The organism is Acinetobacter sp. BIGb0196, from assembly GCF_011759595.1.
Taxonomy (GTDB): domain Bacteria; phylum Pseudomonadota; class Gammaproteobacteria; order Pseudomonadales; family Moraxellaceae; genus Acinetobacter; species Acinetobacter guillouiae.
On record NZ_JAAOZA010000002.1, the window covers coordinates 1,384,111 to 1,441,781 of the forward strand.

Genomic DNA, 57,671 nt, shown 5'->3' on the forward strand with positions numbered 1-57,671 from the left:
GGTTTGACAGATACTTATGCTGTGGATGATACATGGGACAATTATGATTTGATGGCAGTCGTGATCAGTCAAAAATATGCACAATGGCAGCAGAACCGTTCATAACTCTATGCGCTTTAAGCCAATAAATACTTTCTCTAAGATAAGCTTTTGTATCAGTCTCGAATTTACCCATAAAAAAACACAGTCCAAAATGGGTAGGACTGTGTTTTAACGTAGATCTGTCTGGAGACCAAATCAACGTTAAGTAACCACACTTACAGCGCGCATACTTGTATAATTTATATATGAGGATACTTGTGTATTTTTCAACCAGTTTGGTTGCCAATTTTAAATTAGCAACAGTTGTTGAGTCTACTCACGATTAATTCATTGAATGAATACCAAACATATTGCCTTCAGTATCAATGGCTAAAACAATATGCCCATGAGGCCCAATCGACATTTTTGTTTGATGAACTTGACCACCAGCGGCTGCTACTCGAGCCTCTTCAATGGCACAATCTTCACTACTAAAATAGACAATTGTACTGTTTCCACCAGCAGAAATGCCTTCCATTTTAACCAATGAGCCTGTTGCGCCGTATTGGCTCATATCCGATGGAAATGTCCACATTTCCACCGATGAGTCGTTTGGATCACTAAGTAAACTCAGCTCAGAACCAATCACCGTTTGATAAAATAATTTTGCCCGTGCCATATCATTGACATAGATTTCGAACCAACACACTGGATTTGACATAAACGTGTCCTTTTATTTTGCTGTTATCGGTTTTATAACCATACATGGCTGTATTTATAAGCTTAAGGGCAGTTAAGCCTTTAAACTCTATTTTTAGACTTTATTGTGATTAGCTTATGACAAACTTAACTCAAGCGTAGCTGTATTTTGTAAATAAGTTTATTTTTTAATCAATATTCTAAGGGAAACTTAAAGAAACAATAGATTATAAACATAAAAAAAGAACGCCGAAGCGTTCTCTTTTTCGATCATTGGATCAATGACGTGCAGCTTTTTTGCCTTCATCAACCGCTTTAACGATTGGTGCTTTGACCAATGGCGTAGGTTGCTCAACCAAAGCAAGTGGAAGAATCTCATCGATACTTTTCACAGCTTTAATTTCCAAACCATCTTTCACGTTCTGAGGAATTTCAGCTAAGTCACGAACGTTTTCTTGTGGGATAAACACCAGTTTAACGCCACCACGATGTGCTGCTAAAAGTTTCTCTTTTAAGCCACCAATACGCATTGCTCGACCACCTAAGCTGGTTTCACCTGTCATTGCAATATCAGGACGAATTGCAATCCCAGTGAATGCCGAAACCAGAGCAGTGGTTAATGCTAAACCTGCAGATGGTCCATCTTTCGGTGTCGCACCTTCAGGTAAGTGAACGTGTACGTCAGTTTCTTCAAAACGAGAAGCTTCAATACCCAATTCATCAGCACGTGTACGAACCACAGTCATTGCCGCAGTAATCGACTCTTTCATTACATCGCCGAGTGAACCCGTGGTAATAAATTTACCTTTACCTTTTACTGCTGCAACTTCGATGGTCAATAACTCACCACCGACAGAAGTCCATGCCAAGCCATTTACACGACCCACTTGAGCTTCTTCTTCCGCCATACCGTAATCAAATTTATGCACACCTAAATATTCAGGTAAGTTTTCAGCAGTGACATCAATATGTAAGTTTTTCGCTTTCTTACTGACTGATTCTTTCACCACTTTACGTGCAATCTTCGATACTTCACGTTCAAGGCTACGTACACCAGCTTCACGGGTATAACGACGTACGATGTCACGAATCGCTTCTTCATGAACAGTCAATTCTTTGCCACGTAAACCATTGTTCTTGATTGCTTTTGGAACAAGGTAACGATCAGCAATATTGACTTTTTCGTCTTCGGTATAACCCGGCAAACGAATTACTTCCATACGGTCTAATAAAGCCTCAGGAATATTCATGCTGTTTGCAGTACAGATAAACATTACTTCAGACAAGTCAAGATCAAGATCTAAGTAGTGATCGTTAAACTTGTTGTTCTGTGATGGATCAAGTACTTCAAGCAGGGCAGAAGCTGGATCACCACGATAATCCTGTGCCATTTTGTCAACTTCGTCGAGCAAGAACAGAGGGTTCTTAACGCCAACTTTGGTCAATGACTGCACAATTTTACCCGGCATCGCACCAATATAGGTACGACGATGACCACGAATTTCTGCTTCGTCACGGACACCACCGAGTGCCATACGAACGAATTCACGACCAGTTGCTTTGGCAATTGATTCCCCGAGTGAGGTTTTACCAACACCAGGAGGACCAACTAAACAAAGGATTGGACCTCGAAGTTTTTTCACGCGTGATTGAACTGCTAAGTATTCAACAATACGTTCTTTAACTTCATCCAAACCATAGTGGTCTGTATCTAAAATTTCCTGAGCTTTGGCTAAGTTAATGCTGACTTTGCTGGCTTTATTCCAAGGCGTATCTAAAATAGCCTCAATATAGTTGCGTACAACAGCAGCTTCACTTGACGCAGGTTGCATTGCTTTGAGTTTACGGAATTCATTTTCAGCTTTTTTACGCACATGTTCAGGTAAATCAGCTTCCGCTAAACGTTTTTCAATTTCAGCAACATCATCTTCCGCGCCACCATTCATATCGGAAAGTTCACGCTGAATGACTTTCATCTTCTCATTGAGGAAGTATTCGCGTTGGTTCTTTTCCATTTGGCGTTTTACAGAGTCATGCAATGTTTGCTCAATCTGTTGTTCTTCAGATTGTTGCAATAAATAAGTCATCAGCTCTTGTAAGTGTGCTTCAAACTCATCGTGCTCTAGGAATTTTTGTTTTACATCGATATTTAAAGGTACACGGGTTGCAACAAAGAACAACAATTGTAATAAATCGTCGATTTTATTTGCTGCTGCAATCAATTCACGTGCATTACGTAATTTTGCTTCTGCATACTGTGAAAACAGTGCACGTAATTCTTCTACACGTGTTGCTTGAGTATCTTTATCTACAGATATCGTCATTGGGCTTAATGCATGTTCAGCCGATAAGTATTCATCATTGTCGATGATTTCAACCAACTTAGAACGATGTAAGCCTTCAATCAGTACCTTGATACAGTTTTCATCATTTTCATGATTCACAACTTGTACAATCTTCGCGACGGTACCATATTGATATAAGTTGTCGTGATCAATTTCTTCTGTAAGCGAATCTTTTTGCGCAACTACAAATACTAAATTGTCACTGTTACGAGCCACATCAACTGCATTGATCGATTTTTCACGACCCACAAATAGCGCAATTTGCATATGTGGGTACACAACCACGTCACGCAACGCTAAAAGCGGTAATACACTTGGAACCTGTGGCTCTAAGTTTTCTTGATTCATAATAATCTCAGACATGGGCACTCCTAATGAGTGACAACGGTGTTGCCATGTTTTTTATAGTGATGTGTATTTCAAAAATTACAAGGGCTTTGCCAAATAAAAAGTTTAAAAAATCGCAAGTATCTGATTAACAATTAAACCTATTTGCATTTATTGGTCAATTTAACGGCGAAAATAATAGGTTTTTGCTGGGGTAATTAAGCTATCTAAGGGCTGATCCCATGGATTTCTTTTTAGCTCGTGGGTGAGTAATAACTGAAAATTATGCGCTAAACCGAGTCGATGTGGGCGGTGTGCAGCTGATGCAAGCGTTCGATCATAGAAACCGCCTCCCATGCCCATACGGCTACCTTTTAAATCACAAGCCAATAAAGGCATGACCACCAGATCGAGTATTGAAATATGCTTAGCACGACTTGCCATGGGTTCTAGCATCCCAAGACGATGTAAAGAAAAGCGCCGATTGCGGAACTGCCGATTTGATATTTTGACCCAAACCAGTTTTTTGTTCATATTACAGATCATGGGCAAATACACGGTTTTTCCAATCGCACAGCAATATTCGATAAGCAATTTGGTTTGAATTTCACCAAAAGCATCTAAATATAATCCGATTTTCTGCGCATTGAAAAAATGGCGATGGCGTAGCATCTGTTTAAAGCATTGCAATTCAATGACCATTTGTTGATTGCGGGTCAGCTTTTGTCGTTGTTGTCTTAAAGATCTACGCAGTTGTGAATTTTGATCCATGTTTTGAATGCTAAAACTAAACTATTGCCAGTATACAATGAATTGATAAACAGCATTTATAACGAAATGATCAAGATGTTATTTTGATTATCTTTTATTCACTAGAGTTTGCGATAAATGGGCAGTTTTAAGCTATTATGCTAATCGTTTGATAAAACAAGATTAAATATTGATGTTCTACATTTTAAGTCCGGAGTATCTATTCTGACAAATGTAGGATTTTGCTCAGTCAATTGCAAATGAAAGCACTTCAATTAGGCTGAGAAGAAATTCACGTGAGTGATAATTATGGATAAGCACGAAAATAAACAGGAAAACACCATGCAAAGTCAGCTAAAACAACAATCTCATACCTTGTCACGACGGTTTGTTATCTCAATGCTTGCATTGGCAAGCAGTTTACCGCTGATGAGCTATGCCGCTCCAGCAGCGCCAAAACTGGATCTTGAGTTATCTGCACATTCAAAGAATAAAATTAAAACCTTAATGAATGATCCAAAAGTTTGGCAACAGATTCCCAAAACAGTCACGCTGTGTGTGTATTCTCCTGATGGCGCCAATAGTGAAGCGTTTGAACAAGCGACCAGTTATATCAGTGAACTGCCACGAATTACACAGATTGCTAAGGAATTTGGGGTGGATATGAAAATTACCCGTCCAACCAAATTGTCGATGCATATTGATTTAAATTATCCAAAATTAAAGAAAACCGCTTCTACGGATATTAATTTAAGAGTTTATACCGATGAACGTGTATTGACTGAGGATTTCCGCAGTAAACGCTGTGATGGTGCTGGAATCAGTAACATTCGTGCACGTCAGTTTAATCCGTTTGTCGGCAGTATTGATGCTATTGGGGCAGTACAAAACTATAAGCAATTAACCACCGTGATCCAGTTACTTGCACGGCCTGAGTACGATGCAAAAATGGTCAATCGTGATTATGAAGTGGTGGGGATTGTTCCTTTAGGTGCTGCGTATATCATGGTCAATGATCGCCGTATTGATACCTTATCAAAAGCAGCAGGGAAAAAAGTGGCGGTCATGAACTTTGACGGTACTCAAAAGAAGTTGGTGCAAAATGTTGGTGCACAACCTGTTTCAGTTGATCTATTAACTGTGGGTGGAAAGTTTAATAACAAAGAAGTCGATATTATGGCGGGGCCTGCTTTGTTATTTAAGCCTTTAGAATTGAAAAAGGGTATGACTGATAAAAATGGTAATGTGGTCGGTGGTATTATTCGCTTTCCTTTGATACAGGTCACAGGCATATTAATCATGCATCGGAATAAGTTCCCTGCAGGTATGGGACCAATCGCACGGGAAATGATTTCTAAACAACTCAGCCCAGCATTTCAGTTTGTCGATAAACTAGAGCGAGAAGTTCCAGATAAATATTGGTTTGATATTCGTGAAGCGGATAAACCGGGCTATATTAAGATTATGCGCGAAGCACGTATTCAGATGACCAAAGAAGGCTTCTATGACCCAACAATGATGAAAATTTTGAAAAAGGTTCGATGTGGTCAAACCCCAAGTAGTTTTGAATGTGCTTTAAATGATGAATGATTGGGTTTTGCTCTTGTCTTGATGAGGTATATAAGTCAAAAGCAAAATCACAAACAGCTGATGTTTTTGATTTGAATTAAAAGCTAAAGGAGCAAAATGAAAGTTTATTTTGCTCCTTTTTTATTGCAAAGTTTAGGCAATGCTTTACTACTCTGTTAGATTAAATCCAAGATAAAGAAGATCAAAATTAAGATTTAAATGATGTTAAAAAAACTATTCAAACTCTTGTTGCTGACAGTGTTGTTTTACGTTAACTCGATATATGCCGCACAGTATCAGACAGGGGATATTATTTTTCATACTTCTAAATCTGCACAAAGTCTTGTGATTCAAAAAGCCACCCATTCGCCATATAGCCACATGGGAATGATTGTGATGAAACAAGGTCAAGCTTTGGTTTTGGAGGCGATTCAGCCTGTGAAATATACACCGCTTCAACAATGGATCAATCGTGGTGTAAATAAAGCCTATGTCGTAAAGCGTTATCAACCTCAATTAACTGCAGAGCAACAGCACAAGTTAGTCAAACAGGCCGAGACTTATTTAAATAAACCCTATGATGTTTATTTTGAATGGAATGATGACGCAATTTATTGCTCTGAAATTGTATGGAAAGCTTATCAATACGCTTTAGGAATAGAATTGGCGCCCTTGGAAAAATTACAAAGTTTTGATCTCACAGATCGAAGTGTTAAAGCACTTATGCGACAACGCTATGGACAGCATATTCCATTGCAAGAAACTGTGATTGCGCCAAGTGCAATTTTTAATTCAAAGAAACTGAAAATGGTTGACTCGGTTGCTGGCTTGAATTGATTGGAAATATAGCAGGCATAAAAAAACCTGAGTCATGATGCTCAGGCTTTTTATAAGAAGCGGTATATACATACATTCTTGAATGTGGCGACCCTACGGGGATTCGAACCCCGGTTACCGCCGTGAAAGGGCGATGTCCTAGGCCTCTAGACGATAGGGTCAATAAATTGAGGCAGACACTTGAAACTAAACCATTAAATTAATGGCGACCCTACGGGGATTCGAACCCCGGTTACCGCCGTGAAAGGGCGATGTCCTAGGCCTCTAGACGATAGGGTCGTTTCAGAGGTGGGCGTATATTAGGGCGAATACTGGCAGGTGTCAAACTTTTTTCCACAATAAAAACTGAAATTGCATTTATATGGATAAAAACAAAGCAATATGAGCAAAGTGGTTAAAATTAAGACCATTATTACGGCTTGGGGTACACAATGGGATCTAAAATATTTTTAATCACCGCAGGATGTTGTAAGTAGCCTGCGATTTGATGAGGAGTATGAATAAACGTTGAAATCGCGGTATTTAAAATCGCGGGTTGAAAGTCAAAGGGCGCGTTGATCAAAGGAAAAGCAGTTAAAAAATCATCTGGTGAATAGAAATTATGCCAATCACCATTTAGACAATTTGGTCTTTTGATTGGTGGTGCCAGTTTAGACTGAATCACTTTAAAGGCGAGTGGTGAGCCTAAGGTAATAAAGCGTTGTATCTGGTAGTTTGTTTGCAGCTGTTGTAAAAGATTATAGGCAATCACGGTTCCTAATGAATGCGCAACGATAATATGCGGTTGATCGGGTTCTAAGCTAGCGAGTATCCGTTGATGCACTTCATCCATAAACTGAGGATTGGCGAGGTATAAATAAGTTTCGATCAGGAATTTATGAATCAGACTTTCATGAAGTTTTGGAAAATTATTTAAAATTAAAGAGAACTCTTTGAGCGCTTTATCTTTTAACAATTGCGAAGCCAAATACAAGCGTTTGGACAGTTTTAAGTCATGCTCAGGCATGAAGTAGGGCAATATTGGAATTGCAGGAGGGGCATTTAAGGTTGTAGTGGGTAGCGTTGTTGTATGTTTATGAAAGTGAAAGTTTACCCATGATTTAGGCAGAAAGCTTTCTAAGTCAAAGCGATTGCTTAATTGGTGTTTACTGATTAAATCGCCATAAAAAGCCAAGCGAATATCTAATTGTGCTGTTGAAATAGGCAGTTTAAGTTCATCGATTCCCTGTTGAAGAATATCAATCCAATGTTGCTTTAAACTCTCAGCATTATAATTCTGCTGGTTCATACCATGAATAAAAATAATCTTCATTGGGGTTTTTATAGATTGTTATGTTTAACTATTAAATTACGAGCTTAAACTGATTTTGACTATCTATGAATGTACAAAAAGTGTAGCCAATGGCTACACTTTTTGTTTAGGCATGATCAGTAAGATTTTGTTTAGGATTGTGATTGATCTTTATATAAGAATGCGTAGCTGATATAGCAAATTGCAATAAAGATTAAACAACAAATAAAGCCAACTACCATCTCAGGGTCAAATACCATACTGATACAGGTAATTAAACAGAAGATAAAACCTAAGATCGGCACAATTGGAAACAATGGTGCAGCAAAGCCTAATTCAGCTTTGGTATGACCTTGTTTGTACCATTGACGTCTAAAATTAAATTGGCTCAGACAAATACTCATCCACACCACAACCATGGTAAACGCAGCCACACCCAACAAGTTTTTAAAAATAGTCTCAGGTGCAAATTGCTCTGAAAGCAGACCAGGTAATGCACCGAACATAGTGACAATCACCGCAATATATGGAATACCGCGTGCATTGACTCTAGAAAACAGTGCTGGAAGCTGTTTCTTGGCTGAGAGCGACCACATCATACGTGATGCCGCAAATAGCCCTGAGTTGGCCGCAGACAACAACGCAGTGATGATCACAAAACGGATAATGTCTTCTGCGTATGGAATACCAATATGATCAAATACCGTAACAAATGGGCTGCTACTGACCCCTTCAGCATGTAATCCTGCCATTTGGTGAGGCAGCAGTGCACTAATTACGATGATAGTACCAACAAAGAAAATCAATAAACGCCAAATAGCAGTATTGATGGCTTTAGGCACATTTTTCGCGGGATCTTCAGTTTCACCCGCAGCAACGCCAATCAACTCAGTGCCAGAGAAGGCAAAGTTCACGATTAACATGGTGGTGAAGATTGGGAATAGACCTTGTGGGAACCAGCCTTCATCGGTCAAATTACTAAATAATGGTGCTGAAGTATGTCCCTGATAATTTAAAATACCAAAAATTGCCAAAAGGCCAAAAAGAATAAAAGCGATTACCGTGATGACTTTAACCAAAGAGAGCCAGAACTCAGATTCGGCAAACCATTTGGTTGAACTCATATTTAAGCCAAACACGATTGCTGCAAAAATCAGCGTCCATAACCACATTGAGATATGCGGAAACCATTCTTGCATTAACAAAGCCGCAGCAGTAAATTCAGTGCCTAGTGTTGCTGACCATGTTAACCAATACAGCCAAGTAACGGTGTATCCTGTACCTGGACCAATGTATCGTTGCGCATAAGTACCAAATGAACCAGACTCAGGCATATGAACTGCAAGTTCACCTAAGCACAGCATCACCATATAGGCAATTACACCACCGAGGATGTAAGAGATAATGGCACCAATCGGACCTGTTTGTGAGATCACCTCACCAGAACCTAAAAAAAGCCCTGTACCGATTGCACCACCAAGCGAAATCATCACCAAGTGACGAGTACTCATTGCTCGTTTGAGTGGTGAAGAATTAGATGATACCTGAGCATCATTTTGATTTGGTGATGACTGCATAAGCTTCAGATGGAAATAAAACGAGAAGCGCGCTATTTTAGCCCAATTCATAAATAGTGCAATGATTGAGTGTTGCTAATGCTCAATAAGCAATACTATAAATCACCGCGATTTTATGGTTTTTATAAATAAATATTTAAATCAATTATTTATATTTAACTCTGCACTGATTATTTTAAATTAAAAATCCAGATTATTGATGAAAAAACAATCTTTTAAATATGACGGGATGGTGGTTTTTAACTGCTTTAAATACGATAGATATAAAAAAGCCTGAGTCGTATTGCTCAGGCTTTTTTACGAGAAAGTTTTATGTTGGAAACAATCTCAAATATGGCGACCCTACGGGGATTCGAACCCCGGTTACCGCCGTGAAAGGGCGATGTCCTAGGCCTCTAGACGATAGGGTCGTAATGAGGTGATGCGTATATTAAGGATAAAAGACATTTTTGTCAAAATGGATTTATCGAAAAAGCGTTTAACTGATGAATCTATAAGCGAATCATAATGTATTTGTTTTTAATTTAGCCAGAAAGCTATTTTTTGCTTTTTAGAAGAATCCAAATCAAATAAAAACGGCTTGATTTATATATGGATCACTGAAAAATTATGCTGCGGATTAAAAGCCTAAAATAGAAAAGCCCGTATGAATACGGGCTGATCAGTGATTTACAATGCGACTTAATTTTTCTGATGATAAAGCCAGTAATAAGTTGCATAACATGCTGCCATAAACACTAAACAACCAATAAAGCCAGAAAGCATTTCCGGATCTGCTGCCATACTTAAACCGGTTGCGGTACAAGTGATAAAGCCAAGAATTGGTACAACGGGATACCACGGCGTTTTAAATTTTAAATCAGCCAGTGTTTTACCGCTGGCTAGCCATTTACGACGGAAATTAAACTGACTCCAGCAAATACTCATCCACACGATAACCATGGTAAATGCTGCCACACCGAGTAAGTTTTTAAAGATCACATCTGCGCCAAATTGCTCCGACAGTAAACCGGGTAAACCCCCAATCATGGTCACAAAAATTGCAACAACAGGGGTGCCTGATTTGGTCAGTTTGGAAAAAACTCGAGGTAATTGTTTTTGAATTGAAAGCGCCCACATCATACGAGATGCCGCATATAGTCCTGAATTAGCAGTGGACAAAAGCGCTGTAATGATCACAAAACGCATGATGTCTTCTGCGTAAGGAATTCCAATCAAATTAAATACAGAAACAAACGGACTATTACTGATCCCTTCACCATGTGCGGCTAGGCCAGCATCTTGATAGGGCAATAATGAACTGATGACAATAATGGTACCAACAAAGAAAATCATTAACCGCCAAACCGCAGCATGAATCGCTTTGGGGACATTTTTTTCAGGATTTTCAGTTTCACCAGCAGCAATCCCAATCATCTCAGTACCATTAAAGGCAAAATTTACAATCAGCATGGTGGCAAAAATAGGAAATAAACCATTGGGTAACCAACCATATGCGGTTAAATTACTGAATAAGGGTGCAGTTTCATGACCATGAAAGGGGATTAACCCAAATATTGCGGTTAGGCCGAGTAAGATAAATACCAGTACCGTTGCAACTTTAACAAAAGACAACCAAAACTCTGACTCTGCAAAAAAGCGTGTTGAGGTTAGATTGGAGATCAAGACGGCAACAATAAAGACCAAGGTCCATAACCAGATGGAGGTTGTTGGAAACCATTCCTGCATCAGCATGGCTGCCGCTGTAAATTCAGTCCCCAAGGTGGCAGACCAGCCAAGCCAGTACATCCACGACACCATGTAACCTGTACCCGGTCCAATATTTTTAGCTGCAAAAGCACCAAAAGATCCAGTCACAGGTTGATTGACCGCAAGTTCGCCTAAGCACAGCATCACCATATAGGCAATTAAACCACCGATAATATAGGCAATCACTGCACCAATCGGCCCAGCTTGTGCAATCACTTCACCTGAACTTAAAAATAAGCCAGTACCAATCGCACCGCCTAATGACAACATGATCAGATGGCGTTTGGTCATGGATCTTTTTAAGACAATAGTTTGCCCATCAGCGACAGTGTGCTGATTCGATTGAACAGGTGATTGCATATTTGATGTCATTGAACTTTAAAGAGATATTTTAGATTAAAATGCCAAAATTGACAAAATAAAATAAGCCGTCAACTTCTAAAGTCTAAAGAACGAGGGATGAAATAAAATAACTGAATCAAGAAAATCAAAAAGAGAGAAAGGAATTATAAGAATAAATAGATGGCGACCCTACGGGGATTCGAACCCCGGTTACCGCCGTGAAAGGGCGATGTCCTAGGCCTCTAGACGATAGGGTCGTTTAGAAGATGGCGATATCTTATTGATCCGCCACCAAATTGTCAAGTAAGTGAGGTGCGAGTTTGTTCAAAATATAGCAAAACAGTTCAGCCGTCTTTTGAGTATCGTACAAGGCAGAGTGAGCCTCTTTACCATCGAACTCAATTCCAGCTTGAATACATGATTTAGCCAAAACAGTTTGACCAAACATGACTGCACTTAAAGTCACAGTATCAAATACAGAAAAACTATGAAAAGGGTTCTGATTTTTACTGCCAGTTCGTGCAATTGCAGCTCTTAGAAAACCTAAATCAAAATGGGCATTGTGTCCGACCAAGACCGCATGGGTACAATGTTGTTGACGACGCACTTCATTAACAGCCTTAAAAATACGCTTTAATGCGGTTTTCTCGTCTTCAGCCATTGCCATACGCATGGGATTAAATGGATCTACACCAATAAAGTCCAAAGAGCGACGATCTAAATTTGCACCTTCAAAAGGATTGATGTGTGCATGATGTGCTTCACCTGGAACAAATTTTCCTTCAGCATCATACACAATCGGGATGCATGCGATTTCAAGCAATGCATCGGTATCTGCATTAAAACCTGCTGTTTCAACGTCAACCACAACGGGTAAAAAACCACGAAAGCGTTGTCCAATCACAGGTAATGTTTCAGTTGTCACACCTTTCTCCATTGGATGGTTTTTCCAGCATAAAGTGGAATAATGTGTTCACCATCCAAATAATCTAAACTTTCAGGGATTACCTGATCTTCTTTGACAAGGGTAATCTTATTTGTGTTGCGAGGCAAACCATAGAAGTCTGCACCAAACATACTGGCAAAACCTTCTAGGCGTTCGATTTTGTTGACTTGATCAAAAGCCTGAGCATAAAGCTCAATTGCTGTAGGTGCACTATAGCAACCTGCACAACCACATGCATTCTCTTTGGCATTTTTAGAATGTGGCGCACTGTCAGTACCTAAGAAAAACTTAGGGCTACCGCTTGTGGCAACTTCAAGTAAAGTTTGTTGATGAGTTTGACGCTTTAAAATCGGTAAACAATAAAAGTGCGGTTTTATACCACCGACCAACATATCATTACGGTTAAACATTAAATGTTGTGGTGTGATCGTCGCAGCAACATTACGATCTTGTTCAAGCACAAAATGCGCGGCTTCACTGGTGGTAATATGTTCTAACACCAATTTTAATTGCGGAAATTGTTTCAGTAACGGTGAAAGTACTTCGTCTAAAAAGCGTTTTTCACGATCAAAAATATCCACATGCTGATGAGTAACTTCACCATGTAATAGTAATGGTACTTGATGTTCTTCAAGCTGTTCAATCACTGCATAGACTTTACGAATGTCACTGACACCATTATCCGAGTTGGTTGTTGCACCAGCAGGATAGAGCTTAATTGCATTGACGAATTGAGACTCTTTGATTTTGCGAACTTCATCTGGAGAAGTATGGTCGGTAAAATACAGTACCATTCGTGGGTCAAAATCAACCCCTTCAGGGACATGTGCCATAATACGGTCACGATAAGCATTCGCTTCATCTACAGTTTTCACAGGTGGAACGAGGTTCGGCATACAAATCGCACGGGCAAATTGTTTGGCTAGATCTGGAACTGTACGTTTTAAGGCAAGACCATCACGCAGGTGGGCATGCCAGTCATCTGGCTGAAGCAAAGTGATCGTATTCAAGGCAATTCTTACTGACAAAATAAATGAGATGATAATCTATAACACTTTAAAATGATAACAGCTATTTCTAATCAATAATTCAAATTAAATGATTAAAAACAAATCTAAAGCTTATATTTTGTTCGGATTGGTCATGTGTGTGTCATGATTGGGTGCTAATGCTGAGTAGAAAATCTACAACTGTATAACATGGCAATGATTTTCAATTGCTTAATTTGAATTTATTTTAAAATTACCGTTTTTAAATGATTAAATAGTCAAAATGTACTATTGCATATTTTTCTTAAAAAATGATAATAAAGTCATACAAAGATAAACTTCCAGCATACATAATTTTCATTTTATGAATAAACACACTATTGATCTTATACAATTGTGTTTAAAGCCTTGAGAATATAAATGATCGTTCAAGGTGTGTGTGACGTCGCTTTTATTGTTCGAGATCAGTATACTATGTGTCTGTAATACAATAGTTTATTAGATAAGTACATCAATTATAATATTGAGTTAATAGAGAGCTTTATATGGGCAAGTTTCTGCCAAACCTGATTTGCATCATGTGTCTTGTGGGTTTAAATATTCAAAGTCAAATTTTTGCCAAACAAAATGTTAAAGCTGATAAAAGTCAAGAAGCGATAAAAGCGGACTTAAAACAAGATTGGTCAGTGAATAGTATCAATACCGCCAATTGGTCTGAAAATATTGGCAGAGGGCAATTCCCCGTTTATGCCCGTGCACAAGTGATGCTCAATAATTTACATGCTTCGCCAGGGCCAATCGACGGTAAAAGTGGCAAGAACTTTTTAAAAGCACTTGCCGCGTATCAACAGATTAAAAGTTTACCAATTAGTGGTGAACTGGATAAACAGACTTGGGACAGTTTGTTAAAAAATCAAAAAACTGCAGCGTTTGGAACTTATCAAATTACTGCCGCGGATATTAAAGGACCTTATGCCAAAGCAATTCCGCGAAATTATGCCCAACAAGCAAAAATGCCGGGTTTGTATTACACCCGTGTGAGTGAAATGTTAGGTGAAAAGTTTCATATTGATGAAGACTTTCTTAAACAACTCAATCCAAAAGCTAACTTTAAAAAAGTAGGCGAAACTATCAATGTACCGATCGTACGTAATGATTTGCCTGAAGGTGTGGCCTTAATTATTGCGCATAAGCCTGCTCGACAACTTTATTTATATAATAGTACAAATCAAATGATTGCATCTTTTCCTGCCACAATTGGGGGTTCTGGTACACCATCCCCGAAAGGGACGCATAAGGTCATTAAAGTTGCACCAAACCCTGTCTATGGTTATAACCCGAAAAACTTTGTTCAAGGGAGCAACCGTCAAAAGCTGGCATTACCGCCTGGCCCAAATGGTCCTGTTGGTAATATGTGGATTGCTTTAAGTAAACCGACATTTGGTATTCATGGTACGCCGAATCCTTCATTAATTTCAAAGACCGCTTCTCATGGTTGTATTCGTTTGACCAATTGGGATGCCAATGATTTAGGTCGCAAGGTTCAACCGGGGACTGTGGTTAAGTTCTTAGATTAATCCCGCTGTATATCCGAAAAGGCTGAGTACTTTAAAAGAGGGCTCAGCTTTTTTTATTGCGTAGATAAAATTTTGCTGCTGTAAATATTAAACTTATACACAACATACTGAATTTATTGGGTATGATCAATTTAACTTAACCATGTCAAAAAAATTGAAATCTTTATGGGTACAGAAAAAAAATTATCTACTCAAGAAGTCATTAAACTTGAACGAGATTTGGCTAAATTTGCCAATATGATGGATTCGGTGGTACGTATTCCATTTACCAAGCAAGGGGTTGGGGCTGATGCTGCACTCAGTACCATACCGATTGCTGGTGATGTCGCGGGTTTTGTGCTGACTTGCTATGCAGTTTATAAAGCCAAACAGATTGGCGTGCCTCAAGCTAAACTCAATGGAGTATTAAAACTGGCTGTGATGGATGGGGTTGTGGGATGTATACCGATTGCTGGAACCTTATTCGATATTTTTATTCGGCCCAGTCGTAGAGCTTTAGACGTTGTACATGACCATATTCAAGAAGAATATCAGATTTATAGCGATGATCATGTGGTTCACCCATTTTTACATGAGAAGCTAGAACAAAAGCAACAGCATTCCGCATTTTGGCGTAACCCTGTCATTGCTTGGATTTGGATTCATATTCCCGATATTTTAGGCTTGATTGTTTTAATCCTGATTGGACTTGCGATGTGGTTTGGCGTAAATATGTTGTGGGATTGGTATCAAAGCTATCGTGCTTAAATTCCAACATTGAATTGATTTGAAAATGTAGATATTAAAATACAGAGGTGATCATGCAAGATTATATTTCGGCAAACCTTCCTGCTATTGATTTTGATCATACTCGTAAATTTTATGCATTCTTAGGTTTTCAGTGTGATTATCAGTCCACAGAATGGATGATCTTAAGTAAAGACAGTTTGCTGGTTGAGTTTTTCCATCACCCCAATTTAAATCCAAAAGAATCATGGTTTAGTGCTTGCTTAAGAACACATGTCTTGAAAGATCTGTTTCATTTTTGGCAAGGTTTAGATTGGGCACAATTCCCAGAAGCACGAATAACTGAAATTCAGTATCTCGAAGAAATTGATATGTTTTGTGTGATTGATCCGAATGGAAGTTTAATTCGTTGTATTCAGTTAGATTAATCCCCCAAATTGGTATTGGTATTGGTATTGGTATTGGTATTGAAAGAAAGTAAGAAAGTAAGAAAGTAAGAAAGTAAGAAATTGCGCGGTAAATATTGGATAAAGCAAAAACTAAAATATGATCTACCCATAAACAAAGCCTCCATATTGGAGGCTTTGTTTTTCTATGAGATCACTGCGATTGAGCGAGCGTGTATAGATTAAGGTAAATTGAGTTGGCGTAAAGCGGCAACACGTTGCTCGATGCTTGGGTGAGTTTGGAATAAAGCAGCCAAACTAAAACCTTGCTCTTTACCTTCTGCGATCGCAAAAGCTTTCATTTCTTTCGGCATTTGATCTGGCATTTCAGATTCAGCCTGTAGACGCAATAAAGCGGAAATCATGGCTTCTTTACCTGCAAGTTGAGCACCAGCTTCATCTGCACGGTATTCACGATAGCGAGAGAACCACATTACGATTGCCGAAGCCAATATACCGAAGACGATATCAAGCACGATGGTAATTGCAAAATAAGCCAGTCCAGGCGCTTCACCATCTTGACGGCCAAAGATATTACGGTCAATAAAATCACCAACCACACGGGCAAAGAACATTACAAAGGCGTTCACTACACCTTGAATAAGGGATAATGTGACCATGTCACCATTGGCAACGTGACCAATCTCATGCGCAAGCACGGCACGCAATTCATCTTTGTTCATGCGTTCAAGCAAACCTGTTGAAACCGATACAAGTGCATCGTTTTTATTCCAACCTGTGGCAAACGCATTCGACTGATAAGATGGGAAAATACCAACATCTGGCATTTGAATACCAGCACGTTGTGAAAGTTGAGCAACCTCTTGTAATAACCAAACTTCGGCTTGGTTACGAGGAGCATTCGGGTCAATTAATTCAGTACCTGTGGTTTTTAGTGCCATCCATTTGGACATAAATAGGGAGATTAAAGAACCTACCATACCAAACACTAAACAGATGACCATCAGGTTGCCTAATTTAAGACCGCCAGCGCCGTAGTAACTACCAACACCTAATAATGATAGGATAATGCCAGCTACAACCAGTACCGCGAGGTTGGTTAGCAAAAACAAACCAATCCGCATCATGGAGAGAATCCTCTTATAAATAATAAATAATATGATGTATTAAAATAAATCATGAAATTTAATATGAGGTTTAGATGATTAAAATTCAAGAATAAGAGGGAAAAATCTAGCTGGCAAAAAATGACAAATTCAATTGAAAGGGATAGTGGATAAAGAATTTATTTAAAAAAATAGGCAAGTTAAAAAAAGATTCTCTGTATTAGAGAAAACATTATTTTTTTCAGCAATTTGTTGAAAATATGTAATTGCACAAATTACGTGCTTTATTTTCTATTTCAATAGGGCTATTAATTGGATTCTAAGTGCAGATAAGCATTAGTTGCCAATGGTGATTTGTGCTGTCGCACTGGCATGTGCTGTTGAATAAGAACCCGCAGGTGCATCTGTGTAAGTCCCATCAGAAGCAATAATAATTGGTCGAGAACTATATTTTACTGGTTGAATATTTGAACTGTTGCTGATTTGTGGTGTCGGCTCGACTTGATTGGAGAAATCATTTTGATTTGATTGGGCAATGATTTGTCCAGTACTGGTTGAAGTGCCAATATTATTTGCAGATAAATTTAAACCACCAGCATAGAGGTTGTTTAAACGACTGGTTACACGTTTGACATAGTCTTGGGTTTCACGGAAGGGAGGAATACCGCCGTATTTGTCCACATTCCCTTCACCCGCATTATAAGCCGCTAAAGCTAAACTGGTATTGCCATTAAAGCGTTTCATTAACCAACTGAGATATTTGGCACCACCAAAAATATTTTGCTGTGGATCATAAGAATTTGACACATTGAAGCGACGAGCCGTTGCAGGCATCAGTTGCATTAAGCCTTGTGCACCGACAGGAGAACGGGCATTGGTATTAAAGCCAGACTCAGTATGCATTACTGCTTTGATTAAGCCTTCAGACACACCATGGGTCTGCGCAGCTTGGCGGATAATACTGTCAAAAGAGTTTTTACTTTTACTATAACTTGGCAGTACTGCGGATTCTGAGCTGCCCCAATTGCTATAACTATGAATATTACTGTCTTTATAATAAGTCACTTTGACTTTTTGCAGTGAACGATCCGAATTTTTCCGATTGGTCAGTAAGGTTGTCCCATTTTGGTCTTTGTAGAAATAAATTTGACCTGCAAACGTTTGCGATGTAAATGAGGCAAAGCTCATACACCCTAAAATAGACACTAGCGAACCCGTAATTAATTTTTTCATTTTGTAGTAATTAAAATATTTCCCCAATTTTTGGGAGTTTAACAAAGTTATTGAACAAGAAAAACTATGAATTGAGTTTTAACAATACAATCGCGAAAAAGCAAGTGCTATTTGTTGGCATATTAATCAAAAAAAATTTTATATTTTTTTTAAAATATATTTATTGACTATGCTAAACAATTGAAAAATATATATAAAATATAATGGTTAAAAAATGATCAATCTAAAGAGAATGCCCATCATTGCGTGAGAAAACTTTGTCAAGCCCCAAACAATCCACAATTTTATCCACAGGTTTTGTGGAAAACTGTGGAAAAGTCCAAAAGATAAGCACTTCGGCTAAAAAATGAACTGAGCCGTCTATTTTAAATGTGGAAATACGACAGGAAGATGACCAGATAAAAATTGATGCAAAATAAAAAAATCTTTAGATGCGGTTAACGTTCAAATCAGATAAAATTGCCCAGTATTTTTTTATGGGTTTATCTCGTCTATGTACTCGCCAGTTGAGTCCGAACAAGGATTTAATTTTAAACCAGAGCTTCCAACAAGTTCAGCTTATTATCGTCTTTTGAAAAAACTTCGTCGTCAAGTCGGCCATGCAATTCGTGACTTTAAAATGATTGAGGAAGGCGATAAGGTAATGGTCTGTGTTTCTGGTGGGAAAGACAGTTACACCTTGCTTGATATTTTGTTGCAATTTAAACGTATTGCACCGATCAACTTTGATGTTGTCGCAGTGAACTTGGATCAAAAGCAACCTGGTTTTCCTGAAGATGTGTTACCGAAATATTTGGAAGAAAACAATATTCCTTATTATATTTTGGAAAAAGATACTTATAGCATCACCAAGCGTTTGACACCTGAAGGGAAAACTTACTGTGCAGTGTGTTCACGTTTACGTCGTGGTTCACTCTACGGTTTTGCGCAAGAGATTGGTGCGACCAAAGTGGCATTGGGTCATCATCGCGATGATATCATTGCAACATTCTTCTTGAATCTATTCCATGGTGGTAGCTTAAAAGCGATGCCACCAAAATTATTGTCTTCGGATAAAAAGAACATTTTGATTCGTCCTTTGGCTTATGTTGAAGAAAAAGACATCATCAAATATGCTGAAATTCGTAAATTCCCGATCATTCCATGTAACTTATGTGGTTCGCAGGAAAACTTACAACGTGCCATGTTAAATGACATGCTACGTGGTTGGGATAAACAATATCCAAAACGTTTGCACAGTATTTTTGGTGCATTGCAGAATGTTTCACCATCTCAATTGGCTGACCGTGATTTATTTGATTTTGAAAAATTGGATGAAGAACGCGAATTCGATATGAAATGTGATACTGAAGAAATGAAAAAGCGTTTAGATGTTGTAAATCTTAGTTTTGCAGCAGATTGATCTTTTTTGCCAATTAAATGAACGAATCGGGCATTCATATTGAGATGAGTGCCTGATTTAAAAAAATAAAACGATAAAACCGATAAAACATGAACAGTCCGTACAAAAAACTTTAGCCCAAATTGAAATTATCATGCTATAACATTGGGCAAGCAAAACTGCTTCAACCTGATGTTGTCTGGATAGATAACACAATAAATTGAATAAATAATTTGAGGAATGAACATGCCTGCATTTTTAACTGATGATTGGTTTGCAAATGTTGAAAAATTAACTGCTGAAGCAGGTGATTTAAACTTACCACCAGCACTTTCAGGTTTAGCAATTAATTTGGTTGTTGCAGATGCAGATGGCAACACAGAGCTTGCTTTAGACGGCGGAAAAATCGTCAAAGGTAGTTCTGCAAATGCGAAAACAACATTGAACATGGATGCTGAAACACTTCGTAAAGTATTCTTAGAATTTGATATGGCTGCTGCTATGCAAGCATTTATGACAGGCAAAATCAAAGTTCAAGGTGATATGTCTCAATTGATGGCTTTACAAACAGCCAAGCCAAGCCAAGAGCAAAAAGATTTATTTAAGAAAGTATTAGAGCAAACTGCTTAATCTTTTTACAATAAAAAAGCTTACCCGAGAGTAAGCTTTTTTATTGCCTGATTTTTACAAATCCAATCGATTTAAAATACAGATTAAATTTCTAGTAATCGAGGTGTGGTCTTAATGTGTTCTAAATAAGCCCGAATACGTGTGACATACTGTACCGCTTGTTTATAACGACCATTACTTGCTTGATTACGTGTCAAATAATTATAAAGATTCATCCAGTCATTGGGATCTTTACCTTGTGCTTTGATGCGCTTTTGAATACCTTCAACTGCACCAGGCCCCATATTGTATGCAACCAAAGCATACCAATGACGATCTGGATTACGAATATAAGAATAACGACTCAACATCATATCAAAATATTTTGCGCCGCCTTGGATACTCTGAGCGGGGTCACTTCGATTACTGACACCCATTTCTTTGGCTGTGGTATTGGTCAACATCATCAAACCACGGACACCTGTGGGAGAAACAGAGTCTGGTTTTAAATATGATTCTTGATAACCAATTGCAGCAAGTAGGTGCCAATCTAAGCCATATTGCTGTGCAGAGCGCTTAAAGCTGGCTTTATAAATCGGTAGACGAGAACTTAAGTCACGTTGAATCACGTTCCAATCGTCTTTCTTGACGACATTACGATTATAAAATGAGGCAAGTTGCTGGGTTGAGCCATTTTGTTTGCTTTGGCAAATGAAACCACTTGCTGTTGCTGTTAATGGATCTTCAGCTTGTTTAAACACCCAATTTAATTCTGGGTTTAAACCATTACTTTTTAAACTGTTGAAATCACCACAGCTTGCTGAAAAAGAGGTTAAGCGTTCTGCTTCGATGCTTTGCATATTTGCGGTGGTAATCGCAAAATTCGCCTTACCTTGAGCAACCATTTTCAATGCCGTTGCATTGTCAGAAACAGTTTTAAACTCAAGTTTAACATTTAAACTTTCAGCATAGTTATGGGCTAAGTCATAGCCGAAGCCATGCTTATAGTCTCCATCCTTAAACACGATGCTTGGATTGGAAACCGCAACTACAGTCAATTTACTCGAATTAACTACAGCATTGTATTGATTGTTCTTACTCGCATTAATACTAAAAGGAATTAATGCAGTGGATAAAACTAAAGTTTTGATTGGCAGCGCACGAAAAAATGAGTTAAGGCTAAGCCTCGACCCAGAGGTTGAACTACTGTGCATGTTGTCTCCGCTACAAGTAATTTATTGCCCTAAAAAGTAATAAGCACAAAAACGCTTAAAAACTTCTTATAGTTGGTAAATTCAATAAGGGTGGGCAGTCATGAACGTCATTCAAAAAATGACATGTGGGATAGAAAGATTTTGCAGAAAAACTACAAAATTAAAAAAATAAACTCATAAAACATGTGCGCATAATATAGGCGGTTTTTAGATCTGTCAAACTTTGTATGAAAAATGATCAATTTAAAATATTTAAGATAATGATTTTTAACAGAATATTTTTTTAAAAAATGCAGAAATTTTAAAACTGAAATACGCTGCCAAAAACTGTAAGCAAATGTTCCAAATGTAAGTTAAGAATTACCACTTTTAAAAGGTTTTCTGATTGAATTTTCTGTCTGAATTTAAATAGGAAAAAAACGATTTTATTGCTTTTTAAAACTTAAAATGCGCTATTTTTGAGCTGACATTTTTACGCTATTGGCTGTAGACTGTAGCAACATTTTTTAAAAAATAAGTATCAAGTGCATATGTATTTTAAATGGTTTTAAATCATGAAATCTAATTTAATTACCCGTTCAGGGCATGATCTGTTGGTTGCAGAGTTACAACATCTCTGGCGCGAAGAACGACCTGAAATTACCAAAAAAGTGACATGGGCTGCCAGTCTGGGTGACCGTTCTGAAAATGCTGATTACCAGTATAATAAGCAGCTACTTCGAAAAATCGATCGTCGTGTACGTTATTTAGGGAAGCGTTTAGAAGAATTACGAATTATCGATTTTTCTCCAGAACAAGCAGGTAAAGTGTATTTTGGTGCTTGGGTTGAAATAGAAAATGACGAAGGTGAACAAAAAACCATACGTCTGGTCGGAGTAGATGAAATTTATGATCATCATCCGCAACATGTCTCAATTGATTCACCGATGGCAAGAGCTTTACTGTCTAAACAAGTTGATGATGAGGCAGAAGTGGATACACCATCAGGGAAAAAACGTTGGTATATCAATTCAATTCGTTATGAATAGCTTGAATATTCATCAAATTAGCGAGATTTGACTTTATTTTGTACATTTGATTGAAGAAATACTGAAAAAGATTTGCCAAGTTGCAATTTTATTTATATGATAGCCGCCATTGGAAGCGTGGCAGAGCGGTTTAATGCACCGGTCTTGAAAACCGACGAGGGTGTGAGTCCTCCGTGAGTTCGAATCTCACCGCTTCCGCCAAATATCTAAATAAGCCCTTGTATTTACAAGGGCTTATTTTTTATCTGTGCTATTACCCCTCAATGTACCCCACATCAAAATGTAGATGCATTAATCCTTCTTGATACCTTATTAGACTGATATAGAAATGGGTATGCTATTCAGAGCGTGATCTTAAACTCTTGCACCTATGTCAAACTCTCTTCTTGCTGCCACTTTTTTAAGTGGGTTGGGTAACATCTTTAAATCCATGTTTGGATAAAATTTATATAGCAGATCTAAATTCCTCTAGTGCTGAGCGAATTTCAAAAATTCACTTCCTTGATTCACACTTTCATTTTTCTACTCACCTTGAGCTATTACATGCACCATCTAAAAAAGACGTTGCTACATGTCATGATGTAGAAGGTTATGGTGCTGCAACTAGCCTGTCATTAAAAATCTATTTCCATGAAACCATAATTTATTATTTGGAATAATAGCTTTCATATATTGGATTTGATTTGTCAATTTATTGGAATTTTAATCTTCATTTTTAATATTTAGGAGCCTGATCACGTTTAAATACGTTGCTTTTAGTATTATAGTAGGTCTTTATACATGTTCTTGTTAAAGACTGGCATGTTTTATTTTACAGATGAGCTAATTGTATTGAAAGAATAGGTGGGTGACGTGCATACTGATAGGCCAAAACATGCTGATAATCAACCTGTGAGTTACGATTCAGGTGTGAATTTGATTAACAACGAAGACCTTTTTCGTCTCTTGAAAAAAAGATACGACCACAGGTGGTCAAGCGATAAAGCTCGTGGCAAACAAGTCTCTGAAGGCATCTTTTACGAAACAATATGTTTATTGGAAAATCTAGAACGTCAGCTTGGTTTGGTTTATAACAGAGCCTATCCTACGCGGGATGAATTTTTGATTGCGCTAGAACATGGTGATCGGCAAAGACTAAATCAGATTATAAAGTTTTATGAAGAGTTACGTGTTGAGCGTGACTTAATTGAATATGCACAGCTAACGCACACTTTTGGCAAGAATGTAAAATCTTATATTGACTACCTTAAGAGGTATCCTGGTTCCCTTTTTTGGAAAAAGGGAGAAGGGTGGCAAGTTGAAACATTTCATCATGAAGCTATTTTTGATTTCTTCGAGGCGTATTTGGGTGGTGTACATGTAGGGCAGACTGAGCCAACAACTTCAACTGTGGAGTCTGTGGTAGAAAATCAGCCTGAGTTAGATCAAATAAGCCAACAACAAGAACTTGCTGAATCCGAAAATATTAAAAAGACTGATCCCGTAGCAGTAGCACCTCTTACCGAAGGGCTAACTCAGGATGTTTATAAGCACTTTGATGAGGGGTTAAGAAAATTTAACAAGTTTCTAGCAAGACATAAGTCTTTACGTGTGATGTGTTTTGAGATCACCTTGACGCCTCAAGAGACTACAATTAGGGAAAAGAGGTATGCTTTGGATAGGAAGCGAATCGAATTACTAGGCTGTTTTCCCCTATTGCTAGAACGGTATGGGCTGCTTGCTGAGTATTCCCGTATTGAGATGGGAATCAATTCAAGCCTTGTTTTGCAGTGGGTGCTATTGTTTAAAGGCCATGATCCTTTGGATATAGGAAGGGTACGAGCTAGTATCCAACAAGAATTAGAATCACAGATGGCTGGTGAGTCTTATTGGAATACTCAGCCTTTTAAAGTTGGTGTACAAGATTTGGGGTGTTTGTTTCATTCATTGGATCCTAGATACAAAGATGTCATTAAGGCACGTTCTAAGTCAGAAAGGCAAGCATTTGAATATTGGGTACTTGGCTACTTGTATCGTGTTGATTCTGTCCTTAAACCTGATCTAGATGAGTTAGTTGATAGTCTTTATGTGGATTGGCATCGCGAACATTCTGTTTTACTTAGAGAAAGACCTTCTGTTAATAATCAGAGTAACAGTGATCGGCGACATCAGACTAAAACGGACATTAAAAGGATTGATGATTTTATTGATTTGGACTTCGGTGCTGAAAGTAAGCAGATATGGAAAAACAATAACTTACCCAAACAGGCCAAAGACGACTTAAAGTTGTTAGCATTACTTTATTTGCAATACAAGGATAGGCTGCCAGTAGATGGATACAGAGAAAAAGAAAGTTGCCTAAAGTTATTATTGTCAATTGAGCATTTCATGCGGTTGATCCAGCATAACCCAGTTCAGGCATTGATTGAAGAATATTTGCCAAGAAGTAAGATTGAAAAATCTCCATTGAAATGTTTAACACAGCAAGCAAAGCAGTATTTGCATATTGGACAGCAGTTAAAGCAACTTGGTCTTAGATTAACAGAAATAGCTGATTTAGCGTTTGTTGGATGGAGGGTAAGAAAGTTTCTACACCTGTTCATTGACAATCCAAGGGGCTTTGAGACAAGTCTATCTGGGGCAGCTAGCCTTCAGTCTAGCCTAGAGCGTTATAAAGATGTAGGACGCTATCGTGCTGTTGATTTAAAAGGAGGGCCATCCTTATTTGAGATTGAAAAACAGGAAGCTGTCAGTGTCAAACGCAATCAAGCTAAAGCAAAGGACTATTTAAATAAAGCAATCATGCAAGATGTATTTGCTTTTCGATTGGAGTTTTCCTATCAACTTAATAAAGCTTTTACACCAGCAAAGAACATTACTGCATTTAATGCGTTGCTCACGGACTTTTTAAAAAATCTGAAGCGTACCAGAAAAATAAGTGGCGAGAGTCTAGTTGCTTATGTTGGTACACGCATATTTATAGGTAGTACGTTGACTGCTGATATTACATTGATTTTTAGTGCCGAAGCCTTATCCGATTATGATGAACAAAAAAATAAAGAATGCATTAAGCAAACTAGAGCAAAAGTAATTGAATACTGGCGGAAGTACCTTTCTACGAAAGAATCGAAAATCTCTACGAAAGAATCGAAAATCTCTACGAAAGAATCGAAAATCGATGAAAGTAAAAATGCATCAACAGTGGAACATTTATATCGTGAAGTGTTCAAAGATGAGAATCTCAGAATTAGTCAAAGCGCTTTGGTTACATCATTACCTAGGCTACAAGATTTGATACACATCAAGCATCACGACAGTAAAACATTACGATCTTTCAAATCTCAGCTTGCTGATTTCTATTCGGGACATGGACTATTGTGTCGCTGGAAATTTACTTTACTAGAAAACTTTACGTCGAGTGACGAAGTCCATAAAAGCATGGATCAGTTTTTGAAGGGGCATGTGGCTTCTGCAAAAAGTAAGCCTTCAAAACCTAAACAGGCAACTGCTTCAGTTCAGTCAAAGATCGGAGAAACCAAGGGTATTGATGAAGAACATGTTGATAACAAAGGCCAAGTGATTTCCTCTGATGAAATTAGATCGAAACTCATTCAACAGCGTCTTGATACGTTTGAGAACACTAAATATGACATCTAGAAAAAATGAAGAGGAAGAGTTGTATTGGGCCTGAAGAATCTGAAAATAGAATCTTGATATTAATTTACAGAACTCCCTGATTGTTCGAGCGAAATCAGCTCAGTCTAATCATTGAGGAAAGTTCAGAATGAATACATTTGTTGGTGAAACCTTTACCATGCATCAGATCATCAACCTAAAGCAAGTAATGCTCTTTACTGGTATTAGCCGTGCCACAATTTACAAGCTCATAAACGCTAAAATGAAGTGTTATGACCCTACGTTTCCAAAGCCAGTACGTTTAACCACTGGTCGAGTTGGTTGGTCAGCTTTAGAAGTGCATCAATGGATTGAGAGCAAGTTGAATAGCCGTTAAGTGTGCGTATACGGGAGCTTTGGCTCCCTTCATTCTATTTATAAGTTTTATTGGTTGGAGATAACTTCCGCTTCCATGTTGTTGAAGAGGGTATCTTCAAAACATGATTTGCAGCAACTACTTCGTTGTGCTTATGGGGATATGTTTAAGTTGAAGAGATGGAGTGTTGGCTTAATGCCTATTCTTATATTCGGTTCATGTGTGTTTGCTTAGTAGGTTATTAATATTATTATGTTTATAGTTAATTCACTTAATAATGTTTATAGCATATTCAATTAATAAAGTTCATACCTGTATGGTCTATCGAGTTTATAACATGAACAGTTCTGTAGCTGTACTAATGGAGTGATAGCATTCCTTTTATATCCATTACCACTGGCTAGTATCTTAAATGATTGTATTACAAAGCATATAAGTAATTCGAAGAAACATAATTACCTAAAGATACTAACAGCGTCAAACACACTTAGCTAGGAATGGCTTACCCGTAATACAAAACATATCTCACCTCTCTTATGTAGCGTCATACCACATAGGAGATTTAATAATGAATCGTTACCGTAGCTGCAATCATTCAAAGCTATTAATTGAAATAGAAGATTTTGTTGAACAGACCATTGATCACTCTGGCAACATAGGATGGGAAGGCTTTAAGCAAGAGCTGGAATTCCTTATAAATGAAATAGATTTTGAATATGACGATAACCTTTGGTACTCAGCCTATATTCAAGCCATTCTTGAGCTAAAGAAGCAAAACACCATTAATGGAAAAGTTAACTTTGAACGGCTCTATGAGATGGAGTTTAATGACATTCAGGATGTTTTCAGTACGTTCATAAAACAGCGAGAGATCGAGAGGAAAGATTTCTATCATGCTGAAGAACATAACCGTGAACAGTTACTTAAGCTCATTGATAATTTAACCCGCCACTATAGCAAGCTCTTGTTCGTAAGGGTTGATTTAGCCTATGCGAAAGAAAAGCATGCTGACATTGATATTCGCCTATTTAGAGACGATGTTCAAAAGCTGATTAGATATATTCAGGATGGTGATAGGTGTTTTAGCGATCTAGAGGGCTATGCTTGGGCATTAGAGCAAGGGGAGGAAAAGGGCTACCATTGCCATCTATTGTTGATCTATAACGGTGCGGTGAAAAAACAAGATTACTACTATGGCAATGAGGCAATCGAGCGCTGGAAGCAAATAACGAATCAAGATGGCTATGGCTTTAATTGCAATAGCACGGAGCATAAAGAGCAATTCAAAAAGTTCGGTAAACTGGGTGTTGGGATGATTAATCGAAATGACCAGAGAGAGATTGAGAATGCGAAGAATGTATGTTCCTACTTAGTGAATCCTGAAAAGGACAATCAGTACTTACGGGTTAAGCCGCTTAGAATGCGTACCTTTGGCATGAGTCGCTATCATCGTAGTGATCGTCGATATAGAGAGCGTGCTTAGTTTAGAAATAATCTTAAATACATACCATCTAGATGAGAAACATCTTCTCTTCATTAGTTTTATTCTATTGATAACCTTTCACTCGAAGCTAGGTCCAGTACAGTGCTGGAAAAATGGATCGTAAGAATCCTTTTTGACGAACGTGACCCCAGGGGGTAAATCCCCCCCCCTAGGGGTCACTGGCTGCAAGTACTCCTACATTCGTACTAAATTATGAAATTCCTCAAAACCTTTCAGCTATTTATTTAATCAATTTGGGGTGGCGCGTTTCTTATACTGTTCTAAGTCTGTACACTATCGCGGCTTTTTATAACAAACTACTTTGTGGAACTTTTAATGAAAAACACAATCTATAAAAAGGTGGGATACCCACTTCTAATTAGTGTGGCTGGATGTGTTATCTGGGCAATTATAACCAACTACATTGGTCCTGCACTTACTTCTTATCTTGTTGATGTATCGAGTTCTTTCAGTGATAAGATTTACATTAGTGTGTCTTCTCATGACCTTATTGCCTTACAGCAATCTACGTACTTCTTGCTTTACATGATGGCTTTGGTTTTCACCATGCTTATCAGTGGTGGACTCTATGTTGCTTTTCTCTATTTACATACCTTGTATCAAAAATCAAAGGCGGCTCTGTTTAAGGATATAACTGGTTTACCTCTGAAGACAGAAGAAGTCGTAACCCAAAAAGAGACTCCTAGTATGACTAATGAGGAGTTCGTGGCGGAGATGCGGAGATTAGACAAGACTCAGCAAAAGTTAGCTACTTTCTTGAAAATTTTATCACCCATTACAATGATATGTTTTGTTATCGTATCGGGATACACTATTATCACCACGAAGTATATTTACGAGTCTATCTCTTACTATGACTATCTCTTGAAAGTGAATGCACTTAACTTAGATGACATTACAGAGAAAAGTTATATGAGCAGGTTTACCCAGATCCGTAATAAACAGGATTACACTATTCTAGTCGAAGAATTAGAGAGTAGAGCCTTACAGCATAAGTTATCGTTTCTTCCGAACCCTACGGTAAGAGATAGGGAAGAACTGTTAAAAGCTCACCCAGGTTCTAAGTCTATTAACTGGGATGAGATCAATGATAAGTCTTAATAGCGGGTACTGAATGAAAGACCGTAGAAGTATTTGAAAATAATTTGGAAGAGCAGCTAAGCCTAGTACGTCAACGCCCTGCGGAATTTACAGATGATCTGCTAGGGTTGGTGAATTTGATGGATAAATCTAATCCCCAAAATGGTGGTGCCGATATATTAGATAGGAAGTGGGTGGTAAACCAGTTGTTAGATGCTTTTGATGAACGGCTTAACTTTATAGCGGATTTGATTGAGGAGGCAACAGAGTCTCATCGTTTAATATTATGGAAAAGTTAGCTTACATGAATTTAATCTTGTTGAAGATTAAAGGTTTAAATCCTAATTGGAAAGAGGAAATTAATGCTGCTTTGACTATTTTTTACATATATACCATCTAGGTGAGAACTCATCGTTTTCAGGGCTTAGCATGATGCTAAGCCCTTTCTTATTTCAGAGGTATATCTTATGCAAATAAATTGTCCATATTGCCATTCAGAGCATGTGATTCGTGTTGCGCAAAATAGTAATTCACAAGCTGGCAACCAAAGCTTGGCATCGTCAGCATCATTTGCCACGATGGGCGCAGCATTATCAAAAACATTACCTGTGTCGCCTCTTATTGGAGGGATAGCAGGAGCCGTAGTCGGTGGTTTGTTAGGTTCAGTATTTGGTTCTGCTTCAACTCAAACGGCACAATCTTGCTTTCAATGCCAGCATTGTGAGCAATCATTTTACTGAGGGAGTGCACATAAACTAGGGAGGTCACACCTCCCTAAACCTTGCATGAGGTCGTGGTTCGTTCGGGACTAATCGCATTGTACAATCTGAGGGTCAGTAATGTATGTTTCAAAATACAATTGGTGTTCGGCATTCATCACAGGCATTTCTTTGGCACTAAAATGAACACAGTCACCTTTTTTTAATTTTTCAAGGATGAAGTTTTGGGCAACAGATGTGTATTGTAGATCGAACTTGACAACTCCTGTCTTGGTGCTCAAAAGCAAATCATAATCTCTTGCCAAAACTGGTTCTATCACCGTGAAAGTATAACTATGTTGATACTTTTCAGAAAACTGTTCAGTCTGGTTTTGTTCTGATGCTACATGAATGGGTTCACCGTCTTGAATCAGTTCTGCAGAAGTAGATGATGATGGAGCTGCATTTTTGGCATTGATGAGCTTTTCAATTTTAGCATCAATCTGGTCACCAAAATTTACATCCTTATAGTATCTAGAGTCGCCCTGAAACCAACGTAAATAAAGGCTAGGACGCTGTTTTTTAAGATGTTCGATTTTTTGTTTGATCAGGTCAAGCAGTTGGTTATAACTTGTTTGTCCGATTTCAGCCATAGCTTTATCTTTTTCATCAACCATTTGTTGATAGCCCATTTCTGTAGCAACGATTGCTCGTCGAACACGGATATCATTACAACTAACAGAGTTGTCTGCGGTACAAGACTGCGCCTGATAACTTAATTTGGCATAGTTGGCTTCATTGCAACCCGTTAACAGCAGGGCAAGGGAAATGATGTAAGTGAATTTCTTCATGATCTTTCTCTATAGACTTTGAATTGTTAGATACATTCAAATGTTTAAAGTATTCTAATACTTATGAACCAAACTTCCAGTCACCTTGATTTGTCGATACTACAACTTCAATGATTTTCTCTCGACCACAATTACTTGTATCCACCGACGTTGTTTGCCCAAAGCTCAGTTGTCTTGGTTTTTCTATTTTTTGCAATAAAGGACAATTGCCACGATTGACTGTAACATTTGAAATGGATACGTCATCAACGAGTGATTGAACTTTAATCATTGTTATAAATGAGTGGTGTGGATTCTGTTCTAACGCAATTTTAACTGGAGCGGTTGCAGGAATTGTCGAAGTGGTTTCATTTTGACTTGCAGGGGTATTCGCTCGTTTAAGAACATTAAAGCAAGTTTCATTTAAGGTCGATTCAATATCTGAGGTTTGCTTATTCCATGAAAGTTGTTGGCTATCACAACCATAGACATCATCCGATTGATTATCTAAAAAACGGATGTTCCATGTATAAAGAAAAAGGTCTTCTGATTGCTGACGTAGGAACTTAACATTATCAACTGAAAAGGCGGTATAGCGATCAGGGTATTTTTGATCAAGAAGGTATTGCAAGGTCTCTTTTCCATAGGTTGCAATATCATTTTTACCTTGGTCAATGAACTTTTGTGAATCAGACGTGTTGGCTTTAACTGCTTCGGTTTGAGCAGTATTTGAAGAAGCTTTTTCTGTAGATTCATTTTTAGTACAAGCTTGCATCAAACAAGCCGTTAGTAAAGTAAGGATGATTTTTTTATTCATGATGATTCCTAAAACATGTACATCCACCTGTTGCTCAGATATAGATGTGTAGATTGTTATTGATATGTTGTGCAACGATTTGATTAATTAGGCTTTAGGTGATTCGCCATACTGATTTGTTGTTGGATTGCCTTCTTGGGTTGCCCAAAACAGAAGTAAAAGTATTCCTACGATTGGTACAAGGGCAATTAACATCCACCAGCCTGAACGATCAATGTCATGTAACCGTCTGACACTGACTGCAATATTTGGAATGAATGTGACTATCATGGCAATGGTTGCCGCATCTTCACTTATAAAGCTAAAGGCTAGGCTGATTAGTACACAGAACAGCTCGAAGTACCAAAACTCACTGCGTCTTGCTCGACCCTTAAAATCTGCAAATTTCTTAAAGCAGGTTAAAATGGCTTGCCTATAATTGGACTCAGTTTGGTCTAGTTTATTGAACATTTCCTTGGCTGAATTCTGCTGGTTGCCATTGGAAGCAATTGATGAGGGGGCAGGAGTTTTGGCTAAGGTTACAGGTGAAGGTGTTGCTGTGAATTCAAGATAAATTCCTGTTGCATGTCCTTCAGCATTTATTTCAAAATCGACCTCATGCCCTCGAATAGGCGTTTGTTGTTCTTTCCACTCACTACCTACAAAGCTATAACGTATTTGGTCATTGCCTAGGATAATTCCCATATTGGTTTGGATCGTAAAATCTAAAATCTTGCCTTTCATTGTTATGTCCTTATTTTATGTATTGGAGAAATGTTTAGAAGTACTGGTAAATTGATATTGATCGATAGCTACCGTGACCGTTCAAACATGTTCCATGTAACAACACAAAGCAGCTTTTATTTTTATCCACAACGATGGGGAATCTCTTTTTCATGGCGTTATGAATCTGACCTGAATCAACACGTTGTGTTTAAAGCTGGAATTGTGATGAACACATACTTTGTGATTAGCTGAGTCGTTTATTGTTTAATAGTTCGAAGCTCAACACTTTTATGATTTGGAATTGAACATTGAAGGAAAGGGCAACTGCCCAAAAATAAGAATAGAGATTAATCATGGTTGACTCCTTTTGATTTAGAAAGAGTCTTACCAACTTACTGCTAAATAATGGTGGCAAGACTAGAAGGGTTAGCAGACTGGTACAAAAGGGAACCAGCGCACGCAAGCGTGCCCCTCCTAGCCTCACCATAAAGGCGTGACTTAAGAGAACGCACAAAAACCAATATAGCGTTTGTTGTGCGCCTTTTGTAGAGCGGTCTGCTAAAACCGACTGGCAATGTAGGCCAGCATGTGAATGATAGTCTGTGAATAAGGTCACGTCAATTTGCAGATGCGGGAAAGTTCAACGCTCAGTCAAAAGTATTTAAATAAATTTCAGATATATATCATCTAAGTGAATCAATGCATTCACAGGCATTTTAACAACTTCTCACTTTGGCCTGCTCCCCCAGCAGGCCTTTTTTTATGCACGAAATCTGAAATTGAAACAATTCAAGATTGATCTATTAAAGGAAAACTTTATGGCACATTTAGTCGAAACAATGGCATACGTTGGTCAAACGCCTTGGCATGGCTTAGGTAATTCACTCACCCAAAACCAACCGATTGAAGTTTGGGCACAACAGGCAGGCATGGATTGGCAGATTGAATCCTCTGATGTCAGTTACATGGCACAGAATGAACGTGGACAAAGCATTATCATGCCTTTTGAAGAGCAACGTGTTCTATACCGCTCTGATACTCATGTACCTTTATCGGTGGTGAGTCAGCGTTTTCAGGAAGTCCAACCCAAAGAAATTTTAAATTTCTACAAAGACTTGACTGAGCAATCAGGCTTTGAACTAGAAACGGCAGGGGTACTTAAAGGTGGTAAAAAGTTTTGGGCTTTGGCTAAAACAGGACAGACTTCAGCTCTTAAAGGCAAAGATGTCAGCAATGGCTATATTTTATTGGCAACCGCTTGTGATGGAACGCTGGCCACCACAGCACAATTCACGTCTATTCGTGTGGTATGTAACAATACTTTGGCGATTGCACTGAAAGGACAAAACTCAAGTGTAGGTGTGGTCAAAGTGCCTCATAGTACCAAGTTCGATGCTGAAAAAATCAAACAGCAGCTGGGTATTTCTGTGCGGACATGGGATGAGCACATGTATGAAATGAAACAACTCAGCCAGCGTAAAGTCACCCAGCAGGAAGCGGCTACTTATTTCGATGCTGTATTTAACAATACTAGTCTCAGCCAGACACAACAGGATGAAAGCATTATTCAGTTTTATCGCAATGTTGCCAACCCAACCGAACCAAATAAAGCAGAACCGAATGGACGTGCCATGTCGAAAGTCATGACCATGTTTAATGGGCATGGACGAGGTGCAGAACTTAGTTCAGCCAAAGATACAGCCTATGGTTTACTTTGCGCTATAACAGAACATTGTGACCACGAACGCAGAGCTATGAGTCAGGATCACCGCCTTGATTCAGCATGGTTTGGTGCAGGCGCAGGCTTAAAACAACGTGGGCTTGAACAGGCTTTAAGAATGATTGCTTAACCTCAATCACCCCACCAATTACGTCATAAACACATTACACAGCCACATCTTCGGATGTGGCTTTTTTATGCACAAAATTAAATAAATACAGGAATGAACAATGAATAGTCACTCGAATATTGTAACTCCATCCAAAGCAGTAATAAAAAGCCAAGCTTTTATTGCACCACGTTTTTTCAGTGCCAAACGTCTGATAAATACCAAAAGCTTGAGCCAAGCTGAATGGTTGGAAGTGCGTCGGCAAGGCATAGGCAGTAGTGATTGTGCTGCTGCTTGCGGACTGAATCCATATATGTCGATGATTAAAACAGGGCTGATTAAACAAAACATTGAAGATGAAAGTGAAGGTCATGTACCTTTGTACTGAAGAAACCGCGCAAATCCTCCATTCGTTTGATAAAGAGATGCCACATTCCTGGCGGATTTAAGAGGGTGAGGCAAAAAGGATTTGCGCTCATCTCGCCTTTTATATAAATTAGCTAAATTATCTAGTGGCATAGTCTTGCAGGCTAAAGAATGAACGAACATGAGATTTACAAACGTATTAAGCAAGTTTTGGCGGATGCCCCGCGCAATCAATATACCGCCGAACTTCATTTGCAAATGATCAAATATGCTGACGAGCTTAAGAACATCACTGCCAAAGAGTTTTGTGAAGGGGTGGGTTTGCGAAGCAGCTTTGGTACTGAATTTAGCAAAATGCGTAATCTTACTCAGCGCCTTAAGGTGGCAGGGTTGCGGACTGAGCTAATATAACTATTCGGCGTGTAAAGGCGTTAATACATGGGTAAGCAATATGAATAAAAAACAACTCTCAGAGCGAGACATCTGCACCAAGTTCATTACGCCTGCGCTCGAACAGTCTGGTTGGGATATTGCTACGCAAATACGCGAAGAATTCCCAATAACAAAAGGTCGGATTATCGTCCGTGGTAAGTTGCATACCCGTGCTAAGCTCAAACGCGCTGACTATGTGCTTTTTTATAAACCTAACATCCCTATCGCAGTTATCGAAGCCAAAGATAACAACCACAGCTTGGGTGATGGTATTCAGCAAGGCTTGGGCTATGCAGAGATGCTTCAAGTACCGTTCGTTTTTAGTTCTAACGGTGATGGATTTCTGTTCCATAACAAAATAGCCAAAGATGGTGTGGTTGAGCGAGAGCTTGCTCTGCACGAATTTCCTTCGGCTGAAACGTTATGGCATTGTTGGGCAGCACACAAAGGTCTGAGTCAGAAGCAAAATGAACTAGTAACTCAGGATTATTTCAGCGATGGCAGCAATAAAATGCCACGCTATTATCAACTTTTGGCTATTAATAAAACCATCGAAGCCATAGTCAAAGGGCAAAACCGTATTCTGCTAGTCATGGCGACTGGTACGGGTAAAACCTTTACTGCCTTCCAAATTATCTGGCGGTTATGGAGATCTAAAGCCAAGAAGCGCATTCTTTTTCTGGCAGACCGAAATATATTGGTCGATCAGACCATGAACAACGACTTCAAACCGTTTGGTTCCGCCATGACTAAGATTCAAAAGCGCCAGGTCAATAAATCCTATGAAATCTACCTATCTCTCTATCAGGCCGTCACCGGAAATGAAGAAGAGAAAAATATCTACAAACAATTTAGCTCAGACTTCTTTGATCTTATTGTCGTTGACGAGTGCCATCGTGGTAGTGCAGCAGCAGATTCTGCTTGGAGAGACATTCTTGAGTACTTTTCTTCTGCTACGCAGATAGGTCTTACAGCCACACCAAAAGAGACTAAAGAAGTTTCGAATATCGATTACTTTAGTGGCCCGATTTATACCTATAGCCTGCGTCAAGGTATTGATGATGGTTTTCTAGCGCCTTACAAAGTGGTTCGCATCGACCTAGATAGAGATTTGATTGGTTGGCGGCCCGACAAAGGCATGACTGACAAACATGGAAATGAAATTGAAGACCGTATTTACAATCAGAAGGATTTTGATAAAACTCTGGTGTTGGAGCAACGCACGGACTTGGTCGCGAAAAAAATAACCGAGTTTCTAAAGCAAACCAACCGTTTTGATAAAACAATTGTCTTTTGCGAAAACATCGATCATGCCGCGCGTATGCGTCAAGCATTGGTGAACGAAAATGCCGATTTAGTTGCGCAAAACAGTAAGTACATCATGCGTATCACCGGTGACAACGAAGAAGGTAAAGCCGAGCTAGACAACTTTATTTTCCCAGAGAGCAAATATCCAGTGATAGCTACCACCTCTAAGTTGATGACCACAGGTGTAGACGCTCAAACCTGTAAGCTAATTGTGCTCGACCAGCGTATCCAGTCAATGACAGAGTTTAAGCAGATTATCGGGCGCGGTACTCGTATTAACGAAGATTACGATAAGTACTACTTCACCATCATTGACTTCAAAAAGGCAACCGAACTCTTTGCTGACCCAGATTTCGACGGTGATCCAGTTCAGGTGTATGAGCCCTCTGGTTATGATTCCCCAGTTCCGCCAGATTGTTCACTAGATGAAGGTGTTGGGGAGGAGGGAGATATAGACTTGGAATACCCTGTGTCCGATAGCGAGCACAACTGGGGTTACATTAGTGGTGAATCCAGTGAATACGAGGATGGCGTCGTGCGTCGTTATGTCGTGGCGAACGTATCTGTAAAAGTCACAGCAGAGCGTGTGCAGTATTTCGATACCAACGGCAAACTGATCACAGAATCTTTAAAAGACTACACTCGTAAAGCTGTAACCAAAGAATTCGCTACACTAGATGATTTTCTTCGACGCTGGAGCTGTGCCGAAAAAAAACAAGCCATTATCGAAGAGCTGGCTGAACATGGCGTGTTCTTTGAGGCTTTGGCCGACGAGGTGGGGGGAAAGTCAGGAAAAGCCTTCGACCCCTTTGATTTGGTCTGTCACGTCGCTTGGGATATGCCTCCGCTCACACGTAGAGAGCGTGCTGAGCAGGTGAAAAAACGCAATTACTTTACGCAATACGGCGAGCAGGCCCGCAAAGTGCTGGAAGCACTGCTGGATAAATATGCAGATGAAGGCGTTACTCAGATTGAAGAAACGCAGATTCTGACCATAGCGCCTTTCACCCGATTTGGCACACCACTGGAAATTATTCACACTTTTGGTGGTTTGAAGCAATACCAGCAAGCCGTAAACGAACTTGAGCAGGCGTTGTATAACACCGAAAAAAGTAGTGCCTGATAAAAAATTATTGGAGATAGCAATACCATGTCATTAACTACCCTTATCAAATCCATTCAGGATATCATGCGCAAAGACGTAGGCGTCGATGGTGATGCCCAGCGCATCAGCCAAATGGTTTGGTTGATTTTCCTGAAGATTTTTGATGATAAAGAGCAGGAATGGCAAGTCACCATGCCTAACTATAAATCGCCATTACCTAGCCGTTTCAGATGGTCGTCTTGGGCGAAAGACGCTGAGGGTATCACTGGTGAGGAGCTGATTGACTTCGTTAATAATGACCTTTTTCCTGCATTAAAGAAATTAGCTACGGCAGCAGGAGTATCGTCACATGGCAAAGTAGTGGGATCAGTCTTTGAGGATGCTTACAACTATATGAAGTCGGGCACTTTGTTGCGCCAAGTAATCAATACCATTGAAGAAGATGTGGATTTCAATAAATCTGGCGACCGCCATTTGTTTAACGATATTTACGAAAAAATTCTGGCCGATTTACAGTCAGCAGGTAATGCTGGCGAGTACTACACCCCACGTGCGGTGACCCAGTTTATTGTGGATATGATTGACCCGAAGTTGGGCGAAAGTATCCTAGATCCAGCTTGTGGCACCGCGGGGTTCCTTACCTGTGCTATCGAGCATTTGAATCAGAAAATCAAAAAGAATGAAGATAGACAGCTTCTGCAAGAGACGATTCACGGTGTTGAGAAAAAACCCCTGCCGCATATGTTAGCGTTAACCAATGTCATGCTACATGGCATTGATGTGCCTACCAATATCCGCCACGACAATACATTAGCAAAACAGCTACAGAGTTATACCCCTAAAGATAGAGTAGATATAATAATTACCAACCCTCCGTTTGGTGGTATGGAGGAAGATGGAATTGAGTCAAACTTCTTAAAAAAATATCAAACTCGCGAAACTGCCGATTTATTTATGGCTCTCATTATGCATTTGTTAAAGCATGATACTGGAAGAGCTGCCGTAGTTTTGCCAGACGGATTTTTGTTTGGTGAAGGCGTAAAGACTACCTTAAAACGAGAGCTACTGGAAGAATTTAAGCTGCATACCATTGTTCGTCTACCGAAAGGAGTCTTTTCTCCTTACACCAGTATCGCCACGAATATTCTATTTTTTGAGAAAGGTGGTCCAACAAAAGACGTGTGGTACTTCGAGCACCCTTATCCTGAAGGCTACAAATCTTATTCACGCTCTAAACCATTAACTATTGGTGAGTTTGATTTGGAAAAAGCATGGTGGGGGGGGGCTGCACGCAAGGGCCGTAAAGTGACTGAGTATGCGTGGAAGGTATCTGCCGAAAAATTAGCAGAACGCAACTACAACCTAGACTGCAAAAACCCGTATGAAGTTGAAGTGGCGCATCAAGATCCAGTGGATTTGATGAATGACTATCAAGAGATTGTGCGACAATTGGAGGCAGCTCAAAAAGCACTAAAAGAGGAGCTAATGGCTTGCTTAGGAGAAAAAGCATGACTCAAGCTGTACATGATTTGCTTGAGCAGCACTTTGATATTGCCTTTGCCGCACCTGATGGCATTATCAAACTTCGCGAATTGATTTTGAACTTGGCTATGCAGGGTAAACTGGTTGAGCAAGACCCTAATGATTCACCTGCTAGTGAGTTGTTGAAGAAAGTTGAAACCGAAAAGCAGCACCTTGTGAAGGTTGGGAAGATCAAGAAGCCAAAGGCTCTCCCTGCAATTGATCAGGTTGATGTTCCTTATGGACTACCAAAAAGTTGGATATGGACTCGTCTCGGTAATATTGGGATTATATTCAATGGCAACAGCATCAATGCGAATGAGAAAGAATCTAAATACACAGAAGTAGACGGTCTGGCTTATATTGCCACTAAGGATGTTGGCTACGGCCTTGAGGCACTCGACTATAAAAACGGAATCTATATTCCAGAATCAGAGGAGAAATTTAAAATAGCCCGACAAGGTGCTGTCCTGCTTTGTGCAGAAGGTGGTAGTGCAGGCAGAAAATGTGGAATCGCAGAACATGATATCTGCTTTGGTAATAAGTTATTCGCCAATGAGCCCTTAGGTGGAATTCCGTCAAAATTTATTCTTTACTTGTATCAGTCGCCCATTTTTAAAAGATTCTTCAGTGAGTCTATGACAGGTATTATCGGGGGGGTGTCTATCGCCAAATTTTTGGAGCTGCCTGTTCCTATACCCCCATTAAAGGAACAGCGCCGTATTGTCTCTCGCATTGATGATCTCATGACGCGTTGTAATGAGTTAGAAAAGCTCTGTAAAGGGCGAGAAGAAAAACGCCTTGTTGTCCACAACACAGGAATCAATCAATTATTTGAGAGTGCTGGAAATATTGGTCTTTCATTTTTATATGACCACTTTGATGACCTTTATGCTGACAGGAGAAATGTCAAAGGGTTGCGCAAAGCCATTCTGAAGCTTGCAATTACAGGGCATCTTTCAGACAATCTTGATGGAGACTCGTCTGCTGATTGGTTGTTAGAAAAAGTTTATGAAGAGCGAATTGAATTAAATCTAAAAGTATCGCATGACAATAGCGACTTGGCAAAAGCTATAGGGTTTGAAATACCTAAGCATTGGCGATGGAGCTCCCTGGGGCAAATACTTATTTTTGGTCCTAAGAATGGGTATTCACCAAAAGCAGTGGACTACGAAACTAGCGTTCTCTCCCTAACGTTAAGTGCAACAACTTCTGGAGTTTTTATTGGTGAGCATTCGAAATTTATTGATGCGGATATTCCTAGTGATTCGCATCTCTGGCTTTGTGATGGAGATATCCTTGTTCAACGTGGAAATACTATCGAATACGTAGGGGTACCTGCCATATATAGAGGTGAACCTAGAGTTTTTATTTATCCAGACTTGATGATGAAGCTTCGAGTTTCTACCTACATTAACACGGAATATGTCTATTACGTCATGAGCTCTGAGCCTTCCAGAAGCTTTTTGCGTTCACATGCGTCTGGAACGTCTGGAACTATGCCCAAAATTAATCAAAAGGTGCTGACAGGTCTTCCCATACCATTACCTCCCATCGAGGAACAACTGAGAATAGTTAATAATATTAAGAAGCTTTTCGACCTTTGTGATGCAGTTGAGGAGAAAATAGTGGCCTTAAATTCAAAGCAGTCTGAACTTCTGGGTTCTGTAGTTGCTCAGGTATAAGGAAATTGTATGCGTCTAAAAGAACTCTATATTAGCCAATACAAAAACCTACGAGACTTTTCAATCAATTTCGATGGTAGCAGCTTCATTGATGTGTTTGTCGGTAAAAATGGCACAGGTAAGTCGAACCTGTTTGAAGCGCTGATTGAGATTTTTCGTCATATTGTTGAATACGACAGGGCTAAAGCAGACCTTGGGTTTAGCTATCGTTTTTTGTATGAAATTGATGATACAGAAATTTCTATAGAATGGAGCTGGGGTGAAATTGATAATGCTGCACTTCGTGAACGCCCGAAAGATCGTGGTTTAATCATTAATGGACGTAAGCGTAGTACTTTTGGTAAAACCCAAGTGCCAGACAATGTGCTGATATATTACTCCGGGCACAATGACACCGTTGCAGGATTGGTGGCGCAATATGAAGAGACTTTTAGTCAGCGAATAAAACGTGCAGATTTTAATGAAAGTCGTTTTTTCATTGGTATTGGTCCGGAATATAAAGAGTTACTGCTGGCTGTATTGTTAATGCAGCAAGTTACCTGCAAAGCGCGACAGTTTATTTGCCAGAAGTTAGGTATTGTCCAAACTGCATCAGAAGTGCGACTGGTTCTAGCACGGCCTGAGTATGCGGCAGATGCCCGCTTCGATATTGAGCTGAATGATGTATCAGATCGTTACTGGAAGTCGGAAGGCATCACCAAAACATTTCTTGATAGATTACACCGTTGCATCAATACGGCCTCGGGAAGCCCAGTGAGGTCTGAGGGGTATTTTGCGTCTGATGATCGCTACGTGCTTTACTTTGGTATCGATAAAATCCAACAAGAATTCTTAGATTTAAGCCCTCAGGAATTGTTTCGTCAGTTAGATAACTTGAAGACACTGGGGATGCTTGCAGAAATTACTATTCCTTTTAAGCTCGAAAATGGCTTTGATGCTTCTGTTTCCTACTTCAGCGACGGCCAGTTCCAGTCAGTGTATATCTATTCCATTACTGAGCTGTTTAAAGATAGAAATTGTATCACGTTGCTGGATGAACCTGATTCGTTCCTACATCCGGAGTGGCAGTTTGAATTCCTAAAGCAGATTTTCGAAATTACCGAAGATGCCGTAAAAAGCAATCATGTTCTAATGAGTAGCCACAGTGCCTCAACCATCACATCGATGAGTGACGAGATGATAAATCTCTTCGAGCTTAATGAAAGGCAAGTTAAAGTTACCAAAAGAAAGCGATCGGAAATTATCAAGGCGCTTTCAGCGGGAATGATAACTTTCACTGAGAATGAAGCAAGACTAAACATATCTCATGTGCTGAATAGTACCAGTGGAGCAGTACTGTTTACCGAAGGTATTACGGATGAATTAATAATTGAGAGTGCTTGGTCGAAGTTGTTTCCGGGAGAGTCGTGCCCATTTGAGATTCAAAATGCCTTCGATCGTATATTTCTCCGTAATATGTTTTCTCGTGATGAGTTAAAGAACAATCATCCTGACCGAACAATGTTTGCTTTGTTTGATTTTGACGAAGCATACGACGATTGGAATGGCCTTCAGAAAAGGCAAGATGAGTGTACTGACCCATTCCGTGGTTTATCTAAGCAGCTTGGATATGTTCATCATTACGCAATATTACTACCTATTCCAAATTGTGAGCACCTTAAGCCTCAGGTGCTGAAGCCTGATAATACTCCCTGGGGTCGGGGTCGTGATTCGCATATATCTATTGAGCATCTTTTTTACGAGTCAGTAACCGTGGCAGATTGGTTTAAAACGGAGCCGACCTCCTGTGGTGGGCAGAGAATATTATTTACGGGAGAGAAGGTGAGATTTGCAAAAGAATTGGTTCCAACACTAGATGCTACTGCCTTCGAAGTATTCCGTCCAATGTTTGAATTTATTAAGTCAAAGTGCTCGGTCCCAACAGAAGCTGCCGCAGCCTTGGTGTGATGGGAATTACGAAGAGGAGGCATGTGACGAGCAACCTGATGACCATAAAGGATTTACCATGAATACTGTGAAGATGCTCCAGAAGGTAAACCAGCCTGAATTGCCCATTTTTTCTTAGAGGAAGAATAGAAAAGAGTTGAAACATTGAGTACCACTGATGATGTAAGCGGTGAGGTTATGTTTATTTTGTGTACTTCTTTTTAATAAATGCTTCTGCCTTAGATGGCAGAAGCATTTATTTTATGCTGTCTAGTTAAAGTGTGTACTACAGAACTCAGCCCAATCAGCCATTAGGCCTTTACGTTTTTCCAGATAAGCTCCACGTAGGTAAGCAGCTTCTACCTCATCTGGTAATTTATGCGCAAGTACATGCTCACAGACTTCACGAGGGTAATCAGTTTTGTCTGCTGACCAGTCACGGAAAGTAGAACGGAAACCATGCGTTGTGATCACTCGATTTTGCTTCGGGTCAATATAACCTAAGCCATTTTCTTTAAGTTTTTGTTCATTCATTCGTTTAATCAAAGCTGTCAGTGACATATCAGAAAGCATGCCTCCACCACGCGGAGCTGGGAAGATAAAATGCTGAGGCTGGGTATAAAACTTAATGGATTCAAGCAATGAGAGGGCTTCTTGGGATAAAGGAACGCGATGCTCCTTCTCAACTTTCATTCGTTCTTTAGGAATGATCCAAACTTTAGATTCAAAATCAATTTCTTGCCATGTTGCACCAAAGATTTCACCAGAACGACATGCTGTCAAAATTGCAAATTCTAAAGCTTTTGGAGAAATACCATCTTTTTGGCGAAGGTGCTGAACAAATTCTGCGACTTGTTCATAAGGTAGAGAAGGGTGAGGGCGTGATTCCTGTTTTAAGTTACCTAAGATTGGTTCAAGATTACCTTTCCATTCGGCAGGGTTATCACCCTCAAAATATCCTATAGCCTTGGCATAATCAAAAATGGTTTCTATACGGCCACGAATACGTCTGGCGGTTTCATTTTTCTCAACCCAGATAGGCTTAAGGGCTTCTGCGATATCGACTTTGGTAATGCTACTAATAGTGAGATCACCCAGCGTTGGGTAAATGTAGGATTCCAATGTTGATGACCATTGCCCGATATGCTTTTCATTTTTGAGTTCACGTGTTTTATTGGCGATAACGACTTTGGCACATTCACGGAATGTTTTGTTACGTAGCTGCTGGATACGAAGCTTTTCAAGTTGTTCTTGTTTATGGGTAATAGGATCAATGCCACTCCGTATTTGCAATCTTAATTCAGTAGCCTTTGAACGGGCTTCACTCAAAGACACTTCTGGGTAGGGGCCAAGGCCAATGTCACGGCGATGAGGTATTAAATTTCCATCTTTGTCTAAGCGCTTTCCTACAACAGCACGCAGAATCCATACACGGGAATTCCCTTTAATATTCAGGAATAAGCCATCAACACCGCCGACAGCATGTCGACCAGTCTCTTTGATTTTTGCTACACTGAGTGCAGATAGCTCTTTAGCTTTCTTTGGCATGATATTCATTACCCCACAACCTACCCCTTTTAGAATACTAGAAATGGTTAGACTAGACAAGACGTGGTTAGACTGTTATTTTTTTAAGATGTTGAAAAATATTATTTTGTATAGATTGGTTGGACTACATGAGACACTTGTTATACGGACACCGCTTCCGCCAAATATTTAAAAGACCCTTAAATTTTTAAGGGTCTTTTTTTTTGCTTTGATTTTGTTTAACGGACCTTGTATAAACTTTGGATTGAAATAGAACAGATCAGATTGATTTAGATGATCATTATGTTGAATCTCTTTTCACAGACGAGGGAAACAATCCAAAAATTTACATTCATTTATAATTATTCCATTTAAATTCAGCATTGATAAAATAAGTACTTTCCAGGCCATTTAAACCACTATACGCAGCCCTATAGGTGGTATTGCCGAGGTTACGGATCCCTGCACTTAAATTGACATATTTATGATTAAAACCCGCATACAGGCTACCAATGGTATAAGAATCAAAGCCGCCTTTTTGTATGACTTGAGGTTCATTCAATACGGTCTGAATTTTTCCTTTCACCCATGGCTGTAACGGCAATTGGCTAAAGGTATATTTATAATGGCTGTTAATATCAATTGGATGTGCCGCAGCTTGTACAAAAACATCTTCAGAATCAATTTTATTAAAACTGCCTGAAATACCAAAGTCATGCACTTCATCCATATAATTGGCACTGAATTCCATACCCCAATTATTGACTTGGTTGGCATTATAATATCGGGTGGTGTCTTGGAAAAAGTCAGATTCACGATCATTAAAATCGCCTGTCGCTATATTGCATTTCCCTATACGAATACAACTTTCCAAACCAGCCCGATCAATAACTCTACGATTGGTTTTCGTCCAAATATATTGGTCAAAGTCGCTATAAAACACACTGGTATTTAACGCCCAATGATCATTGAGGTATTTCCAAGCCACTTCGGCATGGTAGCCTTCTTCAGGTTGTAAAGCTAAACCTCCACCCAAAAAGCCACCAAATGTATAGCGTTCATACAAATCAGGTGCGCGGAAAGTACGGCTGATGTTGGCAGAAATATTTTGAGTATCGGTGAGGTGATATTGTGCTCCAAGCGCCCATGTTGGCTCGAATATGGTTTTTTCAGGAGTAATTCCCGAAATACCGATGAGTTGCGAAGCAAGTTCAGCATTTGCGCCTGGCAGTAATTTTTGTCGCGTTGCCCAATAATTGGCGCGTACTCCTGCAAAACCTGTCCATGTGCCGAAGTCATATTCTAAATTGGTAAAACCTGCATAATAATCTTGTTCAGAATACACCGCAGTGACGGCTTTATCTAAAACAGCTTCCAGACCAAAACTGGCTTGTAATTGATGCCAGTTTAAAAATAGATTGGCGTTAAAATTATCACTGTCTAAGGTTTCAGTATAACCGCCTTCTTGTTGGCGTTCTAATAAGGACTGTTTGTTATATTTAAATGAGAAGTTATTAAAAATACCCAGATTGTCTTTACGATAAGTGATGGATTTAGATTCACGCTCTTTACGTGCCAACAGCATCACCATTGCATCTTGCATGGTACTGCCATGTGCTGATGCAATATCTTTACCGATCCATTGGTCATAATCGAGATCAATTTGGCTATCTGTAGCAAATTTTCCTGATAATTTGGCACTCAGTGATTCGGCGTCATAACCCAAATCTTTGACGGTTACTGTGCTATTCACTGCATTTAATGCATTGGTTTTACTAATTGCATATTTTTTATCAGCATCACCACGGACCCGATAGTCATTGGACGATTCTTTGGTATAAGTCACCTTTGCACCAAAATTATCCATGCCTGCGTTTAGACTGGTGGTCGAACTGGTTTTGTCATAACCCTCATCATAAGCGAATTTTTGACTGACCCCGATGCCTTGACTCATTTGTACAGGTTTGGTCTTGACGATAATGACGCCCCCTGATGCACCCGGGTCGTAAATCACCGCAGGACTACCTTTTACCACTTCAATCATTTCAACGTTGTTAATATCCACCTGATTGATTTCACCAGAACCTGAATGGTCTAAACCTTGATTGGCGATTTTGATGCCATCAACAACACTGACCACGCGTTGCCCAGTCAGACCACGAATTTTTACATTTTTACCGAAAGCCCCAGTTTCGGTAATGGAAACACCAGGAATATCCCGAATCGCTTCTTTGACATCGGCTAAGCCTTCCTGCTGAATTTTTTCCTGACTGATGATCTGTTTGGAATAGGGTTTGTTAAACATTTCTTGTTGATTTTGTCGCTCTGCCTTGAGGACTTTTTCTGCTGTGACTTCAATGACAGGCAGTTTAGTGGGGTGTTCATCATTTATGTCGGTATCTTTCTTATTTTCTGCTGCATAGAGATGATAGAAAGGAGAGTATCCACCAGCAATACACAGGGTCAATAATAGATATCGTGGGAGAAAGGGAGGTGTGTTCATGACAGAAATCCAGTCAAAATAAACGCAGGGTTGCAGCCCCATCTTAAGAATGGAAACAGCAACCCGATTGAATGAGTACGTATGGCTTAGTCAGTAATCCAGGAACCATTAATTTCATTGACTTTTTTCAATGATTTTTCTTTTTCTGAGAAGCCACTGGTCAGTAAAGGAACACCCGTATGAGTACCTGTCATATGCAAGCCAAATAGACCACCAATCCCAGCCAAAGTGACATTACCTGAAGCGTCAGCAGTGACATTGGTAATTCCACCTCCACCCTCTAAATCCTTGATGTTACCCATGAGTTTGCCCGTGGTGGCATTGACAATACTACCGACTGTGTCAGTTGGATCTGTTGCCTGATTGGCACGTTTATTCCATAACAATACATTGCCTTCATAAACGCCATTGGCACGGAATGCGGTGCGTTCAAAGTACATACGGCCAATCGTTGGGGTGACGCTGGTTTTGCTGGCTGTTGGCGCATTGAGTGGTAATTTATAAACGTTATAAACACGGGTTGCTGCTGCAGTTGGATTGGTCTCATTGATATAGACATAATCACCTACGGCCACCGCAGGTACTCGCATTGAAGTAAAGTATGGAATATCCTGATCAATGACAGCATTATCCAACGCTGTTTTTGTGGTTGTGGTTGCAGTATTTAACCAGCCTTGTTGATAGTTAAGGTTCATCTTGTCTTTAGATAACTTGGCCGCTTCGACAAATAAATAACCATTTTTGACCGCAGTAAGGTTCAGGTTATATGACAAAGCCACATTGCTTGAATTATTGGCTAAATCCGTACCAGTGCCATTATCATAAATCTTGCTTGCGCTGGTGCCTGTCAATTTCAGAATTTCGGCATTTTTAAAGACATAAGCGTTGCCAAATATGGAATGGGTGATCGCTGCATTTTGTGTATCAAGGTTATAATTAATCAATAAATAACCAGTATTACCTTCTGCCAAATTATCGACTACATTTGGCATGTTAAAGAAATTACTAAAGATACCCGCACCACCATGTCCACCACCAAATTTAAGTTGATGATGTTCAGGATTATAATTTGCAGGATATTCTGCACCTGTTACATTCGCTAAGGTTTTTGCAGTTTTATCATAAGCATAAAGTGTTTTTACCCCTTCTTTTGCCAGATAAATATGGCTATCATTTTGCGCTAAGAAGTAGTATTGACCTGTTCCTCCACCAATATCAGTACAGGTGACCAAATCAACGGTGCAGCTTTGTAAACGTGCAGCTTCATTACTTGCGGTTGGGTAGCTTCCTTTGACATAGGCAGCACTGTAGTTGACCAATACTGAATCAGTTTTACCAGTCGTGTTATTGACAACCGGCTTAATGGTTCGACCTTGTGTCACTTTGCCATCTGATAAACGCACAGTGATATAGGCATTTTTAATATTGTCAGACAGTTCGCCTCTAAAAATATCGGGTAGTTTGGCAAAAGTACGCAATTGCACATAAGAATTATCAATATCTGTTTCATTGAGATACATGGTTTGTGTATCGCCAATCACTTTCATTTCTGCGGTTTTTAATGCTGCTGGTAATGCTGCACTACTAAAAATGGTGGCTTGACTGTTTGGATTACTTGCATCAAATCGTTTTAGAATATTGTCGGTATAGAATGTATATTCAGTTGCTGTTGTTGCACCAGCTGGTGTGTAATTACGCGTTTCTTTAGATGCATTTGGGTCAAGGAAAATCGCATATTCTCGTTTTTTATAAACTGTTTTATCGCCATCTTTTGCCGCACTCATCACAAAGACACGATTGCCTAAAATCACATTGCTGATACTGCTGTAATACTCCTGTTTGCCGTTGTTAGGGTCATAACGGACAATTTGAGAATTACCTGTTTCAGGGTTGGCGACTTTGTAGAATTGATAATCAAACACCGACTCAACTTGGGTATTAATCGTAATGCTCAGATCTGTGCTAAGTGAACCATCACTGACACTCACCACAAGTGTATCTGCGCCAACCACATTGCCTGCAATATAAGTAATCACACCTGTTTTACTGTCAATGCTGGCAGTGCCTAATTTTGGCGCAGTTTTGATGCTATAGGTGAGCGCGTTGTTCTCAGCATCTTTTGCCGTTACGCTAATTTTTTTACTGTCTAGGGTTTGTACGGTCACTGGGCTGATCGCATCAATTGTTGGGGCAGTATTGCTCGGTTTGCTGTCTCCACTACCACTGCCACCCCCACCACAACCTGTAAGAATGGTACAGATTGAACTGGCAATCAGGGTTTTATGACCTATTTTCATTTTAGATAACAACATTGCTTTATCCTTTGCTTGATAAAAAAATGGACAATCATCGTGGCTAGAAAGGACAATGCTTTGTTGGCTATATGATAATGATAATTATTTACATTAAAAATACTAATCTAATACAAAAACTGAGTCAACATAATATTTCTGTTTAGCATATTGATATTTATTGTTAATTAATGAAATGTCTTTTAATTTGATTAGGATTGTGTCTGTTTTTTAAGCGTTGAAAATTTTTATTGGTGTCACACAAGTACTTTAAGATGAAGTGATATTTTGCAAGCTTTCACTCATAAAATATGTCCAATCTAGCTAATTTCATTTAATGTATAGTCACCAATTTTTTTATCACTTCTTCGCCTACTTCACGTGGTGATTGAGGATTTTGCCGTCAGCAAATAATAGTGTATGCATATATTGACATTCAGGGCTGTCCAATTTAAGCCGCAAAGCTAAATAAGCTGCTACAGATTGGTTTGTGTAAAAAATGCGAGTTGGACAAGTACATAGTTAAGATGAAAATAATGATTGAATTTAGCCATTAAATTACTGATAATAATTATCATTCGCTTAAATAAACTTTTTCCATGTCTGCGTCGCTTCCCAATCATGATATTGCTCAACTTTATCAAGAACATCATTCTTGGGTATATGCATGGCTATATAAAAAGTTAGGCAATAGCTCTGATGCAGCTGATTTGGCACAAGATACTTTCTTAAGAGTGATGGCACGACGTCAGCAAATTGAATTATTGCAACCACGTGCTTATTTGACCACTGTAGCCAAAGGCTTGATGATCAATTGGATTCAACGGAAGCATATTGAGCGAGCATATTTAGACGTGCTGGCGCTACAACCTGAACTCGAAGAAATCTCTCCAGAACAACACTGTTTGATTATTGAAAGTTTGCTTGAAGTGACACAATTGCTAGAGCAACTGCCTGCGGTGGTACGCGATACTTTTCTCTATGCGCAGCTTGAAGGGTTGAAATATGATGAGATTGCAGTCAAATTGGATATTTCCCTAAGTTCAGTCAAACGCTATATGAAAAAAGCGTATGTACATTGTCTGTCTGCCATGCTGGACGACTAAGCGAATGTCAAAGCAGAATGAATCTGAACAACAACACAATCAAAAACAAGATCAAAAACAGACGCAACAAATTTTAAATGAAGCGGCTGATTGGTGTATGCGTTTAAGTCAAGGCGAGTTGAGTCCGCAGGAATTACAGCAATTACAGATCTGGCAGCAACAAAGTTCAGTGCATGCCAAAGTTTGGCAAAAAATGCAGCAACTGCATCATACTTTTGATCAACTCCCAACAGAAGTAGCACGGCCTATTTTAGAGCAAAGCACATCATCTTCATGGAAAAAACGCCGTCATTACATGTGGGTTTTGGCGTGTCTATCGTTACTGTATTTAGGCTATAGCTTAAATCAGCAGCAACAATGGACGGCAGATTATCGTACAAAAGTGGGTGAAATTGAAAAAATTAAACTCCCTGATGGTGGTGAGCTGTATCTAGACAGTGCATCGGCAATTGATCTGGACTATAGCGCTAAGCAACGTAATGTCGTGCTAAGAAAAGGTCAGATCTGGATTAAAACGGCAAAAGATCAACAACAACGCCCATTCTTTGTGCAAACTCAACATGGGCAAATGCAGGCTTTGGGTACTGAATTTTCAGTAGAGCTTGATCCAAAGCAGTCTTGGGTATTCGTCGAGAAAGGCGCGGTGAAATTACAACCACAACGTCATCCAACTCAGACAGTGATTGTTGCGGCGGGTCAGCAAAGTCATTTGAATCGCGAGCAGGCGGTGGAGGTTACAAGTGCTGATCTTACACACAACAGTTGGACGCAGGGCTGGATGATCGTGAATGATCTGCCATTGTCTGAATTCGTACAGCGTATAGGAAAATATCAAAAGGGTTATATTGCTTTAGATAATGATATTGCTCAGATTAAAATATCAGGGACTTATCCAATCAATGATTTACCAACGCTATATAACATGTTGGCTGTCACCTATAAGTTAGACATCAATCGCTATGCACAAGGCTATTGGATCAGTATTGGTGAAAAAAAATAATTTAAGGCTGACACTTTTTTAAAACTCAACTGGCAAGGCTAATAAGAGAACTCATTGGTATTCAATAGGGGGTTATGGTGTCTCTAGCATTGCAACACGCAAAAAAATTGAAAAAATCGAAGCCATATAAAATAAGCCGCGAGAAAAAAATGCGTTATTCGGTCATGCATTTATTGGTACTGAGCAGCATGTTGGGTGTCAGTGCATTTAGCCATGCTGAAACAGCAGCAACTCAAAAGCATTATCAAGTGGCTTCAGGGGATTTGGGACAAGCACTTTCTAATTTTGCTCTACAGTCTAATATTGCATTGTCTTTTGATCCGAAACTGACGCAGGGGTATAAAACCAACGGTTTAAGCGGCAGTTTTGATATTGCTCAGGGTTTTCAACAGTTATTAAAAGACACAGATCTACAGCTTGTTCAACAAAGTCCACGGGTGTGGCGAATTGAACGACGTCAGATGTCGAAAACCACAACAGTTGCAAACACGGCAACGGATTCAGCCGTGGCAACAAATTCTCACGCTGACAATCCAGCAGCGAAACTTGAGACCATTGTCGTGACTGCCAATCAGTTGGGGGAAATTACTGAAAATAGTGGTTCTTATACGCCAGGTAAAATTGCCACTGCCACGCGTTTAGTGCTTACACCGAAAGAAACACCACAAACCATTAGTGTGATTACGCGACAGTTGATGGATGATTTTCAGTTAAATAATATTGATCAAGTCATGTCGCATACCCCAGGGATTACCGTATCAGCTTACGACAGTGAACGGACCAGTTATTACTCACGCGGTTTTGCCATTAATAATTTCCAATATGATGGCATTCCTTCTACGACTCGAAATGTCGGTTATGCTGCGGGGAATACGCTCAGTGACTCTGCTATTTATGACCGTGTCGAAGTACTCAAAGGCGCAACGGGCTTACTTACAGGGGTGGGTTCTTTGGGGGCAACCATCAACTTGGTACGTAAAAAACCAACCGCAGAGACTCAAGCATCGCTGAGTTTAAGCGCAGGTTCTTGGAATAATTACCGTGCTATGGCAGATGTCAGTGGTTCACTTAATGATGAGCAAAGTATTCGTGGACGTTTTGTGGCTGCGGGTCAAGACAAAGAATCTTTTATGGATCGTTATGAACGTAAAAGTGCTGTGTTTTATGGCATTGTCGAAGCAGATTTAGGCGATAAAACTTTAGTTACACTGGGTGCAGATTACCAGAACAATGACCCTAAAGCATCGACATGGTCAGGCTCTTTCCCTTTATTTAATGGTGCAGGGGAACGTAATCCAGATCCGGATCGCTCCTTTAATAATGGTGCCAATTGGAGTGAATGGAAACAATATACCCGCACCATTTTTGCCAATGTACATCATAAATTTAATGATGATTGGGCACTGACTCTGCAATATGACCATAAAATTAATGGCTATGATGCAACACTAGGTACCATCCAAGGCTATTATCCTAAATTAGACGGTTCCGCTAATCTTTGGCCTTCTCAATATATCGGTCGCACTGTTAGTGATTCATTGGAGTTGTATAGCACAGGTAAGTTTGAGCTGCTTGGTCGGCAACATGATTTGGTCTTAGGCGCAAGTGGGGCTTATTCACGTTGGAAGGGGAAAGATTGGTACGGTGGCATGCAGGGTTATGATTCACATATTCCCGATTTTAGCCAATGGGATGGCAATATTGCACAGCCAAATTGGGGTGAGCCAAATGCCTATACCCATGACCGTACTACTCAATATGGTGCCTACGCCAGTACTCGTTTAAATCTGGCGGATGATTTAAAGGTGCTCTTAGGTACCCGTATGATCAACTATAAAATGAAAGGTTTACAAGGTGTAGTCGAGGAAAAGAACCGCTTCATTCCCTACGTTGGGGTCGTCTATGACATCACTGATCGAGTCAGTGCTTATGCCAGTCTTAGCGATATCTTTATGCCTTATGATATCTGGTATAAGTCTTCAACCAATAAAATCCTAGATCCAGACGAAGGTAAAAACTACGAAGGCGGCTTTAAGTTTCAATCTGATGATGCCAAGTTAAATGCCAGTATCGCTTATTTTGAAATCCATGAATCCAATCGTGCCATTGAGGACATTGTTTATAATGGTGCGCCAAGTAATCCCGCTGTTGATTTTGCATGGATTGGTACGAAAGCCAAAACTAAGGGGGTAGAGATTGAAGCTTCTGGTGAGGTCTTCCCCAATGTCCAAGTGCAAAGTGGTTATACCTACAAGCAAATTAAGGACCATGATGGTGAGAAGATTTCAACATGGGAACCAGAACATCAATTTAATGTCTCAACCCAGTATAAATTTGATCAGCAACTCGATGGTTTAAGTGTGGGTGGGAATGTTCGTTGGCAGAACCACGGATGGCAAACGGTGTATAACAATGTCAAAAAGCGTAGTGAAGTGATTGATCAGAAAGCCTTTGTATTGGTCGATCTAATGGCCAACTACCAGTTTAATGAACAGTTAAGTACTGCGATTAATTTAAATAATATTTTTGACCAACACTACTTTACCAACATCGGCTTCTATAACTCTGGGGTGTATGGTGAGCCACGTAATTTTATGCTTAGTGTGAAATATAAGTATTAAGTCGTAAATGAGGGTGGGGAGGAAACTGCTCATCTGAAACCTATACTAAACTAGACAACTCAACCTCCCTTTTTGAAAAGGGAGGTTGAGTATACAGTCTCGCTATTCTTATTCATGCATTTCGACGTATACGTCTTATGCTCAATTTTAGCCTACAACGCAAGCTATTTATGAAATGTCACAGCAGCTAATAGAAAATTAAATTAAAAATATTTTATATCAATGTATTATTGTTTTAATTTGACAGTCGCTGCTTCCGCCAAATATTTAAAAAGACCCTTAAATTTTCAAGGATCTTTTTTTGACTATGTTCAGTCCTAAACCGAGCTAGTTAAATAATATCAATGACTACTTTGATTGACGCTGCCCCACTTTCTAAAAAATCATGCGCTTCAAGAGCATTTTCCAAACTAAAAGTATGATGATCAACAATAGGGCGAATTTTCCCTGACTCAACATATTCAGTCAGTTGTCGCAAAATAGCACCATGGTGTGCTCGACCTTGACCAGTGAGTAGTGGTAGGAGGACGAAAACACCTGAAAGCGTTGCAGCTCGTAAAGATGAAGGGGCTAAGTTTATTTCACTAAAGGCGTAGCAACTTGAAATGTGCCCATATGATTTAATTGCTGATAAGGACGTAGCAAGAGTATTACCACCAACAGTGTCATAAATAATATCAAACCCCTGACCCTCAGTATGTTTTTGAACATAATCATCAACACTTTGTGTCTCATAATCAATAGCTATTGCTCCGAGATCTTCAATCACTTTACGACTGTGTGCTTTACCTGTTGCATATACCTCCGCACCTTTAGCTTTTGCAAGCTGCACAACCATATGACCAACACCTCCAGCACCACCTTGAACTAAGACGGAATCCCCCTTTTTAACTTGAGCTCTATCCACTAGACCTTCCCACGCTGTTAAAAAAACCAAAGGTAAAGCAGCAGCTTCACGCATAGATAAATTATTAGGTTTAATTGCAAGTAAATCTGCATCTACAGCAATATATTCAGCTAAGGTGCCTTGTAATCCTCGGACACCACCAGCCAAACCATATACTTCATCCCCAACGATAAAGTTATTAACATTTTCACCTACCTTTATGATTTCACCAGCAAGATCTGTTCCGAGTATTGCGGGGAGAATAGAATCTGCATAAGGCGCTGTCCCTTCACGGATTTTATAATCGATAGGGTTAACACCACTACTATGAATTTTGACCAAAACTTCATGCGAATGAATCTCAGGAATTGGAATTTCAACCAGACTAAATTCCTTGATATCATAGCTTTTCAAGATTTGTGCTTTCATTGCTATACCTGTAATAACAAAGTTAAAAATTAAATATACTTAAATAATAAATCAAAAAAAATGATACAATTTGGATTTCTTAATTCCATATTTTGGAATAAGTTATGAGTAATTATTTCGAACTGATTAAAATTTTCTGTACAGTGGCGAATACTGAAAATTTCAAAAAAGCTGCCGTAAAGTTGGGGAAATCGCCTCAATCAATTACACGTGCCATACAGGAATTAGAGGATCAAAAAGGAGAAATTCTTTTTTATCGGAGTACACGTGGCCATAAAATTACCCGTGCAGGGGAAGAGTTGTTAATACAAGCTCAGCCTTTACTAAAACAAATTAATGAATTGGTGAAAAATAGTACTCATGAATCCAATCAGAATATTTCTGGTCATATTCGTTTAACGATGCCAACTGCATTTGGTCGACACTTAGTTATACCTTTAATTACAAGGTTTCAGACTGAATATCCAAATATAAAGGTCAGTTGTATTTTGACTGATGAACACAGTGATGTAATTGAAAATCAAATAGATATTGGACTTCGTGTTGGCTTTTTAAATGACAATCGCTTTGTGTCACGAAAAGTTATGAATATCGGTTTTCGTGTAGTGGGTTCACCAGAGCTCATAAAAAGAGTTGGACAGCCTTATCAGATTGGCGATTTAGATAATTTTCCTATTATTGCCTTTGAAAATTTATCTTTAAATCAATATTGGTTTTGGGGGTTTGAATATGATCAAACTTTTTTACCTAGCTCGCCATTTTTTTCAACCAATGACCTTGATGCTTATTGTCAGGCAATAGTTGATGGTATTGGTTTTGCTCATATTCCAGAATTTTTGGCATTACCGATGATTCAGCAAGGTACTGCTATAGAAGTCATGAAAAATGTTAAGTCATCTCCATGGGGATTGTATTTATATCGCCCACAATTGGGGCCAACACCAAAACGAATTAAATTGCTCTATAACTATTTGGCTGAAAATTTTATAAAAAGTGATTGATAAATTATAAATATATAAATTTTAAAAGTTGCCATATTTGAGGTTGGTTATAGTCATAAGCATAAATTTAGAGTTTAAGTAAATTATTACTTCAATTTTATAGATGAACATACTTGGTTAATGCTCTCGTTAATGCTTTATGTTTTTAAGATCTTTTTCATGTAGATATGCAGTTTCAACTTTATATGAAAGTTTATGTTTTAGATCATCTTCATAGAATCCACAATAATAATCAATTTGATTTACCAACCCATCACGGAATGTAGAGCTATAGATCGAAAACCATGCGTAGTCGTCATCCGATTTTGTTTTGGATCAATATAGCTTAAGCAAAATCCTCTCTAATTTACTCCCTTTAGCCACATTTTTGATGTGGCTTTTCTATTTTCAACTTGAGAATTAGCTAAGGAAAAAAATATTGAATATATCTTGTAAAAAAACTCTATTTTAAAAAATAAATATTTATTGGTTTAAGTTATTGTTTTTTATTTGAAATTTAAAATGATATAGATTGTATCTGATTCTTGTACTTTCTTTAATTTACGAATAGTATAATTGAATTATGAAATAAGTAATTATCGTTGCAACGATGTAGAAGGAATTACCATGAAAGAAGTTGCATTAAATGATTTTATTGATCAACAAAAAATAGGAAGGTATCAGAAGTTTATCTTATTGACATGTTTGCTACTGATGGTTATGGATGGCTATGATATTCAAGCAATCGCATATGCTGCGCCTTTGATCATGGAACATTGGCAAATTGATAAAACCATGTTGGGGGTCGTATTTAGTGCCAGCCTTTTTGGTTTATTTATAGGCTCACTATTTTTAAGTTCTTTAGCAGACCGCTTTGGTCGCCGTCCCATTTTACTTATTTCAACTCTAGCTTTTTCTGTGCTGATGTTACTCACACCAAGTGTTAGTAGTGTAGAACAATTGACCATCATACGTTTTGTGACTGGGATTTTCTTAGGAGGAATTATGCCTAATGTTATGGCATATAGTTCCGAGATTGTGCCAAGCAAGTATCGTATTTTGACCATGATGGTTATTTCATGTGGTTATACAGTTGGAGCAATGCTAGGCGGTGGAATTTCTGCTTTATTGACGCCAATTGGTGGATGGCATGCGATCTTTTATTTTGGTGGAATTATTCCCCTGATCATTTTTTTTATTATGCTGTTCACGTTGCCAGAATCCTTACAATTTATGGTAAGCAAGAATAATGATCACAAAGCATTATTATGGCTAAAAAAATTCTATCCAAAGCTAAATTTTAGTTCAGAACTTAAAATTTTAAATCCCCTGATCCTGAAAACAAAACAATCACCTTTAGAACTATTTAAAGAAAACCGTGCATTCTTTACTTACACCATTTGGATAATAAGCATTTTGAATATGATTAGTTTGTATTTTTTAGCGAACTGGTTACCGATGCTTGCCAAAGAATCAGGCTTAAATTTAAACCAGGCCTTACTGATTGGTTCCATTCTACAGTTGGGAGGAGCCTTTGGCAGTATTTTGATGGGTTTGAAAATAGATAAAGTCGGATTTTATAAGGTACTTATTCCAGTATTTATTACTGGCGTATTGAGCGTAGCCGTGATTGGTTATTCAATTAGTAATCCTTTACTTTTATATGTGGTTGTTTTTATTGCAGGGTTTGCAATTGTTGGTGGTCAGCCAGCGATCAATGCGTTTTCTGCTAGTTATTATCCTATTTCACTACGTACTACTGGGGTGGGATGGAGTATTGGAATAGCACGTTTAGGTTCAGTAATTGGACCATTGTTTGGCGGATATTT

46 protein-coding genes, 5 tRNA genes and 1 pseudogene (2 of these 52 only partly in view) are annotated in these 57,671 nt (G+C 39.1%); 29 read left to right on the top strand and 23 right to left on the bottom strand.

The window, feature by feature from the left end; all coding sequences use genetic code 11:
- Positions 1-105, top strand: the end of a protein-coding gene (locus tag FHR28_RS19220) for a hypothetical protein (protein ID WP_105713081.1). The gene continues 324 nt to the left of window position 1, outside the view; only the last 105 of its 429 coding nucleotides appear in the window; its start codon lies beyond the left edge, outside the window; its stop codon occupies positions 103-105.
- Between the two features lie 259 nt (positions 106-364).
- On the opposite strand, the gene FHR28_RS19225 is transcribed toward FHR28_RS19220, so the two are convergent.
- The 3 genes from FHR28_RS19225 to FHR28_RS19235 form a co-directional block, all read right to left on the bottom strand.
- A complete protein-coding gene (locus FHR28_RS19225) occupies positions 365-742 on the bottom strand; it encodes a VOC family protein (RefSeq protein WP_004722409.1) in 378 nt (125 codons plus the stop codon).
- Between the two features lie 256 nt (positions 743-998).
- Complete coding sequence (gene lon, locus FHR28_RS19230; RefSeq protein ID WP_004722406.1) at positions 999-3,428, bottom strand: endopeptidase La; 2,430 nt, start codon at positions 3,426-3,428, stop codon at positions 999-1,001.
- Positions 3,429-3,575: 147 nt separating this feature from the next.
- Positions 3,576-4,163, bottom strand: a complete 588-nt coding sequence (locus tag FHR28_RS19235) for a 5-formyltetrahydrofolate cyclo-ligase (RefSeq protein WP_166783306.1) — start codon at positions 4,161-4,163, stop codon at positions 3,576-3,578.
- 378 nt (positions 4,164-4,541) lie between these two features.
- Between FHR28_RS19235 and FHR28_RS19240 the strand changes: the two genes are divergently transcribed.
- A complete protein-coding gene (locus FHR28_RS19240; RefSeq protein WP_228722132.1) occupies positions 4,542-5,732 on the top strand; it encodes a putative solute-binding protein in 1,191 nt (396 codons plus the stop codon).
- A gap of 201 nt (positions 5,733-5,933) precedes the next feature.
- Positions 5,934-6,548, top strand: a complete 615-nt coding sequence (locus FHR28_RS19245; protein ID WP_166783308.1) for a YiiX family permuted papain-like enzyme — start codon at positions 5,934-5,936, stop codon at positions 6,546-6,548.
- A gap of 85 nt (positions 6,549-6,633) precedes the next feature.
- Here FHR28_RS19245 and FHR28_RS19250 read toward each other — a convergent pair.
- The 9 genes from FHR28_RS19250 to pyrC form a co-directional block, all read right to left on the bottom strand.
- Positions 6,634-6,709, bottom strand: a tRNA-Glu gene (locus FHR28_RS19250).
- Positions 6,710-6,751: 42 nt separating this feature from the next.
- Positions 6,752-6,827, bottom strand: a tRNA-Glu gene (locus FHR28_RS19255).
- A 133-nt stretch (positions 6,828-6,960) separates the two neighbouring features.
- A complete protein-coding gene (locus FHR28_RS19260; protein ID WP_166783309.1) occupies positions 6,961-7,860 on the bottom strand; it encodes a hypothetical protein in 900 nt (299 codons plus the stop codon).
- 131 nt (positions 7,861-7,991) lie between these two features.
- Positions 7,992-9,416 carry an amino acid permease gene (locus tag FHR28_RS19265; protein WP_056514257.1) on the bottom strand — a complete coding sequence of 475 codons (1,425 nt, stop codon included), beginning with the start codon at positions 9,414-9,416 and terminating at the stop codon, positions 7,992-7,994.
- 334 nt (positions 9,417-9,750) lie between these two features.
- Positions 9,751-9,826 (bottom strand) — tRNA-Glu (locus FHR28_RS19270).
- A 271-nt stretch (positions 9,827-10,097) separates the two neighbouring features.
- The gene (locus FHR28_RS19275) at positions 10,098-11,525 is read right to left on the bottom strand and encodes an amino acid permease (protein WP_166783310.1); all 1,428 of its coding nucleotides are present in this window, start codon (positions 11,523-11,525) and stop codon (positions 10,098-10,100) included.
- A 163-nt stretch (positions 11,526-11,688) separates the two neighbouring features.
- Positions 11,689-11,764 (bottom strand) — tRNA-Glu (locus FHR28_RS19280).
- 20 nt (positions 11,765-11,784) lie between these two features.
- Positions 11,785-12,444, bottom strand: a complete 660-nt coding sequence (gene rnt, locus FHR28_RS19285) for a ribonuclease T (RefSeq protein ID WP_004722393.1) — start codon at positions 12,442-12,444, stop codon at positions 11,785-11,787.
- A complete protein-coding gene (gene pyrC / locus FHR28_RS19290; RefSeq protein WP_016539179.1) occupies positions 12,429-13,463 on the bottom strand; it encodes a dihydroorotase in 1,035 nt (344 codons plus the stop codon). The genes rnt and pyrC overlap by 16 nt, the downstream gene beginning before the upstream one ends.
- Positions 13,464-13,987: 524 nt before the next feature.
- On the opposite strand from pyrC, the gene FHR28_RS19295 reads away from it, so the two are divergent.
- The 3 genes from FHR28_RS19295 (at position 13,988) to FHR28_RS19305 (ending at position 16,173) form a co-directional block, all read left to right on the top strand.
- Positions 13,988-15,019 (top strand): L,D-transpeptidase family protein, encoded by a 1,032-nt coding sequence (locus FHR28_RS19295; protein WP_004722390.1) that lies wholly within the window; start codon positions 13,988-13,990, stop codon positions 15,017-15,019.
- A 165-nt stretch (positions 15,020-15,184) separates the two neighbouring features.
- Positions 15,185-15,766 (top strand): DUF4112 domain-containing protein, encoded by a 582-nt coding sequence (locus FHR28_RS19300; RefSeq protein ID WP_105713077.1) that lies wholly within the window; start codon positions 15,185-15,187, stop codon positions 15,764-15,766.
- A 53-nt stretch (positions 15,767-15,819) separates the two neighbouring features.
- Positions 15,820-16,173: a hypothetical protein gene (locus tag FHR28_RS19305; RefSeq protein WP_004722385.1), complete on the top strand. Its 354-nt coding sequence runs from the start codon at positions 15,820-15,822 to the stop codon at positions 16,171-16,173.
- On the opposite strand, the gene FHR28_RS22050 is transcribed toward FHR28_RS19305, so the two are convergent.
- From FHR28_RS22050 to FHR28_RS19315, 3 genes are all read right to left on the bottom strand, one after another.
- Entirely contained in the window at positions 16,170-16,304 is a 135-nt protein-coding gene (locus FHR28_RS22050) for a hypothetical protein (protein WP_259191506.1), read from the bottom strand. The two genes, FHR28_RS19305 and FHR28_RS22050, sit on opposite strands and share 4 nt — an antisense overlap.
- Before the next feature lie 69 nt (positions 16,305-16,373).
- Entirely contained in the window at positions 16,374-17,279 is a 906-nt protein-coding gene (htpX, locus tag FHR28_RS19310) for a protease HtpX (RefSeq protein ID WP_004722383.1), read from the bottom strand.
- A 315-nt stretch (positions 17,280-17,594) separates the two neighbouring features.
- On the bottom strand, positions 17,595-18,446 hold the full coding sequence (locus FHR28_RS19315) for a lytic transglycosylase domain-containing protein (RefSeq protein ID WP_374759594.1): 852 nt from the start codon (positions 18,444-18,446) through the stop codon (positions 17,595-17,597).
- A gap of 538 nt (positions 18,447-18,984) precedes the next feature.
- Here FHR28_RS19315 and ttcA point away from each other — a divergent pair.
- Together ttcA and FHR28_RS19325 are read left to right on the top strand one after the other, a co-directional pair.
- Positions 18,985-19,893: a tRNA 2-thiocytidine(32) synthetase TtcA gene (ttcA, locus tag FHR28_RS19320; RefSeq protein ID WP_004722379.1), complete on the top strand. Its 909-nt coding sequence runs from the start codon at positions 18,985-18,987 to the stop codon at positions 19,891-19,893.
- Positions 19,894-20,118: 225 nt separating this feature from the next.
- The gene (locus tag FHR28_RS19325; protein ID WP_004722377.1) at positions 20,119-20,502 is read left to right on the top strand and encodes an SCP2 sterol-binding domain-containing protein; all 384 of its coding nucleotides are present in this window, start codon (positions 20,119-20,121) and stop codon (positions 20,500-20,502) included.
- 83 nt (positions 20,503-20,585) lie between these two features.
- Here FHR28_RS19325 and FHR28_RS19330 read toward each other — a convergent pair whose 3' ends face one another.
- A complete protein-coding gene (locus FHR28_RS19330; protein ID WP_151956186.1) occupies positions 20,586-21,695 on the bottom strand; it encodes a transglycosylase SLT domain-containing protein in 1,110 nt (369 codons plus the stop codon).
- Between the two features lie 554 nt (positions 21,696-22,249).
- On the opposite strand from FHR28_RS19330, the gene greB reads away from it, so the two are divergent.
- The 8 genes from greB (at position 22,250) to FHR28_RS19370 (ending at position 30,017) form a co-directional block, all read left to right on the top strand.
- On the top strand, positions 22,250-22,723 hold the full coding sequence (greB, locus tag FHR28_RS19335) for a transcription elongation factor GreB (protein ID WP_004722375.1): 474 nt from the start codon (positions 22,250-22,252) through the stop codon (positions 22,721-22,723).
- 111 nt (positions 22,724-22,834) lie between these two features.
- A tRNA-Ser gene (locus FHR28_RS19340) sits at positions 22,835-22,924 on the top strand.
- A 651-nt stretch (positions 22,925-23,575) separates the two neighbouring features.
- Entirely contained in the window at positions 23,576-26,359 is a 2,784-nt protein-coding gene (locus FHR28_RS19345) for a hypothetical protein (protein WP_166783311.1), read from the top strand.
- Positions 26,360-26,486: 127 nt separating this feature from the next.
- Positions 26,487-26,714, top strand: coding sequence for a helix-turn-helix transcriptional regulator (locus FHR28_RS19350; RefSeq protein WP_166783312.1), 228 nt, complete (start codon positions 26,487-26,489; stop codon positions 26,712-26,714).
- A 547-nt stretch (positions 26,715-27,261) separates the two neighbouring features.
- Positions 27,262-28,176, top strand: coding sequence for a YagK/YfjJ domain-containing protein (locus FHR28_RS19355; protein ID WP_166783313.1), 915 nt, complete (start codon positions 27,262-27,264; stop codon positions 28,174-28,176).
- A 336-nt stretch (positions 28,177-28,512) separates the two neighbouring features.
- On the top strand, positions 28,513-29,298 hold the full coding sequence (locus FHR28_RS19360) for a hypothetical protein (RefSeq protein ID WP_166783314.1): 786 nt from the start codon (positions 28,513-28,515) through the stop codon (positions 29,296-29,298).
- A gap of 119 nt (positions 29,299-29,417) precedes the next feature.
- Positions 29,418-29,576 carry a hypothetical protein gene (locus tag FHR28_RS19365; protein WP_166783315.1) on the top strand — a complete coding sequence of 53 codons (159 nt, stop codon included), beginning with the start codon at positions 29,418-29,420 and terminating at the stop codon, positions 29,574-29,576.
- A gap of 168 nt (positions 29,577-29,744) precedes the next feature.
- Positions 29,745-30,017 (top strand): hypothetical protein, encoded by a 273-nt coding sequence (locus FHR28_RS19370; protein ID WP_166783316.1) that lies wholly within the window; start codon positions 29,745-29,747, stop codon positions 30,015-30,017.
- Positions 30,018-30,085: 68 nt separating this feature from the next.
- On the opposite strand, the gene FHR28_RS19375 is transcribed toward FHR28_RS19370, so the two are convergent.
- The 3 genes from FHR28_RS19375 to FHR28_RS19385 all read right to left on the bottom strand — a co-directional run bounded on the left by FHR28_RS19375 (position 30,086) and on the right by FHR28_RS19385 (position 32,345).
- Positions 30,086-30,826: a lipoprotein gene (locus tag FHR28_RS19375; RefSeq protein WP_166783317.1), complete on the bottom strand. Its 741-nt coding sequence runs from the start codon at positions 30,824-30,826 to the stop codon at positions 30,086-30,088.
- Between the two features lie 61 nt (positions 30,827-30,887).
- Positions 30,888-31,622, bottom strand: coding sequence for a hypothetical protein (locus tag FHR28_RS19380; RefSeq protein WP_166783318.1), 735 nt, complete (start codon positions 31,620-31,622; stop codon positions 30,888-30,890).
- Positions 31,623-31,709: 87 nt separating this feature from the next.
- The gene (locus tag FHR28_RS19385) at positions 31,710-32,345 is read right to left on the bottom strand and encodes a DUF805 domain-containing protein (RefSeq protein ID WP_166783319.1); all 636 of its coding nucleotides are present in this window, start codon (positions 32,343-32,345) and stop codon (positions 31,710-31,712) included.
- Between the two features lie 30 nt (positions 32,346-32,375).
- Between FHR28_RS19385 and FHR28_RS19390 the strand changes: the two genes are divergently transcribed.
- The 8 genes and pseudogenes from FHR28_RS19390 to FHR28_RS19425 all read left to right on the top strand — a co-directional run bounded on the left by FHR28_RS19390 (position 32,376) and on the right by FHR28_RS19425 (position 42,520).
- A complete protein-coding gene (locus FHR28_RS19390; protein ID WP_166783320.1) occupies positions 32,376-32,579 on the top strand; it encodes a hypothetical protein in 204 nt (67 codons plus the stop codon).
- A gap of 566 nt (positions 32,580-33,145) precedes the next feature.
- Positions 33,146-34,177: a DUF932 domain-containing protein gene (locus tag FHR28_RS19395; RefSeq protein ID WP_166783321.1), complete on the top strand. Its 1,032-nt coding sequence runs from the start codon at positions 33,146-33,148 to the stop codon at positions 34,175-34,177.
- Between the two features lie 100 nt (positions 34,178-34,277).
- Positions 34,278-34,541 (top strand): annotated as a pseudogene (locus FHR28_RS19400) (YqaJ viral recombinase family protein); the annotation flags it as partial.
- Between the two features lie 152 nt (positions 34,542-34,693).
- Complete coding sequence (locus FHR28_RS19405) at positions 34,694-34,933, top strand: transcription factor (protein WP_166783322.1); 240 nt, start codon at positions 34,694-34,696, stop codon at positions 34,931-34,933.
- 40 nt (positions 34,934-34,973) lie between these two features.
- Positions 34,974-37,385: an EcoAI/FtnUII family type I restriction enzme subunit R gene (gene hsdR, locus FHR28_RS19410; protein WP_166783323.1), complete on the top strand. Its 2,412-nt coding sequence runs from the start codon at positions 34,974-34,976 to the stop codon at positions 37,383-37,385.
- Between the two features lie 27 nt (positions 37,386-37,412).
- Positions 37,413-38,879 (top strand): type I restriction-modification system subunit M, encoded by a 1,467-nt coding sequence (locus tag FHR28_RS19415; protein WP_166783324.1) that lies wholly within the window; start codon positions 37,413-37,415, stop codon positions 38,877-38,879.
- Complete coding sequence (locus FHR28_RS19420) at positions 38,876-40,573, top strand: restriction endonuclease subunit S (protein WP_166783325.1); 1,698 nt, start codon at positions 38,876-38,878, stop codon at positions 40,571-40,573. Before FHR28_RS19415 ends, FHR28_RS19420 begins: the two co-directional genes overlap by 4 nt.
- A gap of 9 nt (positions 40,574-40,582) precedes the next feature.
- Positions 40,583-42,520, top strand: coding sequence for an AAA family ATPase (locus FHR28_RS19425; RefSeq protein WP_166783326.1), 1,938 nt, complete (start codon positions 40,583-40,585; stop codon positions 42,518-42,520).
- A 249-nt stretch (positions 42,521-42,769) separates the two neighbouring features.
- On the opposite strand, the gene FHR28_RS19430 is transcribed toward FHR28_RS19425, so the two are convergent.
- The 3 genes from FHR28_RS19430 to FHR28_RS19440 form a co-directional block, all read right to left on the bottom strand.
- Complete coding sequence (locus FHR28_RS19430; protein ID WP_166783586.1) at positions 42,770-44,047, bottom strand: tyrosine-type recombinase/integrase; 1,278 nt, start codon at positions 44,045-44,047, stop codon at positions 42,770-42,772.
- A 331-nt stretch (positions 44,048-44,378) separates the two neighbouring features.
- The gene (locus FHR28_RS19435; protein ID WP_166783327.1) at positions 44,379-46,529 is read right to left on the bottom strand and encodes a TonB-dependent receptor; all 2,151 of its coding nucleotides are present in this window, start codon (positions 46,527-46,529) and stop codon (positions 44,379-44,381) included.
- Between the two features lie 86 nt (positions 46,530-46,615).
- Positions 46,616-48,841 carry an Ig-like domain-containing protein gene (locus FHR28_RS19440; RefSeq protein WP_166783328.1) on the bottom strand — a complete coding sequence of 742 codons (2,226 nt, stop codon included), beginning with the start codon at positions 48,839-48,841 and terminating at the stop codon, positions 46,616-46,618.
- Between the two features lie 578 nt (positions 48,842-49,419).
- Here FHR28_RS19440 and FHR28_RS19445 point away from each other — a divergent pair.
- From FHR28_RS19445 to FHR28_RS19455, 3 genes are all read left to right on the top strand, one after another.
- Positions 49,420-49,926: a sigma-70 family RNA polymerase sigma factor gene (locus FHR28_RS19445; RefSeq protein WP_034615906.1), complete on the top strand. Its 507-nt coding sequence runs from the start codon at positions 49,420-49,422 to the stop codon at positions 49,924-49,926.
- A 4-nt stretch (positions 49,927-49,930) separates the two neighbouring features.
- A complete protein-coding gene (locus FHR28_RS19450; protein WP_151956193.1) occupies positions 49,931-50,926 on the top strand; it encodes a FecR domain-containing protein in 996 nt (331 codons plus the stop codon).
- Between the two features lie 74 nt (positions 50,927-51,000).
- The gene (locus FHR28_RS19455; RefSeq protein ID WP_166783329.1) at positions 51,001-53,547 is read left to right on the top strand and encodes a TonB-dependent siderophore receptor; all 2,547 of its coding nucleotides are present in this window, start codon (positions 51,001-51,003) and stop codon (positions 53,545-53,547) included.
- 331 nt (positions 53,548-53,878) lie between these two features.
- Here FHR28_RS19455 and FHR28_RS19460 read toward each other — a convergent pair whose 3' ends face one another.
- Complete coding sequence (locus FHR28_RS19460) at positions 53,879-54,862, bottom strand: zinc-dependent alcohol dehydrogenase family protein (RefSeq protein ID WP_166783330.1); 984 nt, start codon at positions 54,860-54,862, stop codon at positions 53,879-53,881.
- Positions 54,863-54,966: 104 nt separating this feature from the next.
- On the opposite strand from FHR28_RS19460, the gene FHR28_RS19465 reads away from it, so the two are divergent.
- Together FHR28_RS19465 and FHR28_RS19470 are read left to right on the top strand one after the other, a co-directional pair.
- Positions 54,967-55,863, top strand: a complete 897-nt coding sequence (locus FHR28_RS19465; RefSeq protein ID WP_166783331.1) for a LysR family transcriptional regulator — start codon at positions 54,967-54,969, stop codon at positions 55,861-55,863.
- A gap of 606 nt (positions 55,864-56,469) precedes the next feature.
- A protein-coding gene (locus tag FHR28_RS19470; RefSeq protein ID WP_166783332.1) for an MFS transporter crosses the window boundary here: on the top strand, positions 56,470-57,671 show its 5' portion. Its footprint extends 97 nt past the window's final position; the window shows 1,202 of its 1,299 coding nt (coding positions 1-1,202); its start codon is at positions 56,470-56,472; its stop codon lies beyond the right edge, outside the window.

Bases quoted from the DNA above. Each gene is read 5' to 3' on its own strand.
- FHR28_RS19315 (WP_374759594.1), bottom strand. From the start codon at position 18,446: ATGAGCTTTGCCTCATTTACATCGCAAACGTTTGCAGGTCAAATTTAT.
- FHR28_RS22050 (WP_259191506.1), bottom strand. From the start codon at position 16,304: ATGGGTAGATCATATTTTAGTTTTTGCTTTATCCAATATTTACCGCGC.
- FHR28_RS19365 (WP_166783315.1), top strand. From the start codon at position 29,418: ATGGATAAATCTAATCCCCAAAATGGTGGTGCCGATATATTAGATAGG.
- FHR28_RS19330 (WP_151956186.1), bottom strand. From the start codon at position 21,695: ATGCACAGTAGTTCAACCTCTGGGTCGAGGCTTAGCCTTAACTCATTT.
- htpX (WP_004722383.1), bottom strand. From the start codon at position 17,279: ATGATGCGGATTGGTTTGTTTTTGCTAACCAACCTCGCGGTACTGGTT.
- FHR28_RS19275 (WP_166783310.1), bottom strand. From the start codon at position 11,525: ATGCAATCACCTGTTCAATCGAATCAGCACACTGTCGCTGATGGGCAA.
- FHR28_RS19295 (WP_004722390.1), top strand. From the start codon at position 13,988: ATGGGCAAGTTTCTGCCAAACCTGATTTGCATCATGTGTCTTGTGGGT.
- FHR28_RS19240 (WP_228722132.1), top strand. From the start codon at position 4,542: ATGCTTGCATTGGCAAGCAGTTTACCGCTGATGAGCTATGCCGCTCCA.
- ttcA (WP_004722379.1), top strand. From the start codon at position 18,985: ATGTACTCGCCAGTTGAGTCCGAACAAGGATTTAATTTTAAACCAGAG.
- FHR28_RS19435 (WP_166783327.1), bottom strand. From the start codon at position 46,529: ATGAACACACCTCCCTTTCTCCCACGATATCTATTATTGACCCTGTGT.
- rnt (WP_004722393.1), bottom strand. From the start codon at position 12,444: ATGGAGAAAGGTGTGACAACTGAAACATTACCTGTGATTGGACAACGC.
- FHR28_RS19300 (WP_105713077.1), top strand. From the start codon at position 15,185: ATGGGTACAGAAAAAAAATTATCTACTCAAGAAGTCATTAAACTTGAA.
- FHR28_RS19450 (WP_151956193.1), top strand. From the start codon at position 49,931: ATGTCAAAGCAGAATGAATCTGAACAACAACACAATCAAAAACAAGAT.
- hsdR (WP_166783323.1), top strand. From the start codon at position 34,974: ATGAATAAAAAACAACTCTCAGAGCGAGACATCTGCACCAAGTTCATT.
- FHR28_RS19395 (WP_166783321.1), top strand. From the start codon at position 33,146: ATGGCACATTTAGTCGAAACAATGGCATACGTTGGTCAAACGCCTTGG.
- FHR28_RS19225 (WP_004722409.1), bottom strand. From the start codon at position 742: ATGTCAAATCCAGTGTGTTGGTTCGAAATCTATGTCAATGATATGGCA.
- FHR28_RS19235 (WP_166783306.1), bottom strand. From the start codon at position 4,163: ATGGATCAAAATTCACAACTGCGTAGATCTTTAAGACAACAACGACAA.
- greB (WP_004722375.1), top strand. From the start codon at position 22,250: ATGAAATCTAATTTAATTACCCGTTCAGGGCATGATCTGTTGGTTGCA.
- FHR28_RS19325 (WP_004722377.1), top strand. From the start codon at position 20,119: ATGCCTGCATTTTTAACTGATGATTGGTTTGCAAATGTTGAAAAATTA.
- FHR28_RS19465 (WP_166783331.1), top strand. From the start codon at position 54,967: ATGAGTAATTATTTCGAACTGATTAAAATTTTCTGTACAGTGGCGAAT.
- FHR28_RS19385 (WP_166783319.1), bottom strand. From the start codon at position 32,345: ATGAAAGGCAAGATTTTAGATTTTACGATCCAAACCAATATGGGAATT.
- lon (WP_004722406.1), bottom strand. From the start codon at position 3,428: ATGTCTGAGATTATTATGAATCAAGAAAACTTAGAGCCACAGGTTCCA.
- FHR28_RS19375 (WP_166783317.1), bottom strand. From the start codon at position 30,826: ATGAAGAAATTCACTTACATCATTTCCCTTGCCCTGCTGTTAACGGGT.
- FHR28_RS19265 (WP_056514257.1), bottom strand. From the start codon at position 9,416: ATGCAGTCATCACCAAATCAAAATGATGCTCAGGTATCATCTAATTCT.
- FHR28_RS19355 (WP_166783313.1), top strand. From the start codon at position 27,262: ATGAATCGTTACCGTAGCTGCAATCATTCAAAGCTATTAATTGAAATA.
- FHR28_RS19455 (WP_166783329.1), top strand. From the start codon at position 51,001: ATGGTGTCTCTAGCATTGCAACACGCAAAAAAATTGAAAAAATCGAAG.
- FHR28_RS19370 (WP_166783316.1), top strand. From the start codon at position 29,745: ATGCAAATAAATTGTCCATATTGCCATTCAGAGCATGTGATTCGTGTT.
- FHR28_RS19420 (WP_166783325.1), top strand. From the start codon at position 38,876: ATGACTCAAGCTGTACATGATTTGCTTGAGCAGCACTTTGATATTGCC.
- FHR28_RS19380 (WP_166783318.1), bottom strand. From the start codon at position 31,622: ATGAATAAAAAAATCATCCTTACTTTACTAACGGCTTGTTTGATGCAA.
- FHR28_RS19405 (WP_166783322.1), top strand. From the start codon at position 34,694: ATGAACGAACATGAGATTTACAAACGTATTAAGCAAGTTTTGGCGGAT.
- FHR28_RS19425 (WP_166783326.1), top strand. From the start codon at position 40,583: ATGCGTCTAAAAGAACTCTATATTAGCCAATACAAAAACCTACGAGAC.
- FHR28_RS19445 (WP_034615906.1), top strand. From the start codon at position 49,420: ATGTCTGCGTCGCTTCCCAATCATGATATTGCTCAACTTTATCAAGAA.
- FHR28_RS19350 (WP_166783312.1), top strand. From the start codon at position 26,487: ATGAATACATTTGTTGGTGAAACCTTTACCATGCATCAGATCATCAAC.
- FHR28_RS19415 (WP_166783324.1), top strand. From the start codon at position 37,413: ATGTCATTAACTACCCTTATCAAATCCATTCAGGATATCATGCGCAAA.
- FHR28_RS19390 (WP_166783320.1), top strand. From the start codon at position 32,376: ATGTTTAGAAGTACTGGTAAATTGATATTGATCGATAGCTACCGTGAC.
- FHR28_RS19245 (WP_166783308.1), top strand. From the start codon at position 5,934: ATGTTAAAAAAACTATTCAAACTCTTGTTGCTGACAGTGTTGTTTTAC.
- FHR28_RS19305 (WP_004722385.1), top strand. From the start codon at position 15,820: ATGCAAGATTATATTTCGGCAAACCTTCCTGCTATTGATTTTGATCAT.
- FHR28_RS19430 (WP_166783586.1), bottom strand. From the start codon at position 44,047: ATGCCAAAGAAAGCTAAAGAGCTATCTGCACTCAGTGTAGCAAAAATC.
- FHR28_RS19360 (WP_166783314.1), top strand. From the start codon at position 28,513: ATGAAAAACACAATCTATAAAAAGGTGGGATACCCACTTCTAATTAGT.
- FHR28_RS19460 (WP_166783330.1), bottom strand. From the start codon at position 54,862: ATGAAAGCACAAATCTTGAAAAGCTATGATATCAAGGAATTTAGTCTG.
- FHR28_RS19440 (WP_166783328.1), bottom strand. From the start codon at position 48,841: ATGTTGTTATCTAAAATGAAAATAGGTCATAAAACCCTGATTGCCAGT.
- FHR28_RS19260 (WP_166783309.1), bottom strand. From the start codon at position 7,860: ATGAAGATTATTTTTATTCATGGTATGAACCAGCAGAATTATAATGCT.